This is a genomic window from Streptosporangium sp. NPDC023963 (assembly GCF_040639135.1).
Classification (GTDB): domain Bacteria; phylum Actinomycetota; class Actinomycetes; order Streptosporangiales; family Streptosporangiaceae; genus Streptosporangium.
The window spans coordinates 112,406-170,076 of the sequence record NZ_JBEZZK010000004.1; the positions used below are offsets into that span (position 1 = coordinate 112,406).

Annotated in this window: 45 protein-coding genes and 1 pseudogene (2 of these 46 running past the window's edge); 13 read left to right on the top strand and 33 right to left on the bottom strand. The window is 72.7% G+C overall.

Features of this window, described 5'->3' with window-relative positions; translation table 11 throughout:
* Together AB0F88_RS15040 and AB0F88_RS15045 are read left to right on the top strand one after the other, a co-directional pair.
* Positions 1-170, top strand: the end of a protein-coding gene (locus tag AB0F88_RS15040) for an AAA family ATPase (RefSeq protein WP_362682840.1). It extends 451 nt beyond the left edge of the window; the window shows 170 of its 621 coding nt (coding positions 452-621); the start codon falls outside the window, past its left edge; it ends in the stop codon at positions 168-170.
* Between the two features lie 67 nt (positions 171-237).
* The gene (locus AB0F88_RS15045; protein WP_362682843.1) at positions 238-564 is read left to right on the top strand and encodes a cupin; all 327 of its coding nucleotides are present in this window, start codon (positions 238-240) and stop codon (positions 562-564) included.
* Positions 565-759: 195 nt separating this feature from the next.
* Here AB0F88_RS15045 and AB0F88_RS15050 read toward each other — a convergent pair whose 3' ends face one another.
* A complete protein-coding gene (locus AB0F88_RS15050; RefSeq protein ID WP_362682846.1) occupies positions 760-1,836 on the bottom strand; it encodes a helix-turn-helix transcriptional regulator in 1,077 nt (358 codons plus the stop codon).
* Between the two features lie 121 nt (positions 1,837-1,957).
* On the opposite strand from AB0F88_RS15050, the gene AB0F88_RS15055 reads away from it, so the two are divergent.
* The 3 genes from AB0F88_RS15055 to AB0F88_RS15065 are packed head-to-tail and all read left to right on the top strand — an operon-like array spanning position 1,958 to position 5,429.
* The gene (locus AB0F88_RS15055) at positions 1,958-2,500 is read left to right on the top strand and encodes a hypothetical protein (protein WP_362682849.1); all 543 of its coding nucleotides are present in this window, start codon (positions 1,958-1,960) and stop codon (positions 2,498-2,500) included.
* A 53-nt stretch (positions 2,501-2,553) separates the two neighbouring features.
* Positions 2,554-3,399 carry a hypothetical protein gene (locus AB0F88_RS15060; protein ID WP_362682852.1) on the top strand — a complete coding sequence of 282 codons (846 nt, stop codon included), beginning with the start codon at positions 2,554-2,556 and terminating at the stop codon, positions 3,397-3,399.
* 14 nt (positions 3,400-3,413) lie between these two features.
* Entirely contained in the window at positions 3,414-5,429 is a 2,016-nt protein-coding gene (locus AB0F88_RS15065; protein ID WP_362682855.1) for a tetratricopeptide repeat protein, read from the top strand.
* A 63-nt stretch (positions 5,430-5,492) separates the two neighbouring features.
* Here the strand turns inward: AB0F88_RS15065 and AB0F88_RS15070 are convergent, their stop codons facing one another.
* Both AB0F88_RS15070 and AB0F88_RS15075 read right to left on the bottom strand, forming a co-directional pair.
* Positions 5,493-6,686 (bottom strand): hypothetical protein, encoded by a 1,194-nt coding sequence (locus tag AB0F88_RS15070; protein WP_362682858.1) that lies wholly within the window; start codon positions 6,684-6,686, stop codon positions 5,493-5,495.
* Positions 6,683-7,183 carry a SigE family RNA polymerase sigma factor gene (locus tag AB0F88_RS15075; protein WP_362682861.1) on the bottom strand — a complete coding sequence of 167 codons (501 nt, stop codon included), beginning with the start codon at positions 7,181-7,183 and terminating at the stop codon, positions 6,683-6,685. Before AB0F88_RS15075 ends, AB0F88_RS15070 begins: the two co-directional genes overlap by 4 nt.
* 125 nt (positions 7,184-7,308) lie before the next feature.
* Here AB0F88_RS15075 and AB0F88_RS15080 point away from each other — a divergent pair.
* Positions 7,309-7,479: pseudogene (locus tag AB0F88_RS15080) on the top strand (hypothetical protein); the annotation flags it as partial.
* A 185-nt stretch (positions 7,480-7,664) separates the two neighbouring features.
* On the opposite strand, the gene AB0F88_RS15085 reads toward AB0F88_RS15080, so the two are convergent.
* The 3 genes from AB0F88_RS15085 to AB0F88_RS15095 form a co-directional block, all read right to left on the bottom strand.
* The gene (locus tag AB0F88_RS15085) at positions 7,665-8,201 is read right to left on the bottom strand and encodes a hemerythrin domain-containing protein (protein ID WP_362682864.1); all 537 of its coding nucleotides are present in this window, start codon (positions 8,199-8,201) and stop codon (positions 7,665-7,667) included.
* Positions 8,202-8,427: 226 nt separating this feature from the next.
* The gene (locus AB0F88_RS15090; RefSeq protein ID WP_362682867.1) at positions 8,428-10,233 is read right to left on the bottom strand and encodes a glycoside hydrolase family 71/99-like protein; all 1,806 of its coding nucleotides are present in this window, start codon (positions 10,231-10,233) and stop codon (positions 8,428-8,430) included.
* A gap of 125 nt (positions 10,234-10,358) precedes the next feature.
* A complete protein-coding gene (locus AB0F88_RS15095; protein WP_362682870.1) occupies positions 10,359-11,921 on the bottom strand; it encodes an ROK family transcriptional regulator in 1,563 nt (520 codons plus the stop codon).
* Between the two features lie 151 nt (positions 11,922-12,072).
* On the opposite strand from AB0F88_RS15095, the gene AB0F88_RS15100 reads away from it, so the two are divergent.
* On the top strand, positions 12,073-13,218 hold the full coding sequence (locus AB0F88_RS15100; RefSeq protein ID WP_362682873.1) for an AI-2E family transporter: 1,146 nt from the start codon (positions 12,073-12,075) through the stop codon (positions 13,216-13,218).
* A 148-nt stretch (positions 13,219-13,366) separates the two neighbouring features.
* Here AB0F88_RS15100 and AB0F88_RS15105 read toward each other — a convergent pair whose 3' ends face one another.
* Positions 13,367-15,004, bottom strand: coding sequence for a glutamate--tRNA ligase family protein (locus tag AB0F88_RS15105; RefSeq protein WP_362682876.1), 1,638 nt, complete (start codon positions 15,002-15,004; stop codon positions 13,367-13,369).
* Positions 15,005-15,225: 221 nt separating this feature from the next.
* Positions 15,226-15,648, bottom strand: coding sequence for a DUF6223 family protein (locus tag AB0F88_RS15110; RefSeq protein WP_362682879.1), 423 nt, complete (start codon positions 15,646-15,648; stop codon positions 15,226-15,228).
* A 230-nt stretch (positions 15,649-15,878) separates the two neighbouring features.
* Here AB0F88_RS15110 and AB0F88_RS15115 point away from each other — a divergent pair, with 230 nt between their 5' ends.
* Positions 15,879-17,006 (top strand): sensor histidine kinase, encoded by a 1,128-nt coding sequence (locus AB0F88_RS15115; RefSeq protein ID WP_362682882.1) that lies wholly within the window; start codon positions 15,879-15,881, stop codon positions 17,004-17,006.
* The gene (locus tag AB0F88_RS15120) at positions 17,003-17,677 is read left to right on the top strand and encodes a response regulator transcription factor (RefSeq protein ID WP_362682885.1); all 675 of its coding nucleotides are present in this window, start codon (positions 17,003-17,005) and stop codon (positions 17,675-17,677) included. The genes AB0F88_RS15115 and AB0F88_RS15120 overlap by 4 nt, the downstream gene beginning before the upstream one ends.
* A 190-nt stretch (positions 17,678-17,867) precedes the next feature.
* Here AB0F88_RS15120 and AB0F88_RS15125 read toward each other — a convergent pair whose 3' ends face one another.
* Both AB0F88_RS15125 and AB0F88_RS15130 read right to left on the bottom strand, forming a co-directional pair.
* Positions 17,868-18,278: a hypothetical protein gene (locus tag AB0F88_RS15125; protein ID WP_362682888.1), complete on the bottom strand. Its 411-nt coding sequence runs from the start codon at positions 18,276-18,278 to the stop codon at positions 17,868-17,870.
* A gap of 180 nt (positions 18,279-18,458) precedes the next feature.
* Positions 18,459-18,950, bottom strand: a complete 492-nt coding sequence (locus tag AB0F88_RS15130; protein ID WP_362682891.1) for an Lrp/AsnC family transcriptional regulator — start codon at positions 18,948-18,950, stop codon at positions 18,459-18,461.
* Between the two features lie 113 nt (positions 18,951-19,063).
* Between AB0F88_RS15130 and AB0F88_RS15135 the strand changes: the two genes are divergently transcribed.
* The gene (locus tag AB0F88_RS15135; protein ID WP_362682894.1) at positions 19,064-19,534 is read left to right on the top strand and encodes a DUF2000 domain-containing protein; all 471 of its coding nucleotides are present in this window, start codon (positions 19,064-19,066) and stop codon (positions 19,532-19,534) included.
* Positions 19,535-19,550: 16 nt separating this feature from the next.
* Here AB0F88_RS15135 and AB0F88_RS15140 read toward each other — a convergent pair whose 3' ends face one another.
* From AB0F88_RS15140 to AB0F88_RS15165, 6 genes are all read right to left on the bottom strand, one after another.
* Entirely contained in the window at positions 19,551-20,495 is a 945-nt protein-coding gene (locus tag AB0F88_RS15140) for an ABC transporter ATP-binding protein (protein WP_362682897.1), read from the bottom strand.
* Positions 20,480-21,292: an ABC transporter ATP-binding protein gene (locus tag AB0F88_RS15145; protein ID WP_362682900.1), complete on the bottom strand. Its 813-nt coding sequence runs from the start codon at positions 21,290-21,292 to the stop codon at positions 20,480-20,482. The genes AB0F88_RS15140 and AB0F88_RS15145 overlap by 16 nt, the downstream gene beginning before the upstream one ends.
* Entirely contained in the window at positions 21,289-22,155 is an 867-nt protein-coding gene (locus tag AB0F88_RS15150) for an ABC transporter permease (RefSeq protein ID WP_362682903.1), read from the bottom strand. The genes AB0F88_RS15145 and AB0F88_RS15150 overlap by 4 nt, the downstream gene beginning before the upstream one ends.
* On the bottom strand, positions 22,152-23,117 hold the full coding sequence (locus tag AB0F88_RS15155) for an ABC transporter permease (RefSeq protein WP_362682906.1): 966 nt from the start codon (positions 23,115-23,117) through the stop codon (positions 22,152-22,154). Before AB0F88_RS15155 ends, AB0F88_RS15150 begins: the two co-directional genes overlap by 4 nt.
* A gap of 205 nt (positions 23,118-23,322) precedes the next feature.
* On the bottom strand, positions 23,323-24,873 hold the full coding sequence (locus AB0F88_RS15160) for an ABC transporter substrate-binding protein (protein ID WP_362682909.1): 1,551 nt from the start codon (positions 24,871-24,873) through the stop codon (positions 23,323-23,325).
* Positions 24,874-25,280: 407 nt separating this feature from the next.
* A complete protein-coding gene (locus tag AB0F88_RS15165; RefSeq protein ID WP_362682912.1) occupies positions 25,281-25,733 on the bottom strand; it encodes an Lrp/AsnC family transcriptional regulator in 453 nt (150 codons plus the stop codon).
* Between the two features lie 109 nt (positions 25,734-25,842).
* Between AB0F88_RS15165 and AB0F88_RS15170 the strand changes: the two genes are divergently transcribed.
* Positions 25,843-29,358, top strand: a complete 3,516-nt coding sequence (locus tag AB0F88_RS15170) for an indolepyruvate ferredoxin oxidoreductase family protein (RefSeq protein WP_362682915.1) — start codon at positions 25,843-25,845, stop codon at positions 29,356-29,358.
* 113 nt (positions 29,359-29,471) lie between these two features.
* Here AB0F88_RS15170 and AB0F88_RS15175 read toward each other — a convergent pair whose 3' ends face one another.
* From AB0F88_RS15175 to AB0F88_RS15185, 3 genes are all read right to left on the bottom strand, one after another.
* Entirely contained in the window at positions 29,472-30,383 is a 912-nt protein-coding gene (locus AB0F88_RS15175; protein WP_362682918.1) for an aminoglycoside phosphotransferase family protein, read from the bottom strand.
* Between the two features lie 117 nt (positions 30,384-30,500).
* A complete protein-coding gene (locus AB0F88_RS15180) occupies positions 30,501-31,496 on the bottom strand; it encodes a carbohydrate kinase family protein (RefSeq protein WP_362682921.1) in 996 nt (331 codons plus the stop codon).
* Between the two features lie 84 nt (positions 31,497-31,580).
* Entirely contained in the window at positions 31,581-32,645 is a 1,065-nt protein-coding gene (locus AB0F88_RS15185; RefSeq protein ID WP_362682924.1) for a LacI family DNA-binding transcriptional regulator, read from the bottom strand.
* A 295-nt stretch (positions 32,646-32,940) separates the two neighbouring features.
* Here AB0F88_RS15185 and AB0F88_RS15190 point away from each other — a divergent pair, with 295 nt between their 5' ends.
* On the top strand, positions 32,941-34,230 hold the full coding sequence (locus tag AB0F88_RS15190) for an ATP-binding cassette domain-containing protein (protein WP_362682927.1): 1,290 nt from the start codon (positions 32,941-32,943) through the stop codon (positions 34,228-34,230).
* A gap of 133 nt (positions 34,231-34,363) precedes the next feature.
* Here AB0F88_RS15190 and AB0F88_RS15195 read toward each other — a convergent pair whose 3' ends face one another.
* From AB0F88_RS15195 to AB0F88_RS15260, 14 genes are all read right to left on the bottom strand, one after another.
* Positions 34,364-35,101 (bottom strand): hypothetical protein, encoded by a 738-nt coding sequence (locus tag AB0F88_RS15195; RefSeq protein ID WP_362682930.1) that lies wholly within the window; start codon positions 35,099-35,101, stop codon positions 34,364-34,366.
* A gap of 233 nt (positions 35,102-35,334) precedes the next feature.
* Entirely contained in the window at positions 35,335-35,973 is a 639-nt protein-coding gene (locus AB0F88_RS15200) for an amino acid-binding protein (protein WP_362682932.1), read from the bottom strand.
* 94 nt (positions 35,974-36,067) lie between these two features.
* A complete protein-coding gene (locus tag AB0F88_RS15205; protein WP_362682935.1) occupies positions 36,068-37,333 on the bottom strand; it encodes a right-handed parallel beta-helix repeat-containing protein in 1,266 nt (421 codons plus the stop codon).
* A gap of 183 nt (positions 37,334-37,516) precedes the next feature.
* Positions 37,517-38,548, bottom strand: a complete 1,032-nt coding sequence (locus tag AB0F88_RS15210) for a methyltransferase (protein WP_362682938.1) — start codon at positions 38,546-38,548, stop codon at positions 37,517-37,519.
* 167 nt (positions 38,549-38,715) lie between these two features.
* Positions 38,716-40,032, bottom strand: coding sequence for an MFS transporter (locus AB0F88_RS15215; RefSeq protein ID WP_362682941.1), 1,317 nt, complete (start codon positions 40,030-40,032; stop codon positions 38,716-38,718).
* Positions 40,029-44,711 carry an amino acid adenylation domain-containing protein gene (locus AB0F88_RS15220; protein WP_362682944.1) on the bottom strand — a complete coding sequence of 1,561 codons (4,683 nt, stop codon included), beginning with the start codon at positions 44,709-44,711 and terminating at the stop codon, positions 40,029-40,031. The genes AB0F88_RS15215 and AB0F88_RS15220 overlap by 4 nt, the downstream gene beginning before the upstream one ends.
* Positions 44,708-45,391 carry a DUF6875 domain-containing protein gene (locus AB0F88_RS15225; RefSeq protein WP_362682947.1) on the bottom strand — a complete coding sequence of 228 codons (684 nt, stop codon included), beginning with the start codon at positions 45,389-45,391 and terminating at the stop codon, positions 44,708-44,710. Before AB0F88_RS15225 ends, AB0F88_RS15220 begins: the two co-directional genes overlap by 4 nt.
* On the bottom strand, positions 45,388-46,854 hold the full coding sequence (locus AB0F88_RS15230; RefSeq protein WP_362682950.1) for an NAD(P)/FAD-dependent oxidoreductase: 1,467 nt from the start codon (positions 46,852-46,854) through the stop codon (positions 45,388-45,390). Before AB0F88_RS15230 ends, AB0F88_RS15225 begins: the two co-directional genes overlap by 4 nt.
* A complete protein-coding gene (locus AB0F88_RS15235) occupies positions 46,851-46,982 on the bottom strand; it encodes a hypothetical protein (protein ID WP_362682953.1) in 132 nt (43 codons plus the stop codon). Before AB0F88_RS15235 ends, AB0F88_RS15230 begins: the two co-directional genes overlap by 4 nt.
* Before the next feature lie 330 nt (positions 46,983-47,312).
* The gene (locus AB0F88_RS15240; RefSeq protein WP_362682956.1) at positions 47,313-48,383 is read right to left on the bottom strand and encodes a LacI family DNA-binding transcriptional regulator; all 1,071 of its coding nucleotides are present in this window, start codon (positions 48,381-48,383) and stop codon (positions 47,313-47,315) included.
* Positions 48,373-50,001, bottom strand: coding sequence for a glycoside hydrolase family 13 protein (locus tag AB0F88_RS15245; protein WP_362682959.1), 1,629 nt, complete (start codon positions 49,999-50,001; stop codon positions 48,373-48,375). Before AB0F88_RS15245 ends, AB0F88_RS15240 begins: the two co-directional genes overlap by 11 nt.
* A 50-nt stretch (positions 50,002-50,051) precedes the next feature.
* Positions 50,052-50,924 carry a carbohydrate ABC transporter permease gene (locus AB0F88_RS15250; RefSeq protein ID WP_362682962.1) on the bottom strand — a complete coding sequence of 291 codons (873 nt, stop codon included), beginning with the start codon at positions 50,922-50,924 and terminating at the stop codon, positions 50,052-50,054.
* On the bottom strand, positions 50,921-51,910 hold the full coding sequence (locus tag AB0F88_RS15255; RefSeq protein ID WP_362682965.1) for a sugar ABC transporter permease: 990 nt from the start codon (positions 51,908-51,910) through the stop codon (positions 50,921-50,923). The genes AB0F88_RS15250 and AB0F88_RS15255 overlap by 4 nt, the downstream gene beginning before the upstream one ends.
* A gap of 24 nt (positions 51,911-51,934) precedes the next feature.
* Entirely contained in the window at positions 51,935-53,227 is a 1,293-nt protein-coding gene (locus AB0F88_RS15260) for an extracellular solute-binding protein (RefSeq protein ID WP_362682968.1), read from the bottom strand.
* Between the two features lie 366 nt (positions 53,228-53,593).
* Between AB0F88_RS15260 and pulA the strand changes: the two genes are divergently transcribed.
* Positions 53,594-57,671: the 5' portion of a pullulanase-type alpha-1,6-glucosidase gene (gene pulA, locus AB0F88_RS15265; RefSeq protein ID WP_362682971.1), read on the top strand. Its footprint extends 1,787 nt past the window's final position; only the first 4,078 of its 5,865 coding nucleotides appear in the window; its start codon is at positions 53,594-53,596; its stop codon lies beyond the right edge, outside the window.

A 57,671-nucleotide genomic window follows, 5' to 3' on the forward strand; every position in this document is an offset into this window, starting at 1 on the left:
CGAGCGCGACCTTCGCCCGGCACTGCCGCCGCTGGCGAGTGATCATCGACCGGGCCCGGGGCGGCGCGTTCCCCCCGGCCGCGAGCGTCACGATCCTCGACCGTCCCGCCGCGAACCTGCTCAGGGCCATACGCTTCGACGAGCGGCCCGCCGCACGGCGGGACGGATGACTTTACCTTCGCCTGGCTCTGTGCCCCGCCCGCCCAGGGCAGGTTCAGAGCGACCGGAAGGAACCCAATGATCGACGTACTGGCTCTCGCCGAGGAACACCTCACCCTCGCCCGGGCGAGCTCGCACGGCCGCAGCGCCCACACCTACCTCAACGAGGGCACGCTGCGCCAGGCGATCATCGCGCTGACCGCGGGGACGGCCCTCGGTGACCACGACGCCCCACCGGCCGCGAGCCTGCACGTCCTGTCGGGGCGGGTCAGGCTCATCGACGAGGATCGGACCGTCGCGCTCGGCGCGGGCCAGACCGCTCCGATCCCGCAGCGGCGGCACTCGCTGGAGGCCGACGAGGAGTCGGTGGTCATCCTCACCAGCGTCGTCAACATCGGCGGCTGAGGACCCGCGGCCCGCCCCCGTCAGATCTGAGGGCCCGCGGCCCGCCTCCCGTCAGATCTGAGGGCCCGCGGCCCGCCCCGTCAGGTGGGGCGGTCCGGAACGGCCAGGGCGCGGTCGAGGGGGTCACGGCCGGTCCGCCGAGTCCCGCGCGGGCGGGGTCCGGCGCCCGCGCGACGGCGTGACGAGCCGGACCGTCTATCCCGCGAGGCGTCGCCCGTCCGTCGACAGCGGTCCCTCGCCGAAATGCGGCAGGTAGTGGCGGAAGAAGATGTCCGCGACGAGCGCGCGCCGGCTGCCCAGGCCGGTCTTGGCGAAGACGCTCTTGAGATGGTCCTGGACCGTGTGGGGGCTGATGTTCAGCCGGCCCGCGATCTGTGTCGTGGAGTGGCCGCGCATGACGTGCTGGGTGATCTGCCGCTCGCGCTCGCTCAGACCGTAGGCGCCGAGGATGACCGCGGTCAGCTCTCCCGGCTCGGGAGGGCTGAGGGAGACGGCGACGAGTCCTTCCTCCTCCTGTCCCATCGACCACGCCTGGAGAGCCACCCATCGGCCTGACCGGGTGAGCGCGCGGGAACGTGCCATTCCCGAGGCGAGCGCGGCGGCGGCCACCGCGCGCAGCGGCCGGGCGTGCTCCGGGGATCCGTCCTGGAGGAGCTCCAGCCAGGTGCGCGCCGTCGGCGACATCGACCTGGCGGTTCCCTCCCGGTCGACGACGACCAGGCCGGGCGCGTCCGGGACCGCGCCGGTGTCCACTCCGGACAGGAGCAGCGAGCGCCGCAGCGCGGCCGTCGCCGGGCGGCCCAACCTGGCGGCGGCCGCCTCGTCGGCGTCGGTGAACGGCGCGGCACCGTGCTCCCTGCACATCACCAGCAGACCCCAGACGTGCGGGCCGTCACGAAGGGCGACCCGTAGTTCGTCGCCAAGTCCCTGCGGGCGCAAAATGTCCTGATAGTACTTACTAGAGTGGATATTTCCGACTGTCGCGCGGCTGAGAAGACTCGTGGTGGACGCGCCATTCGCCAGCTCGCGAAGATTACCCGGATCATCCGCCTCGACATGTTCGATCTCGAACAGGCGAGGGAGATATTCCGGGGAAAAGCCCGCCTCGTTCTGCCCGCCGGTGTCCAGCAGGGTGGACGGATCTATCAGGACCGTGCACCACACGTCAGCGGGCACCCGCCTCAGGACCGCGGTGGCGGTGACGTCGAGCACGTCGAGGGCGCTGCGCTGCCGGGCAAGCCGCTGCTCGAAACCAACCGAATCAGGGAGCATGCCGCAAATCATAAAGCCGCTCCACCGCCCATCCCAGAAAGTTGGGATATACGGCGGCCCTCTTTCCCCGATACATCTGGTCACACATGCACTCGCATCAAACGACACAAATGGGGGAATCATGAAAAGAACGGGCTTCGCACACCTGGGAGCGACCGCGCTGCTGATTCTCACAACGGCGCAGTGGCCGGCGGCCCAAGCGTCGGCGGAGACCGCCGGCGCCCCGGTGACCACGGTCACCACGGTGAACTGCCGCTCCCTGGCCGGCTCGGGCTCCTACTCCGATCCGCTGCGGCTGGGCACCGTCCGCGGCACCGTCGTGGCGGTGGACTGCCCGCCGCTGACGTCGGGCGCCGGATACAACCACCGTTACTTCATCTTCTCCACCGTTCGCACCGCCGGCCGGAACTCGGCGGCGGGCGCCCGCTTCCGGCTGTCGGGCAACCTCTCCGCCGTCCACCCGCGCCTGGCGTCGGGACCCGTGACGGTCCTCCGCTCGCTGCAGCACGGCTTCTGGACCGGCAGCGCCTCCAACCTCACCGGCCGCTACCTGCCTCTCGGCGGGCTGAACCCCGGCACCTACCGGCTGGGCGTGGAGAAACTGCGCAGTCCGCTGTCGTCCCTGTCGACTCCGTGGTTCGATGCCGTTATCGTCATCAACTGACCACGGACCGGCACGGTGACCGCGCCTGCCAGCCCCTGAGCCGGAGGTCTCGCATGCCCCCCGAAGCGGAAGGGAACGCGCCCGATCCCGGCCATGCCGAGCGCTCCGGCGGCGTCCCCGCGGGTGACCGGAACGGCCGCCCCCAGCACGGCGCCGTGCGGTCGTTGCGGGCGAGGATCACGACCCTCCGCAGGGCCGGCGCGGCCGAACCGAGGAAGCCGCCCCGCAAGCGGCGCTTCCGCTTCCCGAGGCGGGGCGGCGGGGAGCGGGGCGGGGCCCGGCCGTACGAGCGGATCGTCGCGATCGCGATCGGCCTGTCCACGATCACCGGGGCGGCCGCCTCGTACGCGGCGGTGCGGCTGAACTCGCAGGCCATCGACACCGACCGGCAGGCCGTGGTGGAGACCATCCAGGTACGGACGGCGGGCGTGGTGGCGCACATGAGCAGCCGGTCGAGGGGCGGCCAGGTCGTGCACTACCGGGCCCTCCACGCCCAGGCCGACGCGATCGAGGCCGTCGACCCCGACGAGGCCAGGGCCCTTCGCGACATCGCCGACGGCTTCCTCGTCGACCAGTACATCGACCGCCGCCACCTGCCGGGCGCGGGCGCCTCCGCCAGGTGGGACTACGAGATGAGCGAGGCCGCCGTGATCCGCAACCACGAGATCTTCACGGTGCCGGGCGACCAGCCCGCCCGGACCGCCCGGCGCGCCGACGCCCTGCACGACCGGGTCGGCCATCTCACCCTCACCGTCGGCGGCACCCTCGCGATCGTGCTCCTGCTGACCGTCGCCCGCCTCGTCGCGCCACCGCGGCGCGACCGGCTCCTGCGAGCCTCCCTCTGCGGGTACGGGCTGCTCACCGCCCTCGCCCTGTGGCTCTCCCTGGCGCCGGTATGACAGAGGGACCCGCCATGACGGACGAGGAGTTCGACACCCCGTTCAAGCGCCGGCTCGCGCTCACGATGACCACGGTGGGCCTGCTCGCCGGAATGCTCACCTACCTCGGGGGGCAGGCGGGCGCCCAGGAGGACAGGAACGCCCGCGAGGCCCAGCGCGCCTCCGTCACCGCGCTGGCCGCCCAGGCGGGGGCTACGGCCGACTCCATGGAGAGCACCGCCAACCTCGGCGCCGCCACCACCGTCAAGCGCCGTCACGACCTCGAGTCCCTGCGGGCCACGCTGCTCGGCGAGCGGGAGCACGAGGCCGTCGCCGACCGGCTCCGGCAGGCGTACGGCAAGCTGGACGACTCCTCCCCGCTGCTGGGCGCCGACGCGGCCGCCGCCCAGCGCTACCTCGGCGACCTCAACAGGGAGGCGACCGTGGCGGGCCTGGAGCAGGAGGCGACCCAGGAGACCGCGAGCGCATGGGGCGACAGGAGCAACACCTACTCGGCGGGGACCGCCCTCCTCGCGGTCGCGCTGACCCTGTTCGGCCTGTCCCTGACCGTCGGCGAGGCCAACCGGAACCACCTGGTGTGGCCCGCCGCCGCGATGGTGGCCGTCACCGTCGCGGGCACCCTCGTCCTCCTCGCCGTACCGCCCGTCACGACGCCCCGGGCGGCCATCACGGCCGTGGCCGAGGGCGACCGTCTCGCCGGGCTGCGCGAGTACGAGAGCGCGATCGCCCACTACACCCGCGCGATCGCGCTGCGCGACGACTACGCGGTCGCCTACGAGCATCGCGCGAGCGCCCGCGTGATGGCGGCCAGCCCCGAGCGCGCCACGTCGGCGTACGTGTTCAGCACGGCCTCACGCAGCGCGTACGAGGCCGCGGTGACGGACATGGCCAAGGCGGTCGAGTACGGCGGCGACGAGAAGTACACCGCCCTGGTCAACCTGGGGGGCTTCGAGATCCACCTGGCCGACTACGAGGCGGCCGAGGAGCACAGCCGGGCCGCCGTCGCGCTCAACCCCGGCCCGCCGATACCCCGGATGAACCTGCTGCTGGCCCTGCTCGGCCAGAAGAAGACCGCCGAGGCCAGGCGGGCGGCCACCGAGCTGCTCCGGGTGATCAGGAGCCGCCCCGACCCCACCGAACGCAACGAGCTCTACGCCGCCACCCGTACCACCCTCGACCTGGTGGCCGCCCAGCGCGACCACGCCCGGCCCCTCGCCCAGGAGATCAAGGGTGAGCTGGTGCGCGCCCAGGGCGAGGAGCTCGCCCCGAACGCGCGGCCCGCGCCGTCGGCCCGGATCCCGGCGGTCAGGGTGGCCGCGCAGGGTGCCGTCATCCAGGCGAGGCTCTCCTACGAGGGCATGTTCAAGGGCGCCAGGATGGCCTCGATCGTCTACTACCGGGCACGGCCGGGCGACGAGTGGCTGCAGCGCTCCGACCTGGTCAGCATCCAGCCCTGGCCGCTCGAACAGCCCTCGGGCACCGCCCCCTGGACGGTCGTCGACGCCGCCTGCCCCGCGAGCGGCGAGTATCGTGTCGAGTTCTACGCCGAGGGCCGCCTGCTGGCCGGCGCGGGCGCCACCCTGTCGACCGGCACCGGCACCGGCCTGACCGGGTACGCCGACTGGGCCGGCGGCATCGCCCTCTGCCGCCCCGACGGCTGGACCCTCTCCCACGACCGGGCCGGCACCGCCGACCTGACCTCCCCGAGCAAGCTCCACCACCTGGCGGTCAGGGTCCTGCGCATCGCCCCGCCCGCCTCGGCCGCGTCCCGCGCCCGGATCCTGAGCACGGTCCGCGAACAACTGGAGCGCACCCTCCCCGCCCGCCCGCTGAGCACCCGGCCCCCGGCCGACGCGATCTTCGGCGGTTTTCCCGGTACCGCCTGGTCGATGACGCTCCCCGACGCCGAGGTCGCCTACCTCTGGGCGGCCCTCGACGACACCGGCAGGCTCCGCACCTTCGTCGCCCGCTTCCCCGAGAACGACCCGGAGATGCTGAACAACGTCATCGGCTACCTCCGCTTCGTCTGATCCCGCACCCGGGAGGCGCCTCTCCCGGGTGCGGGATCCCGCGGGGCCGGAACGACCTCGCGGTCACCAGGCCGCCCCCAGCGCCTGCCGCGGCGAACTCTTTGAGCGTGGGTCCCCGGGACCGCGGTGGACCAGGGCGGTGATCTTCCAGTCGTCCCATCTGCTCAGCGGGAAGACGTCGCCCATGAACAGCACGTGCCGCCCGGTGATGTCGTAGCGGATCAGCCGCCATCTGGCGGCGGTCCTGTCGCCGAGGCTCGCGGCGACCAGCCCGCTGATCTTGCCTCCGCCCGTGACGGGGTACTCGTCGATGCGGTAGTGGCTCACCCGGCCCATACGCGACTGGGTGCGGCCGACCAGCATGGTGCGCCCGTCCGGGCTGATCGTCGCGGCCGTGACCTCCTGCCCCCCGGCCACGACGCGAGCGGCCGCGAGCGTGGTGCCGGCGGCGGCCGTGTCCAGGACCCGGGCCTCGGACTTCGCCACGAAACCGAGCGTCCGGCGATCGGCCGCCCACGACAGGTGCTCGATCCGTTCCACGGCGTCCGTCGTCCAGACGCGTGTCGTCCCCGCGAGCAGATCGACGACCGCGAGCCGGGCCCCGGGGCAGAGGAGCGACGTCCTGTCCTCGCCGCACGCCCTGCCGTCGAGGCTGTAGGCCAGGCGGGCGCCGTCACCGCTGACGGCGAGGGAACTCGCGGCCGTACCGGTCACCGCGGGGATCACATCACGGGTCAGATCGGCCACCTTCCCCATTTCGTCGACCCGCACCCGGTGAAACCGGGTGGTGCTCACGTGCGTCCGGCGGGACGTGACACTCCGGGCGACGTAGAACGCCGTACCCTCGCCGGTCCCGGCGAGCAGGTACCCGCCGGGATCCCGGAAGCTCCCCTCCGGGGTTCGCGGCACCCCGACCCGGTCGATGACCGTCCCGGTGAGCGCGTCGCGGACCGTCACCCCGTCGTCGTCGGCGACCAGCAGGAAACGCGGTCCCGGGGAGACCTCCGTCGTGGGCTTCGCTGTGGGCTCCACCGTGGGCTCCACCGCGGCCGGGCCGCGCATCCACGCCGGGACGGCCACGCTCACGGCCACGACGAGGAGGGCCGCCACCAGCGGGACGGTCAGGGCGAGCCCGCGCCGGCGCGGGGCGGTCTCCACCCGCACGGCGTCCTCGTCGGGACGCAGGGCCTCGGCGCGTACCAGTCCGGCACCGGCGGCGAAGGCGTCACGGAGCCGGTCTTCGATCCGCGGGCTCATCGGGTCTCCTCCAGTTTCACGGCGAGCGCCCTGAGGGCTCGAAAGGTGGTCGACTTCACCGTTCCGCGGCTGACCCCCATGGCCTCGGAGATCTCCGCCTCCGACAGGTCGAGGTAGTAGCGCAGCACCACGGCCTCGCGCTGGCGGCGCGGCAGCGCGCGTACGGCCACCAACACCTCACGACGCGTCTCGCCCAGCAAGGTGGCGGCCTCCGCCGACCAGAACGGAATCTCCCGGTCACCGGTGAACCGGCCGACGATCGCCCGCCGCCGGTGGACCATGCGGCACCCGTTCACCACGGCCACCCGGAGGTAGGGCAGCATCCGGTCGTGGTCGGCCAACCGGCTCCACCGGCGCTGGAGCGCCGCGAAGGCGTCCTGAACGATGTCCTCGGCCGTCTCCTGGTCCCCCACCAGCAGGAACGCCAGACGAACGAGGCCAAGCCGGTGGGCCAGGAACAACTCGGCCACGGCGGCGTCTCCGGAAACCCCGCCCACCGGCCGCTCCGCCGCCGGCGGCGGTTCCACTACCGCTCGTCGAATCTGAGATCGCATACCTCTTCCATGCACGACTCACCGTCCAGGTTGCCTCACCGGTCCCGATCTCTTCGAGCGGTCGAACGGTGCCCCGGTGTTTCCTCTGGGAGGACGGTCGGCTGACCGACCTGGGGACCCTCCCCGGTGGTCGGCGCAGCATCGCCACGGGCATCGACGACGAGGGCCGGATCACCGGAACGTCCACTGTCGCCGGTGACGTCAGAGACCACGCATATCTCTGGCAGAACGGGCAGATGCGCGACATCGGCGCTTTCCTCCCCGACGCGATCAGCCGCGGCGTGGTGGCCGGCGCGTTCATCGACACCACCCAGCCCGTCGGCACCAACCGGCGGCGGTCCCTTCACCGTCGTGGTGTGGCGTCCCAGGGGCTGACCCTGTTCGGGGCGACCCGCGTACGGGTGCCGCGGCCTGGTGCGGAGCCTCACCGGGAAGGAGCCGCGGGCCCGTCCTCGTCGTCGATCAGCAGGAAGTCCGGCCGGTTCTCGCGCCACTCGGGCACGTCCATCGAGTTGAGCACGGAGATCAGCTTCTTCTCCTCGTAGATGAAGTGCGTCTGCATGATCGCCGACAGCGCCGTCACCTCCTCGCGCACCTTGGAGGCCGTGGCCGGGTCCGGTTTCTCCGGGAGTGACTCGAGCAGTTTCCGCAGGTTCCCCAGCAGCCAGTCCAGCTGGTTGTGGTCCGCGCGCAGTTCGGAGAGCACCTTGCGCAGCTCGGGGAACTCCTCGGCGATCGCCGGGAACGCGCCCCTGTCCTCGCCGGTGTGGTGGCGCGTCAACGCCGTGCAGAAGGAAAGACAGTGGGCACGCAGGTCCCGCGGCGGAAGCCCCTTGCCGTCGAAGTAGGCGTCGACGCTGTCCTGGAGGTCCTCCAGCATCTCGCGAAGCCAGATGTGCACTTCGAGCAGCTGTGTGCCCATGGCGGTGAGACGGCCGCCCGCCTCGGAACGTGCGTTCATGCTCTTCCTCCGGATGGGGTACCCGGCCCAGTGTCCCCGAAGTCCCGGGGAGCGCGCACGGCGGGCTCCGGTGCGGCCGGGACGGCGCGGACGCCGGGGCACCGGTCCAGGACACCGTGGCCGACGCGGGCGAAGCCGCCACGGGCCTCCCCCGCCCGTGGCATGACCCGGCCGGGGTACGGCGCCGCGGCGGGCGCCGTACCCCGGCCGGGGACACGGACACGGATCAGGAGTTGGTGATGGTGATGTCGTCGATGTAGGCGGTGAAGGCGCCGGCCGCGCCGGCGCGGTCGTAGCCGACGAGGATCCTGTCGATGGTCTTGCCGTTCAGCGCGGAGCCGAAGTCGCTCTGGATCCGCGTCCACGAGCCGATCGTGCCCTTGGCCGCGCCCGGGTGCATGTCGGTGCCGGTGGTCGTGGCGGCGGCGCTGTCGCGGAGCGTGGTGCCGTCCGTCATCACGAAGTCCACCGCGACGTTGCGGCCGCCCGCGTCCTTCGGCAGGAAGGAGTACTGCAGCTTGGTCGCGGCGGTCACCGGGATGTTCACGTCGAACACCTGGAAGTAGGCGTGCGAGGCCGCGGTGGAGGCGGCGCTGCCCCGGATGCGCAGGGCGGACGCGCCGATCTGGTTGTCCTCGCCCGTCGCGACCGCGAGCGACTGGCCGGTGACGTTGGTGGTGCCGCCGCCGCCCGGGGTGTTCGTCCACGTCGGCTGGGCGTCGGTGCCCTGCTCCACGCTGGTGCGGAAGAAGACCGGACCGGCGCTGAGCGGGATGGGCACCGTGGTCACCAGCGGGTCGAGGCCGGTGATCATGCGGGTGGCCCTGCCCGCCAGGCGCAGGTAGAAGTCGGACGACACGTACTTGCCGTCGGCGCTGGTGGTCAGGAAGTACTGGTCGGTGGGCACCTGCGAGGAGTCCTCGGCGCCCGGCGCGAGTGCCGTGCCCTCGTCGTACTCGTCGAACATCGCGATGAACGCCTGCGGCACCCCCGCCCGGCGCACGCCGACGGCCTGCTCCCACATGAAGTCGCCGGACCGGCGCGGGATCATGTTGCGCGCGCCGCCGTTCCAGTTGGACCAGGCGAAGCCCGGGTAGATGACCGGCTGGTAGGCCTGGCCGGTCGCGTTCAGCGCGTCGCGGTCGCCGGCGAGCAGCCCGCTCGTGTCGCCGACGTACCCCACCATCCACGGCGAGATCATGTCGAACGCCCGGTACACCGGGCCGAACCCGGGCTTGCCGTCCGCGCCCGAACGCCACTCACGCGGCACGCCGCCGATGACGTACAGGCCGCGGTCCTTGAACCAGCGCACGATGCGCTCGGCCTGGGCGGCCGTGCCGGGGCGGTCCGAGAAGCCGAAGCCCCAGATCTCGACCACGGGCTTGCCGTTCTCCCTGGCGTACGCCGGAGAGTCGGTGAGGCGGAGCTGACCGGTGACCACGTCGGTCCAGTCCCGGGTGAGGACCTGCTCCACGTTGGCGTCGGTCAGGCCGCTGACGTCGTACTCGACGTAGAACCCGCGGCCGTGCTTCTCGGCGGCGTCCCTGGCCCTGGAGGTGATCGTGTTGCGGACCTGGGCGTTGGCCGAGCCCGGCTCGACGACGTCGGCGCCGAAGCGCTGGATCGCGGCGCCGTCGATGCCGTGCTGGCTCATCCACTGGAAGTGCTGGTCGATCACGGCCGTCGGGTAGGAGGAGAAGAGCGTCGCCGGCTGGCCGTTGCCGAGTGCCGCGTACCCGGTCTGGTATCCGGCCGAGGCGGGGTACCTGCTCATGTCCGGGTAGAGCTCGAAGGTCTGGTTGCCCGGTGAGGGCTGTGTCCCGCGGGACCAGTGCCGCCAGTGGTTGAGCGGCGAGCCGTCGCCCTGGGCGTTGAACCACCCCTGGTAACCGGCGTACACCTTGTTCTTCACGGTGGGCGGGGCGGCGGCCTGCGCGCCGAGGGCCGGGGTCGCGGCCGACCAGCTCAGGGCGGCCGCGAGGAGGGAGACGGCCAGCGCCGCCCTCAGGAGGGGTTTGTGGCGGTTATTCACGAATTAGCCTTCGGTGGGGGGTGACGGAGGTTACGGATATGTAAATCCATTGGATTGACTATGTCAATCCACGTGGAATCCCGGTCACCGTCTCTGTAAAGTCCCCGCGCCCCCGGCGGGGGCGGTCACACGGCGTCCGGGTGCGCCGCTCGCGCCCGTGAGCCCAGGCTGGGCGTGAACACCTCGTGGAACACGCTGGACGCGGCCCCCACCGCCGCCGCGGCCCGGTTGAGGTGCGACTGGGCGACCTCCACCTCGCGCAGGTGCCTGGCCATCGGGAACCCGTTGACGGCGGCGGCGATCTGCCCGTGGTAGATGTCGGCCACGGCGGGCAGGACGGCGGGCCCGCCGATGATGAGCAGCTCGACGTCCAGCAGGTCGATGAGCCCGGCGGCGCCCAGGCCGATCACGCGGGCCACCTCCTCGATCACCGCGACCGCCCGCCGGTCACCGCGCGCCGCGGCCTCGCAGACCCACTCGTAGGCGGCGTCGCCCGGCGGGACCACCATGCCCGCGGCGCCGGCACGGTCCACCACCGCGGACGTCGGGGCGCACTCGGGGACGAGGTCGGGACCGCCCTCCGGGGTGAGCCGGCCGGTCGCGATCGCGCACAGCTGGCCGACCTCGCCCGCGTTGCCCGTACGTCCCCGGTAGACGTCGCCGTTGAGGAAGGCGCCGCTGCCGACACCGGCGCCCAGGTAGAGGTAGACGAAGTCGTCGGCGCGGTCGGCCGCGCCCAGCCAGCGCTCGCCGATCGCCGCCGCCGTGGAGTCCTTCTCGACGATGACGGTGACGTCCAGCCGGGTGGCCAGCTCGGCCTTGAGCGCCACGTGCTTCCAGTCCCGGAACAGCGGCGGGTCGAGCAGCAGGCCGGCGCGGGGGTCGAGCGGGCCCGGCACGGCGACCCCCACACCCAGCAGGGCCTCGGAGGCGGGGTGGGCCGCCTCGGCGGACTCCAGTGCCAGGCGGGTCATCTGCGCCAGGCACCACTGCGGGTCGGCCTGCTCCGGCAGGGGCAGGTGCCGCTGGTCGAGCAGGTCGCCGCACAGGTCGACGGCCACCACAGTGATCATCTTCGGGTCGAGGTGGACGCCGATGGCCGAACCGGCGTCAGGGCGCAGCCGCAACGGCACGCGCGGCTTGCCGGCGCCCGCCGACTGGCGGGCGTCCTCGGTCAGCAGGCCCGAGGTGAGCAGGTTACGGGTGATCCGCGACACCGCCTGCGGCGTGAGACCGGTGCGCTCGGCGATCTCCACCCTGCTCGTGGACACGGCCTGCCGGATGCTCTCGATCACCAGCTTTTCGTTGTAGGAGCCGAGGGCGAGCTGGTTGAAGGCACGAGGCGCCGGACGCGTCCCGGCCTGCGGCAGGAGCCGGCCTCCCCCACCCTCGCGCCGGCCCGGCATCGGCCCCTGTATCGGCCCTGGTATCGGCCCCGGCATCGGCCCGGCCTGGAGCGGGCGCCCGGCGCGCGAACGGCGCTCGGGACCGTCTCCGGGGGGCTGCCGCGTGCCGGGACCGCTCACCCCGGGAGCGGGCGTCCCGCCCGGCACGCCACGGGTGGGGCGCCACTCCCCCGTGTCGCGGGCGTGGGGCGGAAACGACGGCGCGTTCCACGGTGAGGTGGACGGGCTCTCCGAATCCGCCGCGGTCCGCACCGGCTCGTGCTCTCCGTCCACTTCACGCATGCACTCATCCAACACCCTCCCCGCGTCGGCGAAAAGCGCCGGCTCCCGCGCGGGCCGCCCCGCCCGCAGCGGGTCCGGCCGGGTTCCCGTGATGGTGCGGTGTGAGCCGGCTATGCCTGCGGTGTGAGCCGGCTATGTCTAAGGTGATCTCGTGCCTGCCCCGCTGAACGTCGCGAAGACCCGCACCGCGCTGCGCACCTCGGCGCGGATCTCCCTGCAGATGCTGCTCGTCGTGCTGATGGCCGCGGTCATCCTCTGGATCCTGGGCCAGATGTGGTCGATCGTCTGGCCCCTGGTGATCGCCCTGCTGCTCACCACCTTGACCTGGCCCATCACCCGCTTCCTGCGACAACACGGCTGGCACCCCACCCTGGCCGCCTCCGCCGTGACCGTTCTGTTCCTGCTGGTCGCCGCCGGCACCCTGGTCCTCATCGCGGTCCCGGTCGCCTCCCAGGCCGGCGAGCTGGCCACCGGCGTCGGCAACGGCATCCAACGCCTGCGCGACTGGGCCGCCGGACCACCCCTCAACATCGGCGCCGACCAGCTCAGCACCGCCCTCGACACCGCCACCACCCGCATCCAGTCAAGCGTCGGCAGCATCGTCACCGCCACCGTCACCGGCGTCGGCACCATCCTCAACGGCCTGGTCACCACCGTCCTGGCCCTGTTCCTGATGTTCTTCTTCCTCAAGGACGGCCCGCGGTTCCTGCCCTGGCTCACCCGCCAGCTCCCCGGCCGCCTGGCCACCGACCTGCCCACCGTGGCCGCCCACAGCTGGGACACCCTGGGCTCCTTCGTCCGCTCCCAAGCCTTCGTCGGCCTGCTCGACGCCCTCTTCATCGGCCTGGGCCTGTGGATCGTCGGCGTCCCCCTCGTCCTGCCCCTGGCCGTCCTGACCTTCGTCTCGGCCTTCGTCCCCATCATCGGCGCCCTGTTCGCCGGCTTCGTCGCCGTCCTGATCACCCTGGTCTCCAACGGCCCCACCGACGCCCTCATCGTGCTCGCCATCATCGTCGCCGTCCAGCAACTCGAGGGAAACGTCTTCCAGCCCATGGTGCAAAGCCGTGGCCTGGGCCTGCACGCCGCGGTGATCCTCCTCGCGGTCACCCTGGGCGGCAACCTCGCCGGCATCGTGGGCAGCCTCCTCGCCGTACCCGTCGCCGCCCTGATCGCCGTCGTCTGGAACTACCTGCGCGACCAGCTCAGCGACCCGCCCCCGCACCCGCGAACCGACCCGCCCGACACCCCCGCCCCCAGCCCCGCCCCCAGCCCCGCCCCCGCGGAGAAACCCGCCTGAGACACGAACCACCCGGCGGCGAAGGCCCCGGGGCCTCCCCTGCGGGGAAGACGGGACCCGGATCGCGGGACGCGCCACGGGTCCGAACGCCCTCCGGAACGCCCGCGACGATGGAACGCCCTGGACGGGAACGCCCGCGACGGCGGGATCACCGTCGCAGGCGTCGTACGACCTCCTCGGCCCCCAGGGCGTGGGCGACGGCGGCGAGGTCGGGGCTGCGGGTGGCTCCGGTCAGCGCGACGCGGACGACCTGGGAGGCTTCGCGGATCGATCCGGGGTGAACGCCGGGGTCGGCCTTGTGCGCCTTGGGGGTGGGGGCGAAACCGTGCCGGGCGGCGAGGTCGCGCACCTGGTCGAACCAGCGGCCGGGGTCGGCGTGCGGCCGGTAGCGCTCGGCGAGGTCGTCGAGCATGGCGTGGACCAGCCGCGGGTCCAGGCCGCCGAAGCGGGGGTCGCCGTCGTCGGCGCGCTCGAACAGCGAGGGGAAGAAGAAGCCGTAGGCGGTCCGGAAGTCCGACCATCTGCGCAGGTCCTTGCGCGGGTTCGGTACCCCGTCGCGCTCGACGGCCAGCGCGCGCAGTGCCAGGTCCCGGTCGCCGTCGAGCACGGCGGCCAGGTCCGGGTCGTGGTCGGCGGCCCAGGCCGCCAGGCGGCGCAGGATCTCCTCGCCGGGCAGGGTGGCGACGAAGTCGGCGCTGATGTCGTCCAGCTTGGCCATGTCCACCAGAGGGCCGGCCGCGCCGCATTCCTCCAGCAGGATGGGCGCGGCCAGCGCTTCGGCCAGGGGCAGCTCGGCCAGGCGCCCGTTGGCCAGGCCGCGCAGGTAGTACAGGACCGCCTCGACCGGGTAGCCCGCCTGGAGGTAGTGGTCCACCGACGCTTCGGGATCCTTGCGCTTGGACAGCTTGCGGCGGCTGCCGCCCTCCATCTTCATCAGCGGCGCGATGTGGGCGTAGCCGACGCGGGGAAAGCCGAGCGCGTCGAACAGCTGCAGGTGCAGCGGAACCGAGGAGATCCACTCGTCACCGCGGATGACGACGGTGACACCCATGAGGTGGTCGTCGACGGCGTGGGCGAAGTGGTAGGTGGGCAGGCGCGGGTGCTGGTCGCTGCTTTTGAGGATGACGGCGTCGTTGAGGTTCGCGTCGGCTTCCAGCTCGCCCCGGATCAGGTCGTGGTAGCCGATCCGATCGCCGGGGGAGGCGGGAGAGCGAAACCGCACCACGTACGGCCGGCCGGCGGCCAGGTACTCGCCGACCCGCTCGGCCGGGGCGTCCCGCCAGATCGCCCACCGGCCGTAGTAGCCGGTGGGGACCTTCGCGGCCCGCTGCGCGGCGACGTTGGCCGCGAGCTCGTCGCGGGTGGCGAAGCACGGGTACGCCTTGTTCCGGCGCAGGAGTTCCCGCACGTGGCTGAGATAGACGGGCGAACGCGCCGACTGGGTGTAAGGGCCGTAGGCGCCGCCGGGGTCGGTCTCGTCGGGGGAGACGCCGAAGACGGAGAAGACGCGGTCGAACTGGGCGGCGGCGCCTTCGACCTCGCGCAGCCGGTCGGTGTCCTCCACCCGCACGAAATAGGTGCCGCCGCTGTGACGGGCGACGTCGGCGTCGATCATGGCCACGTACACGCTGCCGATGTGGGCGTGGCCGGTGGGGCTGGGGCTGACCCGGGTGACCTGGGCTCCCTCGGGCAGCTGCCGGGGCGGGTAGCGCCGCTGCCAGTGGCCGACCTCGGGCAGGCCGGCGGGGAACAGGGCGTCGACGGCGGCGCGGTCGAGCGGAGACATCGGTGGTCCACTCCAGCGGGCAGATGGCAGGTGAGGACGGGCGGGGCTCGCCGGTGGCGGGCCCTGTCCCGCAGTATGCCCGACGGACCGGAGCCCGAGCCCGCCGATTTCTCTCCCGTCTCGCCGAGTTCCTCCCCCGTCTCGTTCCTCCCCCGTCTCGCCGAGGCCGGAAGTGCGGGTCACCCGGCGCGGGTCACCCGGCGCGGGTCACCCAGCGCGGGTCACCCGGCGCGGCGGGAGCGGGCCAGCACCAGCCCGCCGAGGGCCGTGCCGATCAGCCCCACCACCAGGGCCATGACCCCTCCGACTATCCCGTAACCGGTGCCGGGGCCGCCCTCGGCGGCGGCCACGACCAGCCCGCCGACGACCGCGCCGGCCAGCCCCGCCGCCAGGGCCACGAAGGCCCCCCTTCTCCCGGAGCCGGAGCCGATCCGGCCGGTGGAGCGGGCCAGCGCCAGCCCGCCGGCGACCACGCCGGCCAGCCCCACCACCGCGGCCACCAGGGACCAGAGCCGTCCGGCGGTCATGGTGTAGGCACCGACGGGGTCCAGCTGGACCGAGGCGTGCGCGGCCACCGGTACGGCGAGCAGGGAACCTCCGATCAGGGCGGCTCCGGCCACGGCAATCACACGTCGGACTGACATGAGGTGCTCCTTTTCTCCTACGACTGGCTGATAAGACTCGACATCGCCTGATCATGTCCGCCGGACCCGCCGCCGGTCGTCCGGCGGACGCGGACACTTCGCGCTGCCGCCGGTGCCGCAACCGGCTGCCGCGGACGCCGCAGGAACCGCGGGGATACCGCGGGCGCGGTAGCCGGCCGATCGTCCGCGCGCCGGAGTCGCCCGCGCGGACATCCGGCTAGGGTGCCCGCATGAGTACAGGACGGGCCGGTGTCCGGGCCGGGGTCCAGGACTGGGCGATCGCCGTCGGCGTGGCGGCGACGCTGCTGGTCACCGGGCTGTCCGGGCGGCACTCCGCCACGGACCTCGCCCTGCTCGGTCACGCGCTGCTGGCGGCCGGCGGCCTGGTGCTGGCCGCGCGCCGCCGGGCCCCGCTTCCCGTCCTGGCCGTCACCGGGCTGTGCGCGGTGGGTTACCAGGCCGCCGGTTTCGACGTGCCCGCCGTCGCGTACCTGTTCGCGGTGTACGCCGCCGTACGGGCGGGACACCGCACCGTCACGGTGGTGGCGAGCGTGGCCATGCTGGCCGCGCTCCCCCTCGCGGCCCTGGTCTCGGGCCCGCACGACCTGGGCGAGGCGCTCGCGCAGGCCCGGGGCGCCCTCGAGCTGGCCTGGCTGGTCGCGGCCGGCGCCGCGGGTGAGGCGCTGCGGCAGGCCGAGCGGCGGGCGGACGAGGCCGAGCGCACCCGGGAGGAGGCCGCGCGGCACCGCGCCGACGAGGAGCGGCTGCGCATCGCGCGGGAGCTGCACGATTCGCTCACCCACCAGATCTCGATCATCAAGGTGCAGTCCGAGGTCGCCGTCCACGTGGCCCGCAGGCGCGGCGAGCAGGTGCCGGAGGCCCTGCTCGCGATCCAGGAGGCCGGGCGTGAGGCGACCCGGGAGCTGCGCGCGACCCTGCAGGCGCTGCGCGACGACGACACGACCCCGCCGCGTGGGCTCGACCACCTCCCGGAGCTGCTGGAACGCGCCCGCACCATCGGCCTGGACGCGACGCTGACGATCGAGGGGCAACGGCACGACGTGCCGGCCGCGGTGAGCCGGACCGTCTACCGGATCGTCCAGGAGTCGCTCACCAACATCTCCCGGCATGCCGCCACCGCCACCGCGTCGGTCCGAATCGACTACCGTCCCGACACCCTCGTGATCCGCGTCGACGACGACGGCAGGGCCACACCGGACACCGCCCCGGTGCCCGGTGTCGGGCTGCTCGGGATGCGCGAGCGCGTCACCGCCCTCGGCGGCCACCTGCGGGCGGCACCGCGCGGCGAGGGCGGCTTCACCGTCCAGGCCGAACTTCCCGTGGAGCGAACGTCATGATCCGCGTCCTGCTGGTCGACGACCAGCCTCTCATCCGCAGCGGATTCCGCGCGCTCCTCGACCTCGAGGACGACATCGAGGTGGTGGCCGAGGCCGGCGACGGGTCGGAGGCCCTGGCTCTGGCCAGGGAGCACCTGCCCGACATCGCCCTCATCGACATCCAGATGCCGGTCGTCGACGGCATCGAGGCGACCCGGCGCATCGCCGCCGACCCGGCCCTGGCCGGGGTGCACGTCGTCATCCTGACCAACTACGGCCTCGACGAGCACGTCTTCAACGCGCTGCGCGCCGGCGCGGCCGGATTCCTCGTCAAGGACATCATGCCCGAGGACTTCCTGCACGCCGTACGCGTCGCCGCGCGCGGCGACGCCCTGCTCGCCCCGTCGATCACCCGCAGGCTCATCAACAGGTACGTCGCCCAGCCGCTCGACGGCGGCACCGGCACGGGGCTGGGAGAACTGACCAACCGCGAACGCGAGGCCGTCGCCCTGGTCGCGCGGGGCCTGTCCAACGACCAGATCGCGGACCGCATGGTGATCAGCCCGCTGACCGCGAAGACCCACGTCAACCGGGCCATGGCCAAGCTCCACGCCCGCGACCGCGCCCAGCTCGTGGTCCTCGCCTACGAATCCGGCCTGGTGGTCCCGCGCGACTCTCCCGACGTCCTCTGACGCCGGGATCGAGCGTCCCGGTGTTTCGGCGCCGGGACCGTCGCGGAGTCCGCACCGCGCGGACCGGCACCCATCATGCCGACGCGCCCGAGGCGTCGAAGGCACTCCCGCGCGAGGAGCCGGCCCGGAGGCCCGGCGATCGCGCCGCGCCCCCGGCGGGCGGCCGCGGGCGAACGCCGTGCCCGGGCCGTCAGGCGGCGTCCGGGCGCCTGCGCTCCCACCAGAGCGCGGCCCCGGTGACCACCGCGCCGGCCCCCTCCCAGAGACCGACGCCGATGAACCGGGCGGGGGCGGCGCCGGTCACCACCAGCAGGGTGAAGACCGTGAACGTCAGCAGGCGGAACGGCACCGTCCACAGGAAGAAGGGCCGGTAGTCGGCGGCGGCGGCCAGGAGGTAGTAGACGCCCATGTTCACCGCGGCCATGGAGGAGGCGGCGAGGTACACCTTCGTGTAGTCGCCGGGGTCGCGCGTCTGCGGCACCTCGAAGCCGAGGAGGGCGAGCATGGTGTCCGGCGACACCAGGCCGACGACGCCGAGTGCCACGGCGAGAAGGCCGAAGACGGCCATCGTCCAGCCGGAGAGGGAACGAGGGAGTCGCATGACGGATCCTCCGGATACCAGGTCGTCGATCGTGGGGGGTGGCCTCCCAGCGATCTTAGGATCACCGCATGCGCCGGCCGAAGCCGGTGATCGGATGAGGGGAATCCGGCCTCGCGGCCGGCACGAGGTACCCCGGCGGACCGGAGGTGCCCGAAGGCCGAGGGACTCGCGGGCCCTCTCTCAGCGGCGGCGGGTCCGGGGCGGGCTCGGCCGCTCGGGGGGCAGGACCTCGACGGAGGTCTTGCGGATGTGGTCGTAGACCAGCGAGGTGCGTACGTCGGCGATGTTGCGGTGCCGGGAGACGTGGTCGAGGACGAAGTCGCGCAGGTGGCCGGTGTCGCGTACGGCCACCTGGATGATGAAGTCGTCGCCGCCGGACACCACGAAGACCGCGAGGGTCTCGGGGAGCGCGGCGACATGGTCGCGGAAGCCCTCGACCGCCTCCCTGATCTTCGGGTGCAGCCGGACGTTGATGAGCGCCTGGACCGGGCGGCCGATGGCGGCGAGGTTGACCTCGGCGTGGAATCCCTCGATCACCTCCCTGCTCCGCAGGGAGCGCACTCGCTCCAGGCAGGTCGAGGGCGCGATGCCGAGCCGCTCGGCCAGCTCGCGGTTGGTCTGGCGGCCGTCGCGCTGGAGCTCGGCGAGGATGGCCGTGTCAAGTTCGTCCACGCGTACATCTTCCCAGAGATTTCCGAACTTTCTTCGGAAGGAGTCAGATCGAGTTGTGATTCCTGCGCTTCAGATGCGAACGTCCTCTCAGAAATTCGGAGAGGGGAACACGGATGACCATATCGGCCGACTGGATCGACACCCTGGACCGCCGGACCGACCTGCCCACCCGGCGGCTTCCGGTGAAATGGGCGATCGTGATCGACCATGATCTGCCCCGCGGCCTGCAGGCCAACGCCGCGGCCTGCCTGGCCGCGTCCGTGGGCAACGCGGTGCCCGCGATCCTGGGATCGGCGGGCACCGACGCCTCGGGTCACACCCACGCCGGGCTGCCCTGGACCGGGTGCACGGTGCTGGCCGCGCCCGCCGACGTCGTCCGCCGGATCAGGGACGAGGCGGCGGAGGAGGCGGGGCTGGTCGTCGCCGACATGGCGGCCATCGCGCAGCGGACCAACGTCTACGACGAGTATCTGGCCGGGCTGGCCCGCTCCGGCGGCGAGGACCTCTCGTACTACGCGGTGAGCCTGCTGGGCCCGCGCCAGACCGTGGAGCGCCTCACGGGCAGGCTCCCGCTGCTGCGCTGAGGCGGCGGGGGCGCGGTCAGGTGGCGGGAAGCCTCGGCACGCTGTCGATCAGGCGGCGGGTGTAGGGGTGGCTCGGGGAGCCGAGCACGGCGGCGGTGTCGCCCTGCTCCACGATCCGGCCGCGTTCGAGGACCGCCGTGTGGTCGCAGAGCATCGCGACCACGGCGAGGTCGTGGGAGACCATCACGACGGTCAGCCCGTGGCTCTCGCGCAGCTCGGCCAGCAGGTCGATGACGCGTACGCGCGTGGAGACGTCCAGCGCGCTGACGGGCTCGTCGGCGAGCAGGACCCGGGGCTCGCACACGATGGCGCGCGCGATGGCGACCCGCTGGCGCTGCCCGCCGGAGAACTCGTGCGGGTAGCGGCGCGCGGCGTCGGCCGGCAGCCCGACGGCTTCGAGCGCGGCGGCGACGCGCAGGTCCGCGGCCGAGGCGTTCCACCGCGCCGCCGGCACCAGGCCGAGCGAGCGGAGCGGCTCGGCGACGATCCTGCCCACCCGCTGCCGCGGGTCGAGCGAGGAGTACGGGTCCTGGAACACGGTCTGCACGCCGCGGCGGAACGCGCGCATCCGCCCGCGGTCGCGCGGCGAGAGCGGCGTCCCGTCGAAGAGGATCCGCCCGGCGGTGGGCACGGCCAGGCCGAGCAGCAGTCGCAGCAGCGTCGTCTTGCCCGCACCCGACTCCCCGACCAGGGCCGTGCTGCGCCCCGGCAGCACCTGGAAGGAGACGTCGGAGAGCACGGGGGCCGCCGCCCCGCGGTAGGCGAAGCCCACCTGGCGCGCCTCCAGGACGGGCCGGGCCACCCCGTCCCGGACGGCCCCGGCCGGTCCTGCGGTGTTCGGGCCGGGCCCGCCCGCCGCGTCGGGAGCGGGCGCGACGGGCACGGCGGGCACGGCGGAGTCGGCGGGCGCAGCGGGCACGGCGGGCTGGTCCGGGGTGGGCCGGGTCAACGGTTCGTCCAATCCAGTGCGCTGTCGAGGTGCCGGGCGCCCGCCACCAGTGACCGGGTGTACGGGTGGCGCGGCGCGTCCACGATCTCCCTGACGGTCCCCGACTCGACGGCCTCGCCGTCCTTGAGGACGAGGACGCGGTCGGTGATCCCGGAGACGACCGCGAGGTCGTGGCCGATGAACAGCAGGGCCATGCCCCGGGCGGTGACCAGGCCGCCGAGCAGGGCGAGCACCTCCGCCTGCACCGTCACGTCGAGGGCCGTGGTCGGCTCGTCGGCGATGAGCAGCGCGGGCTCGCAGGCCAGGGCCATCGCGATGGCGACGCGCTGGCGCTGGCCGCCGGAGATCTCGTGCGGGTACGCCCGCGCGACCCGGCCGGGTTCGGCGATCCTGACCTCCTGGAGGGCGGCGGCCACGGCGGCGCGCAGGGCGGCGCCGCGCAGCCCCCGCCTGCGCCTGATGGGCTCGGCGAGCTGGCGGCCGACCCTCATGAGCGGGTCGAGTGCCGTCAGCGGCTCCTGGAACACGACCGACACCGCCCGGCCGCGCAGCCCGTTCAGGCGCCGCTCGGGGGCTCCGACGATCTCGGACGGGCCCGTACCCGGCGCGTCCAGCACGACGCTGCCGGACGCGGTCATGCCGGACGGCAGCAGGCCCATGACCGCGAGGGCGGTCAGCGACTTGCCGGACCCGGACTCGCCGATCAGGCCGAGCCGCTCGCCCGGGCCGATCGTGAAGGACAGGCCTTTGACGAGGTCGTGGCCGTCGGCGGAGCGCACGCGCAGCCCCGAGACGTCGAGCAGGCTCATCGCGTCCTCCGCCGGGTCGGGTCGGCCACGTCCCTGAGGCCGTCGGCGATCAGGTTCACGCCGACGACGAGCACGACCAGCAGCACGCCGGGGGCGACGGCGCCGAGCGGCGCGGTGAGCACGGTCGCCTGGGCCTCCTGCAGCATGCGCCCCCAGGAGGCGTTCGGCGGGGGCGGGCCGAGCCCCAGGTAGGACAGGGACGCCTCGGCCAGCACGGCGAGCCCGAGCTGGAGCGCGAGGTTGACCAGCAGCGTCGGCCAGATGTTCGGCAGGACGTGCTCGGTCACCACGCGCGGCCAGGAGGTTCCGGAGGTGCGCGAGGCCGTGACGAAGTCCTGGGCCAGCACGCGCTTGACGAGCACCCGGGTCAGCCTCGCCACGATCGCGGACATGCCCAGCCCGATCGCCAGGATCGCCGAGCCGAGCGACGCCGAACGGACCGCGACGACGAGCATGGCCAGGAGCAGGGTGGGGAAGGCGATGAGGATGTCGAGCAGCACCGAGAGCGTGTCGTCGAGCCACCGGGTGGCGAACCCGGCCGCGAGACCGGCGAGCAGGCCGAGGACGCCGCCGAGCAGGACCGACCCGGCCCCGACCGTCAGCGCGATCCGCGCGCCGATCATCAGCTGGGTGAGCAGGTCCCGGCCCAGCTTGTCGGTGCCCAGCGGGTGGGCGGCCCCCGGCGGCATGAGCCGGTCTCCCGAGGTGTCGTCCGGGGCGTACGGGAGCCACAGGAGGGAGACGACCGCGACGGCGACGACCAGGCCGGCGAGCACGCATCCGATCACGAGCGTCGTGGACCGCCGCGACCGGGGACGGGCACCCGGTACGGGGGCCTTCGGCGGGGAGGCCGCGGCGTTCATCGCGGGCCTCCGGAGACGGTGCCGCGCAGCCGGGGGTCGATGAGCCGCTGGGCGAGGTCGGCGGCGAAACCGATCAGCAGGACCGCGAAGGTGCTGACGAACAGGATGCCCTGGATCACCGGGTAGTCGTGCTGGGCGATCCCCTTGACCAGCATGCCGCCGAGACCGGGGAGGGCGAACACGCTCTCGACGACGACGGCCCCGAGGAAGGTCGTGGCGAGCTCGATCCCGAGGACGGAGACGACGGGCACGGCCGCGTTGCGCAGGCCGTGCCGCCACATCGCCCCGGTGAAGGAGGAGCCGAGCGCACGGAAGGTCCGCAGGTGGTCGCTGCCGAGCACGTCCAGGGTGGCGGAGCGGACGTAGCGGACGAGCGAGGCCGACATGACGAGGGCGACCGTGACGACGGGCAGCGCCAGCGAGGTGAGGGCCGCGACCGGATCGGCCCAGTCGTCCCTCGGGAAGCCGCCGGCCGGGAACACCCTCAGCCGGAGCGAGAACACCGTGATCAGCAGCATTCCCACCCAGAAGGCCGGGACCGCGATGCCCAGCTGGGACAGCCCGCTGAGCAGGGACCCGTACCAGGTGCCCGCGCGGTGGGCGGCGACGAAGCCGACCGGTACGGCGACGGCGACGGCGAGCAGGAAGGACAGCAGGGTCAGCGGGACGGTGACGGCCAGGCGGGAGGCGATCTCGGGGCCGACCGGGAGGGTGCTGACGAACGACTCACCCAGGTCGAGGGCGGCGAGCCGGCCGAGCCAGGTGGCGAACTGCTCGGGCAGCGGGCGGTCGGAGCCGATCTGGTGGCGGGCGGCCTCGATCTGCTCGGGGGTGGCCCCGACCGACAGCAGCGCGTTGGCCGGATCGCCGGGCAGCAGGCGCAGCAGCAGGAACAGCACGACGCAGGCCAGCAGGAGCGAGACGACGAGGAACGCCGCCCGCCGCAGCAGGTAAGTGATCATGGGGAACCGGGCAGCGGACGAGTGTTCATGAGAGAGGACTCCGTACCGGCGGGCAGGCGCGCCGGAGCCCGGCCGGCCGCGCGGGGCGGCGGGCCGGGCCGGCGGGGTGCGACGCCTGGCCCGCGAGGTGGCGGGCCGGGCAGGCGGAGCGCGGTGCCGGACAGGCGGAGCGCGGTGCCGGGCAGGCGGAGCGCGGTGCCGGACATCAGCCCTTCTTGATGCCGTAGGCGTGGAACTGCGAGTTGAGACCGTTGACCGGGTAGCCCGACAGCGACGACGAGGCCACCACGATCTGCGGGTAGAGGTAGAGCCAGTCGCCGGCGGCGTCCTCGGCGATCTTCCGGTTGGCCTGCTTGAGCAGCTCGGCCTGCTTCTCGACGGTGTCGGACCGCTCGGCCTCGTCGACCAGCCTGGTCACCTCGGGGTTGTCGTAGCCCCAGTAGAAGTCGGGGTTGCCGTACCAGACGACGTCGCGGTCGTTGACGTGCTCCTGCAGCGTGGCGGCGAAGTCGCGGTTCTTGAACACCTTGGTGTACCACTCGTCGGCGGTGATGACGTTGATCGTCACGTTGACGCCGATCTTGGCCAGCTCGCCCTTGATGAACGTGGCCGCGGTGGGGTGCGGGTCGTAGTTCGGGGTGTCGAGCGTGAAGGCGAACCCGTTCGGGAAACCGGCCTCGGCGAGCTGTTTCCTGGCCAGTTCCACGTCGTAGGGGTCGAGCGAGGTGAGGTCCTCGTACCACGGGTCGGTGGGCGGGACCATCGAGCCGATCGGCGTCCCGTAGCCGCCCCAGACGGAGTCGAGCAGCTTGCGGTCGTCGATGGCGGCGCCGACGGCCTTGCGGACGAGCTTGTCGTCGAACGGCTTGACCCTGTCGTTGAAGGCCAGCAGGAGCTTGGTCGTCGACCGGCCGTCGTTGACCTTGTAGTTCGGGTTGTTCTTGAACTGCTCCAGCGCGTCCGGGCTCTGCTCGCTGGTCACGATGTCGACGGCGTCGGTCAGCAGCGCGTTGTTGAGCGCGGTCGCCGAGGTGAAGTAGTGGAACACCACGCCCTTGTTCGCCGGGGCGGTGCCCCAGTAGCCGTCGAACGGCGTCAGGCTCAGCGTGGAGCCGCGCTTCCATTCGCCGAGCCGGTACGGGCCGGTGCCGTCCTCGGACTTCGCCAGGTCCTTCGCCGCGTCGTTGACGATCCAGACGTAGCTGAGGTTGTAGACGAACGAGATCGACCTGTCCTTCAGCTTCACCACGACCGTGCCGTCGTCGGGGGTCTCGATGCTCTTGACGACGGCGAAGGCGCTCTTGCGGGCCGACTGCGACTTCTTCGCGGTGACCTGCTCGATGCTGTGCTTCACGTCGGCGGAGGTGAGGGGATCGCCCGAGTGGAACGTGACGCCGTCGCGCAGGGTGAAGGTGTAGGTGAGGCCGTCGGCGCTGACCTTCTGGCTCTCGGCGAGCAGGTTCTCGACCTTGCCCTCGTCGGTGAGCCGGAACAGGCCCTCGTAGACGTTGCCGTTGAACGCCTCGGTCACGCCCTGACCGCCGCCGCCGGTGTTGTCGAGGTTCTGCGGCTCGTAGAGCGAGCCGACCTCGATCGTCGCGGCCGGGTCGAAGGCGGCCGCCGATCCCCCGGGCGCGGCGCTCCCCCCGGGGGCGGAGCCCGAACCGGAGTCCGGGCCGGTGCCCGAGCCGCAGCCGGCGAGGGCCAGCGCGGCCGCGATCACGGCTCCGATGAGGGGCGTCGTCTTCCTTTTCACTGTCTCTCCCGATGACCGTCCGCGCCATCGGGCCGCACGAGAGGCGTGGGGGCCGTTGCGGGCATGGTTTCGGACGGTTCACTTCGTCGCGGTCGGCGAGGGCACGCCGGAAGGGGTCGCTGTGGTACGCCACCGGCGACGGGCTGGGAACACGTCGTCAGCGGCTTCTCGGCTAACCCTACAGAAATAGTAGGCTTTATTCAATTTCCGACAAAACAGGCTTTACGGACACCCTTATCGGCGGGGCGGCCCGGGGGCCGGGCGAACGGCGGCCGGGACGAGGAAGCCCTCCGGACGGGACCGGCTCACACACGGCTCCCGCCGGACCCGAGAGGCACGGCGCACCTCCGGGAGAGGCGCCTCCGGAAGGGGGGCGGCTCCAGGAGGAACGGCTCCGGGAGGAACGGTTACAGGGGCAGGACGCCGCCGGGCTTGAGGGCCTTCATGGCGATCTGCGAGGTGAGCTTGTCGAGGCCGGGCAGGCGGCCGAGCCTCTCCAGGCAGAGCTGGCTGTAGGCGTCCATGTCGGGCACCGCCACCCGCAGCACGTAGTCGGGGCGGCCGAACATGCGCAGGCACTCCACCACGTCGTCGATCTCCATGACGGCGGCCTCGAAGGCGGTGACCGTCTCGGCGTCCTGGCCCTCCAGCTCGACGTAGGCGACGACCTGGAAGCCCCGCCCCACGGCCGTCGGGTCGATCACGGCGCGGTAGCCGGTGATCACTCCGGCCTCCTCCAGGTTGCGGACCCGGCGCAGGCACGGCGAGGGGGTCAGCCGCACCCGCTCGGCCAGCTCCAGGTTGCTCAGCCGCCCCTCCACCTGCAGGAGACCGAGAATTGCGCGATCTGTCACATCCATGACATCGGATGCTAACGAGGGGGGCCAACCTTGGAAAGTTTGACATCGAGTTTTGTTCTACCTGGCATAACCTTGCGGCAACGCAGGAGCGCCGACGACGGGACCAAACATGACGATCTTCGCAGACGCCCGGGAGATCTCCCCCGACGACCGCTACCTGCTCGACGAGGGCCGGGTCTTCATGACCGGAACCCAGGCCCTGGTCAGGGTGATCATCGACCAGATGCGCGCCGACGGGGCGGCGGGTCTCCGTACCGGCACGATGGTGTCCGGCTACCCCGGCTCCCCCCTCGGCGGCTTCGACCAGGAGCTGGCCCGCTCCCGCCGGCACACCGAGCCGCTCGGCGTGGTGCACCGCCCCGGGCAGAACGAGGAACTCGGCGCCACCGCGGTCTGGGGCAGCCAGCTCGTGCCCGCCCTCCCCCGCCCGCGCACCTCCGGCGTGCTGGGCGTCTGGTACGGCAAGGCGCCCGGCGTCGACCGCGCGGCCGACGCGTTCCGGCACGGCAACTTCGTCGGCGCCCACCCCGAGGGCGGCCTGATCGCCCTCTGCGGCGACGACCCGACCTGCAAGTCCTCCACCCTCCCCTCGGCGACCGAGGGCACGCTCGCCACGCTGGGCATGCCGATCGTCCACCCCGGCAGCGTCCAGGAGCTGCTCGACCTGGGACGCCACGCGATCGCGGCGTCCCGGGCCAGCGGCCTGTGGGTCGCGGTGAAGGCCGTCTCCAACGTCGTGGACGGCACCGGCACCGTGGACGTCGGGCATGACCGGGTCGTCCCGGTCATGCCCGTCGTCGAGTACCAGGGCAGGCCGTACCGGCACGTGCCCGACGCCACCCTGCTCACCCCGTGGTCGCTGGAGATGGAGCGCACGCTCGTCGGCCCGCGTCTCGACCTGGCCCGCGCCTACGCCCGCGAGAACGGGCTCAACCGCGTCACCGCCGACCCCCGCGACGCCTGGCTGGGCGTCGTCGCCTCCGGAACCGCCTACTACGACGTCCGCGAGGGCTTCCGCAAACTCGGCGTCACGCCGGAGCAGGCCGGTGTCCGCCTCCTGAAGATCGGCATGCTCTGGCCGCTGGACCCGGAGATCGTCCGGACCTTCGCCCGGGGACTGTCGGAGATCCTCGTCGTGGAGGAGAAGGCCCCGCTGCTGGAGACCTCGGTCAAGGACATCCTGTACGGGACCGCCGACGCCCCCCGCGTGCTGGGCAAGCTCGACGAGAACGGCGCGCGGCTCATTCCCCGGCACGGCGCCGTCGACGCCGACCTGGCCGCCAAGGCCATCGCCTTCCGGCTGCGCCGCCGGGGCCTGACCGACCTGGACGGTTCGAACGGCCTGACCGGCCTCGGCGAGCAGGTGACGAAGGGGCTCTCCGTCATCTCGCGCCCGGCGCCGCTGACGCTGCTCACCCCCAAGCGCACCCCCTTCTTCTGCTCGGGCTGCCCGCACAACCGTTCCACCGCCGTCCCCGACGGCGCGCCCGTCGGCGCCGGGATCGGCTGCCACACCATGGTGGTGCTCAACCGCGAGGGCAAGGGCACGCTCACCGGCCTGACCCAGATGGGCGGCGAGGGCGCGCAGTGGATCGGCCAGGCGCCGTTCACCGACACCCCGCACATCTTCCAGAACCTCGGCGACGGCACCTTCCACCACAGCGGCTCGCTCGCGGTCAGGGCCGCGGTCGGCGCGGGCGTCAACATCACCTACAAGTTGCTCTACAACAGCGCGGTCGCGATGACCGGCGGGCAGACGATCACCCCGGCGCTGTCGGTGCCCGACCTGACCCGCTGGCTGGAGACCGAGGGGGTGCGCAGGATCGTCGTCACCACCGACGAGCCGGAGCGCTACCGGGGGGTCAGGCTGGCGGGCATCGCCGAGGTGCGCGACAGGACGGCGCTGGAGGACGCCCAGCGCGAGCTGGCCGCGATCCCCGGCGTGACCGTGCTCATCCACGACCAGCAGTGCGCGGCCGAGAAGCGGCGGCTGCGCAAGAAGGGCGACCTGCCCGACCCCGCCAGGCGGGTGGCGATCAACCAGCGGGTCTGCGAGGGCTGCGGCGACTGCGGGCAGAAGTCCGAGTGCCTGTCCGTGCTGCCGGTGGAGACCGAGTTCGGCCGCAAGACCGAGATCCACCAGTCGTCCTGCAACAAGGACTACTCGTGCGTGGAGGGCGACTGCCCCTCCTTCCTGACCGTCCTGCCCGCGAAGGGGAAGGCGGCCGCGAAGAGGCGCGCCGCGGTGCCCGCGCCGCCGGAGATGCCCCTGCCCGAGGCGCGCACCGGGGAGACCTCGATCAGGCTGGTCGGCATCGGCGGCACCGGCGTGGTGTCGGTCGCGCAGATCCTCGGCACCGCCGCGATGCTCGACGGCAGGCGGTCGCGGGGGCTCGACCAGACCGGCCTGGCCCAGAAGGGCGGCACGGTCGTCTCCGACATCCTCATCTTCGACGGTGACGGCGACCGCTCGGCGCGGGGCGGCGCGGCCAGCGTGGACGCCTACCTGGCGCTGGACCTGATCGGCGCCACCGATCCCGCCCACCTGGCCGCCGCCGACCGCGACCGTACCGTGGCGGTGGTCTCCACCAGCCTGGTGCCGACCGGTTCGATGGTGCTCGACCCGGCCACCCACCTGACCGACGTGGCCTCGCCGATCGGCGCGCTGGAGTCGCGGACCCGGCGCGAGCTGAACGTCTACCTCGACGCCGAGGAGATGGCCCAGGCGCTGTTCGGCGACCACATGCCGGCCAACACGATCATCGTCGGGGCCGCCTGGCAGCGCGGGCTCATCCCGCTCGGCCTGGAGTCGATCGAGCGGGCCATCCGCGCGGGCGGCGGCCGGGCCGCCGAGCGGACCGTCGCCGCCTTCCACTGGGGCCGCGCGGTGGTGGCCGCCCCCGAGGCCGTGGCGGCGGCGACCCGCCCCGCCGCCCCGGTCGCGCCGCCGCCCGGCCCGGAGACGGCAGGCCTGGTCGACGCGGTCGCCGAGCCCGGCACCGAGCTGCACCGGATCCTCACGGTCCGGGTGCCCGACCTCGTCGCGTACCAGAACGCGCGCTACGCCGCCCGGTACGCCGACGCGGTCCGCGCGGTCCTCGCCAGGGAGCGGGAGGTCTCCCCCGGGAGCACCGCCGTCACCGAGGCCTACGCGCGGCAGCTGCACCGGCTGATGGCCTACAAGGACGAGTACGAGGTGGCCCGCCTGCACCTCGACCCGGCCGAGCGGGCGCGGATCGCCGCCGAGTTCGGCCCCGGCGCGCGGGTCTCCTACAACCTGCACCCGCCGTTCCTGCGCGCCCTGGGCATGAGGCGCAAGCTCCGCCTCGGCGCCTGGTTCGACCCGGCCTTCCGCCTGCTGTACGGCATGCGCGCGCTGCGCGGCACCCGCCTGGACCCGTTCGGCCTGGGCGGGGTGCGCGGGACCGAGCGGGAGCTCGCCGCCGAGTACACCCGCGACGTGCACAGCGCGCTGGACCGCCTGCGCCCGGAGACCGGGGAGCGGGTCCGCGAGCTGGCCGAGCTGCCCGAGGTGATCCGCGGCTACGAGCACGTGAAGCTGCGCAACGTGGACGCCTACCGCGCCTCCGCCAGGGCCGTCCTCGACGAGCTGACCGGCGAGTAGGATCCGCGCCGCCGCCGCCGGCTGCGTCGGTGCCGGCACCGACGCAGCCGGCGGCGGTGGCGTCGGTGGCGGTGGCGTCGGTGGCGTCAGTGCCGGTGTCGGTGGCGGTGGCGTCAGCCGGTGCGATCGTGGTCGGCCAGGACCTCGTCGATGACGCGGCGGTGCTCCGCGGCTCGCCTCTCGTCCCCGTCGAGGTCCCTGACCAGGGTGATCAGGGCCTTCCACAGCGCCCAGCCACGAGCCCGCGCCCACGTGGCGGGCTCCTGGCCGACGGCGCTGCGGAAGGCCTCCCGGCTCTCGCCGGAGAACATCGTCCACGCGATCACCAGGTCGCAGGCGGGATCACCGACGCCCGACGTCCCGAAGTCGATGACGGCGGCCAGCTTCCCGTCCCTGACCAGCAGGTTGCCGCTCGCGATGTCGCCGTGGAACCACACCGGCGGCCCGGACCAGGTCGCCGCGAGGGCGGCGTCCCACACGGCCGACGCCCGGACGGTGTCGACGTGGCCGTCCAGCGCGGCGAGGGAGCGGCGCGTCTCGTCGTCGTAGTGGGCCGGTGACGCACCCCGGTGGAAGCTGTGCGCGCCCGCCGGCGGCCCGCCGGTCGCGTCGGCGCGCTGCAGGGCGAGAAGGAAACCGGCGACCGAGACCGCGAACCCGGGCAGGTCGCCGATGCGGTCGAGGCTCGCGGTCTCGCCGTCCAGCCATCCGCGGATCGACCAGCTGAACGGGTATCCCTCGCCCGGACCCCCCTTGGCCAGCGGCACGGGAATGTCGACCGGCAACGACGGGGCGAGGATCGGCAGCCATCGATCCTCCTTGTCGACCGCCGGGACGTAACCGGCGGCGGTGGGAAGGCGCGCCGTCATCTCGTCACCGAGACGGTAGGTGCGGTTGTCCCACCCGTCGACCTCGACCGGGGTCACGGGAAGGGCGCTCCACTGCGGGAACTGGGCCGCGACCAGTCGCTTCACCAGCGCCGCGTCGATGCCGGCGCGCCCGTCACCGTGCAGGCTCTCTACCACCCGGAGAGTGTGTCGGCCCTTCCCTCCGCCGCGCAAACGGTTTTCGGCGCCCCCCGGACCCGGAGGACGCCGTCACGCGGCGGCCGGGCGGGTGGGGTCGGCGCGCCCGCGCGAGGGCTACGGGAGGCGGACGGGTTCCCCGGGTTCCCCCGCACGGCCGGGTCCTCCCGCACGGCCGGGTCCTCCCGCGCGGCCGGGTCCTTCCGCGCGGCCGGGTTCTCCCGCCTCTCCGGCGCGAAGGAGGAGGTCCGGCTCGCCGACGGGGTTCTCGTGGGTGCCCGCCGACGTGCAGGCGTGGGCTCCGGCGACGGCGCCGAGGGGGATGGAGTCGTCGAGGGAACGCCCGGAGAGCAGCCCGTACAGGACCCCCGAGACGAACGCGTCGCCCGCGCCGTTGCTGTCGACCACCGGCCCCGGCAGGGGAGCGGCGGGGAAGCCGCGGAAGCCGTCCGCGTCCAGGACGCGGCAGCCCTCGGCGCCCTCCGTGCAGACCACGGCCCTCGCCCGGCCACGTCCCAGGATGTCGCGCATGACCTCGTCGCGACGCGGGCCGAGCGCGGTGGCCGACAGGAAGACCAGGTCGGAGGAGTAGGCGAAGTCCCGATGGTGGTCGTTCTCGCCGTCCCAGTCGTGCAGGTCGGTGGAGACGGAACCGGTACGCAGGTCGGGGTAGACGTGCCGGGAGAAGTCGGTGATCGACACGTGGACGTGCCGGGCCCCGCGGACCGCGTCCAGGTAGAGCTCCCTGGGCAGCCGCTCGCCCGGCGCCGCGCGCGGGTCGAACAGCGAGGTGCGCCGCCCGTCCGGGCCGACGAGCAGGATGCTGCGCCGGGTCCCCTGCGGCGCGAGCGCCCAGCCGGTGTCCACCCCCCTCTCCGCGAAGTGGGCCCGGATGAACCGGCCCTGCGGGTCGTCGCCGATCAGGTCGACCAGCTTGACCCTCAGCCCGAGCGCGTGGCAGCCGAGGGCGACGCCGCTGCCGGTGTTGCCGATCCGGTCGACCACCGGCGGGACCGCGTAGGTGTCGGCGTACGGCAGGGGCAGCGCGGGCACGTAGGCGGTGGTGTCGACTCCGGTGCCGCCGATGACGACGACGTCGTGACCGATGTTCATCGGGCCATGCTTCCACCTGCTCCCACCTGCTCCCACCTGCTCCTACCGGCTCCCACCGGCTCCCACCCGGCCGGACGCGTGTCCCTAGCGGCTGACCAGGGGGCCGGAGCCGGTCGAGCGGCGGACGACGAGCTCGGGCTGGAACATCAGCTCGACGTGTTTGGCGCGGACCCCGTTGATCTCCTCCAGGAGGGTCGCCACCGCCGCCGAGGCCATCGCGCCGATGGGCTTGCGCACAGTGGTCAGCGGCGGGTCGGTGAACGCGATCAGCGGTGAGTCGTCGAATCCCACCACCGACACCTCCCCCGGCACCGACAGCCCGCGGTCGCGGCAGGCCCGGATCGCGCCCAGCGCCATCAGGTCGGACGCGCACACGATGCCCGTGCAGCCGCGCGCCAGCAGCTGCGCCGCCGCGACCTGGCCGCCCTCCACCGAGAACAGCGAGTGCGAGATCAGCCCGTCGACGTCCGTGACGCCGAGCAGCTGGGACATGGCCTGCCGGTAGCCCTCGATCTTCCTGATCACCGGCACGAACCGGCGCGGCCCCACCGCCAGGCCGATGCGCTCGTGCCCGAGGTCGGCCAGGTGCTGCACGGCCAGCCGGGCCGCGGCCCGGTCGTCCGGGGAGACGAAGGGCGCCTCGACGCGCTCGCTGTAGCCGTCGAGCAGGACGATCGGCAGCCCGCGCTCGATCAGGCGCGTGTAACGGTCCATCTTGGCCGTGGTGTCGGCGTGCAGCCCGGAGACGAAGACGATGCCGCTCACCCCGCGGTCCATCAGGAGTTCGGTGAACTCGTCCTCCGGGGCGCCCCCGGGCAGCTGGGTGCAGAGCACCGGCGTGTAGCCGTGCTGGGTGAGCGCCTTCTCGATGGCCTGGGCGAAGGCCGGGAAGATCGGGTTGTCCAGCTCCGGGGTGACCAGGCCGACCAGCCCGTTGCTGCGCTGGCGCAACCGCTGCGGACGCTCGTAGCCCATCAGGTCCAGCGCCGTCAGCACCGCCTGCCGGGTCGACTGCGACACGCTGGGCTTGCCGTTGAGCACCCGGCTGACCGTGGCCTCGCTCACCCCGGCCTGCGCGGCGATGTCGGCCAGCCGGATCGTCGTCCCGTCGGAGCGGAAGCGTGAGGGCTGCGCGAGCTCACCGTCCATCAAGCAGTCACCCCACCGTGCGGCCGAACCGGACGCGAACCGATCGGCATCCGGCGTCCCCTATGAAATTCGTTTCTGCAACTTTTCGCAAATTGTAACATTTCAACCTTCGTGCTGGCACTCGGGTAAAGGTTTGTTGTCACGACTGACCGTCACGCCCGGGAACGGAGAAGTAACCATTAGATGAGCGATTTCTAACGACATCTATGGACACACGGGCAAGTGTCGCGATGTACTACCTCATCAATCACACAGCTGGGATCCGGGCGGGGGCGTCCGGGAGGAACGAGCGCGCATGAGTACCGTCGTCCTCGACAACGTGAGCAAGGTATACCCGGGTGGATACCTCGCGGTCGACCGCATGAGTCTGCGCGCGGAAAACGGGGAGTTTCTCGTTCTGTTAGGCCCTTCCGGCTGCGGCAAATCCACCCTGCTCCGGATGATCGCGGGTCTGGAGGAGGTCACCGAGGGGGACCTGTGGCTGGGCGGCACGCTCGCCAACGAGCTCGCTCCCCGCGACCGCGACGTGGCCATGGTGTTCCAGAACGGGGCGCTCTATCCGCACCGGACGGTACGCGGCAACATCGCCTTCCCCCTGGAGATCGCGAAGGCCGACCCCGCGATGGTCAGGGAGCGCGTGACGGAGCTGTCCAAGGCGCTGCACATCGACGAGACCCTGGAACGGCGCCCTGGAACGCTCTCCGGCGGCCAGCGCCAGCGCGTGGCGATGGGCCGCGCGATCGTCCGCCAGCCCTCGCTCTTCCTGATGGACGAGCCGCTCTCCAATCTGGACGCGGGCATGCGCACCGAGCTGCGGATGGAGATCTCGTCGCTGGTCCGCTCCCTCGGGGTGACCACGATCTACGTGACGCACGACCAGGTCGAGGCCCTCACGCTGGCCGACCGGATCGCCATCATGAACCGCGGCGTCCTGCAGGACGTCGGCACTCCCGGCCAGGTCTACAACGACCCCGCGACCGCCTTCACCGCGGCCTTCCTCAGCTCCCAGCAGATCAACCTGCTCGCGGCCACCGTGCGCACCCCGCAGAACCAGTTCATCCTGCTGGACTTCGGCCCGCACCAGATCATGATCCCCTGGACCGATCCCAGGGCGTACGTCATCTCCCAGCACGTGGGCCACCAGATCATCGTCGGCCTGCGCCCGGACTGCCTGGCCCCGGTCCCCGACAGCTTCGAGGGGCCGACCTTCCTCGGCCGCGTCCGCGCCCTGGAGTACCACGGCCACGAGTGGCTCGCCTACGTCGAGAGCGGGCTGGCCTCCGTGGCCGTGCCCGAGCCTCCCGACCCCCGGCACAAGGCCAACGGCCTGGGCGTCCCCCTCGTCGGCGGGCGGATCCGCTCGGTCCTGCGACGGATGATGCCCGGCGGCGTGTTCGACGAGGACGCCGAGCCTCAGCAGCAGCAGGAGCACGTCAGCGGCCACCACCGCCGGGCCGACCTCATCGTCCGCCTGGGCTCCCGCCCGGTATGGCGGTCCGGAGAGCCCGCCAGGGTCGGTGTCGACGTCACCCGCCTGATGCTCTTCACCATGGACGGCGCCCGCATCGACCCGCCGCAGCGCTGACACGGCGTTGACACGGCGTTGACACGGCGTTGACACGGCGCCGCCCCGGAGCCACCGCCCCGGAGCCACCGCGACGGCGCCGGTGCGGCGGCCGGCCGTACGGGCCGGGCTCCCGCCTCGGGAGGCGGGGCGGTCAGACCGGCCTGATCGTCTCGCCGATCCGGTCGAACAGCTCCTGCTTGCCCCCGGTGTCGGTGCTGAGCGTGACGATGCAGGTCCTGTCCTCGACCGGCACGTAGTACTGGGTGCCCCGGACGTTGACGCCGTCGGTCTCGAACGAGTAGACGAGCCGCGCCACCTCCCTGGAGCCGATCCGCACCTTCCCCGTCTCGATGACCTTGGCGTTGAGCTGCTCCAGCTGGGATCTGGTCTCCCTGAGCAGCTGTTCCGTCGAGATCTGCCGGCCGGCCTGGCAGAAGGCGTTGAGGTTGGTGGGGAAGCCGTTCCTGGAGGTCTTCACCGAGTCGGTGTCCGACGCCCAGATGCCGTTGTTGTCGACCAGGGTCTGCAGGCTCTTCTTCGCCTGTTCCAGCGTGGGCCCCGACAGGCCGCTGCTCTTCAGCCCCTTGTCGAGATCGTCCTTGGTCAGGTCGAGTGCCACCCATTCCTCCGGGACGGCGACGGTGACACCGTTGGCGGGTCCCCCGATCCGCTTGAACCCCTCCGGCACGGGTGCGGCGCTCCCCGGGGAACCGGTACCGGGGGTGGCGCCGGGAGTGGCGCTCTGCCGGGGACCGGGACTTCGCTCGATGCCGGGGTCTCGCACCGGGACCGCGGCGGTGTCCGTGACGGCCGGGCTCCCCCCGCAGGCCGTACCGGCTCCCAGGCACAGCCCCAGCAGGATCATCGTCACGTGGTGGCGCTCAGGCATCAGGCTGCCCTCCTCGCGGACCCGCGAGGGCCCGGTACCGATACGACCAGCGGCGTCTATCGGGGGGAGATCTGATGCGGGTGGGCGCGACGGCCACCGTCCCGCCGGGCGGACCCGGCCGCCCGCGGTGGGCGGGACCGGGCACGACGGACAAAAGGCGCGGTCACGAAAGGTGGCGCCGAGCCACTCCCCGCCTTCCTACCCAATAACCGACATATCGGAAACGCGGGGACTTAGGAGGATCGGCTCATGGTGGAGACGATCTCCAGGACGCGGGTGGCACGGTCCAGCTCCGCGCGGTGGAAGGGCGGGCCGTCACCCCTGGCCAGGACCAGGTGCCGGCTCGTGTCCGGCACCGGGAGGCTCATCAGCCGATGCCGCCCGGAATCGAGGACGGCGGGGCGCAGCGTGGCGAGGTCGGCCGCCTTGACGCCGACGAGGCCGCCCGTCTCGTCGAGGGCCACCGGAGCCTGCCAGCTACGGTGGAGGAGATCTCCGCTCTCCGGCGACAGGATCACCGCCCACTCGGCGCTCACCAGGTCGGGCATGGCGTCCACGAGGGTGGCGAAGGCCCTGCCGGGATCGGCGGCGACGTGTTTCAGCAGGTCGTAGTCGGGCGCGGTGCCGGGTATCTCGCGAGTGGGCCAGACACCCTCGACGCGCATCCCGGGGACGCCGGAGAGGCGGTCCCTGACCGTCTCCGCGTCCACGGTGCCGGGCCAGGAGACGGTGAAGTCGTCCACCGCCCGGCCGAGCTCGCGTTCCAGGACCGTCACCTGGAGGATGTCCGCACCCAGCGTGCCGAGCACCCGGGCCGCCTGGCCCAGTGCGCCCGGCCTGTCCGGGAAGGAAACACGTAGCCGCAACATCATGCCGATCACCTCGCTCTGCGCACCAGACTGTCCTAGCCAGGTTTCACGAAGGTTCCGGGGAGATGTCCAGAATAAGACCCAAAGTGCGTAAAAATCAGGACTGGTAGGCCCCGGCGGCGGGGGTCGCGGACAGCGCGGCACCGGAGAGGTCCCGGGCCAGGCCCGCCCCGCCGTACCAGGTGGGGCCGAGCTTGACGCCGCGGCCGAGCGCCGGGGAGCCGGGGCGCAGGCGCAGGTCCGTCCGGCTCCTGAAGCGGGGATCGGCCATGATCGACCGGGGGCCGAGCTTGAACTTGCGGGAGCGGCCCTTGTAGACGCCGGCGTCCTCGTCGGCCCCCTTGCCGTCCTCGAAGCCCACCTCGCCGCCGACCACGATGATGTTGTTGCGCAGCTTCAGGATCGCCGGGGAGCAGCCGTCGTGGCAGGCCCAGCCGAGGGTCTTGCGGGCGGGCAGGTAGACCGAGTTGTGCACCGCGACGGTGCCCTTCACCGGCCCGACCACGTGGCGGGCGCCTCGGGTGACGAGGAAGGAGCCCCTGCGCGAGGAGGTGACCACGTTGTGGGCGAAGATGTTGCCTCCGGCGGTCTTGCCCTTCTGCGCGCCGAGCTCGACGAAGGTCTCGTTGTTCCTGGCGACGTTGTGGGTGATCCGGTTGCGGTCACCGTTGAACACCTCCACGGCGGCGCCGTCGGTGCCGTAGTCCTTGCTGCTCGCGTAGCTGCCGGTGATCACGTTTCCGGTGACGAGGTTGTCGTCGCCGTTGAGCAGCACGCCGAACGCGCCGGAGTCGTCGTCGCCGCCCTCGTCGTTGACGCTCATGCGGTTGTTGTCGCTCAGGACGCTGTTCTTGACGACGTTGCGCGCGCCGACGAAGTGGACCCCGGTGACGTTGCGGTCGGCGATGACGCGGTCGAGCTCGTTGCGGCTGCCGCCGACCTCGAAGCCGGCCCACTGGCAGTTGCTCGCCCGCACCCCCACGACCCGCACGTAGGAGCCCGAGATCACCACGCAGGCCGCGTCCCTGCCGCTGATCCTCGGGGCCGCGCCCTCGCCGTACGGCTCGACCGAGATGGGGCTGGCGGCGGTGCCCCGGCCGGACAGCGTCAGCGCGCCCGGCCAGCTGCCGCCGCGCTTGAGGCGCACGGTGTCGCCGGGGCCCAGGGTGGCGGCGTTGACGTTGTCCAGGCTGCGCCAGGCCGCCGCGGCCGAGGTCCCGGCGGCGGAGTCGTCTCCGGACCTGGAGTCGACGTAGTAGACGGTGCCCGCCGCGGCCGCGGCGGCTCCGGGCACGGCGACGAGCATGTTTCCCGCCACGAGAGCCCCCACCACGGGAGCGGCCCACAGCCTCGTCGAGTTCATCCTGGCACGCTCCATCGCCGTCACCGCCTGTACGTCAGCGCAGATCTTCGCACACCCGGGGTTCCCCCAGCGATCCGAGCGAAGGACGCACAGCCGGTCGTTACCTTCGCTTCACTCCGGCGGGCCGGGAGGCGGCGGCTCCGCTCCGGCGGGCCGGGCGGGCCCGGTCGCCGTCCGCGCGGCTCACGCCCTGGTGGCGATGGTCAGGAGGTGGGCCGGGGAGCGCGTCAGGACATACTCCTGCGGCCCGTGACAACCCGCCTCGGCGAGCCACCGGGTGATCGTCTCCGGGGAGTACAGCCGCCCGCCCTGGGTGTGGTGCAGGTTGAGCTCGAAGAGCGGGGTGAAGGCCCGCGCCGCCGCGTCGCCCGGATGGCCGGGATCCCGGTCGAGGACCAGCACGACCCCGCCGGGACGCAGCGTGCGCGCCGCGGCCCGCAGCAGGGCCGAGGCCTGTTCCTCGCCGAAGCCGTGCAGCAGGTTGAACAGCAGCACGGCGTCCTGGTCCCGGTACGGGAGATCGGCCAGGATGTCCCCGGCGAGGAGGGTGACGCGGTCGGCCATCCCCGCCGAGGCCACCGCCGGGCGGCCCGCCTCGATCCCCGAGGGCAGGTCGACGACGGTGGCGCGCAGATCCGGCCGGTCGCGGCAGTAGGCGATGCTGTAGCGGGCGTGCCCGCCGCCCAGGTCGAGCAGCCGGGAGGCGCCGCCCGGCAGGGGGGCGACGGCGGCGATCTCCTCCGCCAGCCACCCCGCCTGGTCCTGGAGCAACCGCTGGAAGCGGGCCAGCACCTCGGGGCGCCCGGCCAGCCAGGCGTAGAAGTCGGCGCCGCGCCTGCCCGAGCGCACCGACTCCTCCAGCCCGCCCCAGAGCCCGGCCAGGACCTCCTGCCAGAACAGCAGCGTGTTGCCGTACCCGCCGAGCAGCGGGCGGGACACGGCGGTCAGCGCGTACCCGCCGGACTCGGAGGTCACATACCCGGTCGCGGCGAGCGCGCCGAGCAGGACGCGCAGGCCGTCCCGGTCGGCGCCGAGCCCGGCGGCCAGCTCGGGCAGGTCCCTGGGCCCGTCCGCCAGGGCCTCGAACAGGCCGAGCCGGAGCCCGGCCGCGGCGGCGTGCGCCGACATGGCGCCGATCACGTCGAGATGCGGACCGGGCGCCTCTCCGCTCTCCAGGTAGCGGCGGGCGTCCTCGGGTGTCAGGTGCAGCGGCATCGGACCTCGTTCGTAAGGGTCGCGGTTCGTATGGGGCGCGGTGCGTGAGGGTCGCGGTTGTGAAGGTTTCTCACGGGAGTACGGTTCCGAAGGTTTTTCACGGGGCGCGGTCCCGGGGCGGGGTCAGGGGGCAGCGCCGGGGCGGGGCCGGGAGGCAGGGGCGGGGGTCAGGAGACCGGGGCGGGTGCGGTGTCCGTTCTGGGCGCGTCGGGGATCTCGCGCTCCAGGCGGCGGAGCCGGGGAAGGACGAAGGTCGTGACCGCGAGGGCGACGAGCAGCAGCCCGTCGACCAGGAAGATCAGGGCGGTGCCCCTGCCGGGACCGGTCCCGATCAGTTCCCCGACGCTCCCGGCGAGCGCGCCGCCCGGCATCAGCAGGGGCCCGGTCAGATGTTCGGCGGCGGGCGCGGCGCTCAGGTAGGCGATGGGCATCGCGCACTGGGACAGGGTGCGCGCCGTGGCGAGCACCCGGCCGAGCGCCCCCGCCTCCGTCTTGAGCTGCAGGACCGTCATCACGCAGCCGTTGACCACCGGCAGGACGAACAGGAAGGCGGGGGCGACCACCGCGATGAGCACCACCGAGGGCGACAGGCCGTGCGCGGCCAGGGCGAGCCCGCCCGCCGCCATGAAGAGGCTCATCCCGGTGATCCTGCGGCGCGGTCCTCCCCACAGGCCCATGACGAGGCTTCCCGCGAACAGCCCCGCCCCACCGGCGAACACCAGCACCCCGAGCGTGGCGGGCCCGGTGAACGACAGGATGAGCGGGCGGATCAGCACCCCCGCGACGGCGAACACGAGGTTGAACGCGGCGAAGACCGCCACCAGGGGGAACAGCCCGTGGGAGCGCAGGTGCCGCAGCCCGAAGAGCAGGTCGGTGCCCAGCGACGGCGGGCTCGCGACGGTCTCGGGCCGGGTGACCGACCTGGGCAGCCTGGTCGCCAGGACCACGACCGTCGCGACGGCGAACGACAGGAGGTCCAGCAGGAGCACCCCGCGCAGTCCCACCACCTCCAGCAGCGTCCCCGCCGCCACCGGGGCCGCGATCTGCAGCCCCCAGGTGGCCTGCATCAGCCCGTTGGCCCGGCCCAGGTGGCGTTCGGGGACCAGCAGCGGCGTCATCGCCTGGTAGACGGTGAGGTGGAAGGTCGCGCAGATCGCGCCGACCGCGGTGGCGACGTAGACGTGCCACACGGCCAGGCTCTGCGCCTGGACGATCAGCAGCAGCGCGGCCGTCGACAGCGCCGCCCCGCAGTCGCTCAGCACGAGCACCCTCTTCCTGTCGAAGCGGTCGACGATCACCCCGGAGAAGGGGGTGATGAGGATGCCGGGCAGCGTGGCGCAGAGCAGGGTGAGGGCGAACTGGGTCTCGGATCCGGACTCCTGGTAGACCCAGACGCTGAGCACGAAGCCGGTGAGGCTGGAACCGATCACCGACACCAGCTCGGCGGACCAGATACCGGCGAACCTGAGCGCGTCGGCTCTCAACGGAGCCCTCCTTCGGCGGACGTTCCGGCGGACGTCCCGGTCTCGGCGGACGTCCCGATGGGTTTCCCGGTGGCTTTCCGGGCGGGTTGCTCGGCGAAGGCGCCGGTGGAGGCTCCGCAGGACGTCCGGGGAGACGTTCCGGAAAGGGGCCCTGGGCACGTTTCGAGGAACGCGAGATAGCGGCCGATCAGGGCGGCGTCGGGCGGCGGGCAGGTGAACGAGGTGTCGAACCCCGGTCCGCGCGGTCCCGGTGGCTCCTCGCCCAGACCGGCGGCGAACGGCCCCATGGCGACCGGCTCACCCGTGGCGGAGCGACGAAGGATCTCCGCCCGCCAGCGCTCCCAGGGGACGAGCTCGACGTCGTACCCGTGATCGAGCAGGGCCGCCGCCATCTGCCGGTAGGTGATCCCCTCGGCGTCGAAGTAGTGGAAGTCGCGCCCCGCCGACGCCGGGTCCAGCAGCCTCGCGGCGATGGCGGCGGCGAGGTGGTCGACGGGGACGACGTCCTCGGTGACCGGGATGTCGGGCACCATGCGGAGCTGGACGAACGTGGCGAGCAGCCGGTTGAGGTAGTCCGCGGGGTCACCCCCGCCGGTGAGGCTGTGGCCGCCGACCCGCGCGGGCCGGTAAACCGTCACGGGCAGGCCGTGCTCGCGGGCCCGCCGCGCCACCGCGTCGGCGACCCACCTGCTCTGGTAGTACGGGGAGTCCAGCCCCGCGGGGTCGTCCGGGGCCTCGTCCTCGGTGATCGGGCGGTCCCCGCCCGCCCGGCCCAGGTACACGCCGAGGGTGGAGACGGTGTGCAGCGGCGTCGGCCGCAGGTGCGCGGCCAGCCGGACCATCTCCACGGTCCCGCCGACGTTCACGGGGCCGAGCATCCGGTACGGCTGGACGAAGCTGACGATCCGCCCGGTGTGGCAGATCAGGTCGCTCCCCTCCGCCACGGCGTCGTAGCGGCCGGGCTCCAGCCCCAGCCTGGGCGCCGCCAGGTCCCCGGCCAGACCGGTGACCCTCTCCCGGTAACCGGGCCTCCAGAGGCCGTGCCGGGTCAGGACGTCACGGACCCGGCCGGCGGCGGCGTGCTCGTCCCCCGCCCTGACCAGGCACACCACCTCGGGAACGCCCCGGTCGAGCAACTCGGCCAGCAGGTGTGCCCCGAGGAGGCCCGTCGCCCCCGTCAGCAGCACCCGCCCCGGCCACCCCGCCGCAGCCCCGCCCTGCGCGGAGCCGGCCGGGCGGGGGACGCCGCGCGCGTTCCCCGGTGCGCCGGACACGGAACCGGGCGCCCCGCCCCCGTCCCCCGGTACGCCGCGCATCGAGGCGAGGGCGTCGCGCACCTCGCCGGGCAGCACGGCCAGCGCCCTCAGGTCGTCGTCGCCGAGGGCCGGTTCCGGCGTGGCCGCGGAGGCCGCGAACTCCGCCAGGTCGGCCGTCTCGAAGAGACCGCCGAGGGAGAGCTCGGCCCCGGTCTCCCCGCGGGCCTCGCCGAGCACCCTGGCGGCCAGCAGCGAGGACCCGCCGAGCGCGAAGAAGTTGTCGTGGCGTCCCACCCGGGGAAGGCCGAGCGCCCGGGCCCACACCCCGGCCAGCGCCGTCTCCAGCGGGCCGCGCGGCGGGACGTATCCCGGCGCGTCCCGCGAGGCGTCCGGGAGCCGCCCGGCGTCGACCTTCCCGTGTGGCGTGCGCGGGATCTCGTCGAGCGGTACGAGCACGGCGGGCACCATGTGCCGGGGCAGCCGCTCGCGCAGGAAGCCCCGGAGCTCCTCGGGGTCGGTGGTGCGCGGCGCCACGTAGCCGACGAGCCGGTCCCCCTCGGGGGAGGCCACGACCGCCGCGTCCCGCACCCCCGGATGTGCCGCGACGGCGGACTCGATCTCGGCGGGCTCGATCCGGTAACCGTTGACCTTCAGCTGCCGGTCGACCCGCCCGAGGAACTCCAGCGTCCCGTCGGGCAGGTATCTGGCCAGGTCCCCGGTCCGGTACATGCGGGCCCCCTCGCGCCCGGCGTGGGGGTCGTGGACGAACCGCGCCCCGGTCTCCTCCGGCCGGGCGACGTAGCCCCGGGCCAGGCAGTCACCTCCCAGGTGGAGCTCGCCCGGCGTGCCGGTGGGCGCCAGGCCGCCCCTGCGGTCGAGGACGTACGCGCGGACGTGCGGCAGGGGGCGCCCGATCGGCAGGTGTTCCCGCCCGGCCGCCTCGGCGCCGTCGCGGGTGCGGTGCACCGTGGCGCACACGGTCGCCTCGGTCGGGCCGTAGTGGTTGAACAGCTCGACCCGGCCGCCGGTGGCGGCGGCCCAGGCGCGGACCGCCCAGAGCGGCACCCGCTCCCCGCCGACCATCATCGTGGTGACCGGCCAGTCCGCGGGCACCGCTCCGGGCGCCAGTCCGGCCGCCCACCCGCGCCACAGGGAGGCCGCGGTGTCGACCGCGGTCACGCCGTGCCGCGCGCAGAAGCGCACCAGTTCCGGCCCGTCGAGCAGGGCGGGGTCGGGGTGCAGCACGAGGGCGGCCCCCGAGCACAGGGCGGGGAACACGTCTCCCACCGAGGCGTCGAACGTCAGCGGCGGCAGCATCAGCACCCGCCCGCCGGGCCCGAACCCGTGGATGTCGCGGAACGACCCGGTCAGCCGGGCGAGGGTCCCGTGGGTCACCATCACCCCCTTGGGCCGCCCGGTGGACCCCGACGTGTAGATCACGTACGCGAGGTCCTCCGGTCCCGCGGGCGACACCTCGCCGGGGTTCCCGGGGTTCCCGGGGTCCCCGGGGTCCCCGGCCTCTTCCGCGGCCCCGGCGGTGAGAACCGCGCCGGGGTAGCCCGCGAGCGCGTCCCGGTGCTCGTCGGAGGTGACGGCGGCGACCGCCCCGGCCTCCAGGAGTATCCCGGCGATCCGGTCCGGCGGGTCGGCCGGGTTGAGCGGCAGGTAGGCGGCCCCCGCCCGCAGCGCGGCGAGCAGGGCGACGACGGCGTCCTCGCCGTTCGGCAGGACGACGGCGACGACGGACTCGCGCCGGGCCCCCGCCTCCCTCAGCCGCGCCGCCAGCCGCGCCGAGCGGCGCTCCAGCTCGCCGTAGCCGATCGTCCCCGCCTCCGAGACCAGCGCGGGAGCGGCGGGGGCCTCGGCCGCCCGCCGGACGATGAGCTCGTGGACCGCCGTGAAGTCCCCGGCGGGCCGGGAACCGGGAGCCTCCGTGAGGTCCCCGGCGGGCCGGGAACCACGGACCGCCGTGAAGTCCCCGGCGGGCCGGGGGTCTCGGGGCTCGGGACCGCCGTCGGGCGTGCCCCCGTCCAGGGGCCGCTCACCCCCTGGAGAGCCGCCGTACGAGGCGTCCGGCGTACCGGCGTGGATCCCGTCGTGGAGCGGGATCTGCCAGACCCGCAGGTCCGGCGTGGCGGTGAAGGCGGACAGGAAGACGACGACGTGGCGCAGGAACCGGTCGGCGGTGACCTCGTCGTAGAGGTCGGCGGAGTAGTCGGCGTGCAGCTCGATCCCCCTCTCGCTCACGCTCACGACGAGGGTGAGGTCGAAGCGGGCGCCGGGCGAGGACTCGTCGAGTTCCCAGGTCTCCGTGGTGAGGTTCGCCGCCCGCTCGGTGGACCGGCCTCCCTCCCCCATGACGAGCAGCGTCTGGAAGACGGGGTTCCTGCGCAGGTCCCGGGGGGCTCCGGCCAGGTCGGCGATCTCCTCGAACGGCGTCGCCTGGTGCCCGAGCCCCCTGATGACCGAGCCGCGCACGGCGCGCAGGAGTTCGGCCAGGGTGGGGTCGGCCCGCAGGTCCGTCCGCACCGGGATGAGGTTGATGTAGCAGCCGACCGAGCCCTCCAGCTCGATCAGGTGCCGGTTGACCAGGGCGGTCCCGACGACCACGTCCTCCTCGTCGGAGTTCCTGGCCAGGGCGGCGGTCATCGCCGACATCGCGATGACGAACAGGGTGCAGCGCCGCGCCTTGACGAGGGCGTACAGGTCGGTCACCAGGGTGCCGGGCAGGCGCAGGGAGCGGCGGGCCCCGCCCCGTACGGGTTCGCGAGGCCGGGGCCGGTCCTGCGGGAGGGTGGTGACGGCGGGCGCGCCGGACAGGTGCTCGCGCCAGTGGGCCAGGCCCGCCTCGCGCCCCTCCGCCCCCTGTTCGGCGAGCCAGGCGGCGTAGTCGGGGAACTGGGCGGAGACCGGCCCCGGCGGCTCCGCGCCGTCGGCCAGGGCCCGGTAGCAGGCCCAGAGGTCCTCCTCCAGGATCCCGAGCGAGGGCGCGTCGCACATGATGTGGTGCAGGCACCAGCCCAGGACGTGTCCCCCGGACGCGAGCCTGATCAGCACGGCCCGGTGCAGCAGGGCCCCGTCGAGGGTGAACCTGCGCGAGAGCACGTCCCTGACGATGTCGCGCGCCCGTTCCTCGTCGGGCGCGTCCACCACCCGCAGTTCCGGCCCGCTCTCCCGCACCACCTGGGCAGGTCCCTCGGCTCCTTCGACGATGACCAGGCGCAGCGCCTCGTGCCGGCCCACGACGGCGGTGAAGGCCGCGCGCAGCGCGTCCGTGTCGAGCGGCCCGACGAGGCGCTGGAAGGTCCAGCAGACGTAGGACGCCCCGCCGCCGGCCCCGGCCCGGTCGAGGAACCACAGGCGTGCCTGGGCGGGGGTGAGCGGGATGGGCGCGGCGGGGTCGCGGCGCGCGGGCGGTATCACTCGGTCCCCTCCATGACGGCCTCCATGACGATCTCTCGCAGATGGGCGGGCACCCTGCCGTCGAACCGGGTCAGGTACGCGCGCCGGTGGGCCGGGTCCCCCCACAGGAAGGGGAGGTCCGTGGCGACCATGTGGCGGATCGCGAGCAGCGGCACGGGACCGGCCAAGGGGCGCAGCGACGGGTTCCACAGCCCCGGCTTGTCGGGCGGCCCGTCGTGGAACTCCCCGATCATCAGGCCCTCCTCGACGAAGGCGTCCTTCAGCGCGTTCTGCGCGCCGTCGACGAGCGCCAGGCGGTCGCCGAGCCCGGGCAGGAGCAGCAGGATCGTGGTGAACACGGCCTCGGGCCCGTCCAGCGGCGCGAGCCGGACGAACCAGGCCCGGTAGGGCTCCACCGCGGCGACGATGTCTTCAATGGTCTCGACGGTCTCGGCGGCACGGGGTCCCGCCTCGGGCACCGCGAGGTAGAACCTGTTCCGGCTCAGCGAGCCCTGGGCGTACGGGCAGACCGGGCCGTTGCGGCCCAGGTCGGGGTGCGGGCGGCACAGGTAGGTCCCGGCCCAGTCCACGACGGCCCGCAGCGCGTCCCGGTGGGCGAGGACCTCGGGCGGCGGGGACGGGGCGTCGAGGTCGGCGGTCTCGATCAGGCGGAGCGACGGGTCGTCGGGGTGCGTGATCACGGGGCCGTCCCGCGCGGGGAGGAGCCGGGGCGTACGGCCGCGAGGGCGGCTCCCGTCGCCAGCCCCGCGGCCAGTGCCGCGCCCGACCAGCGCAGCACGCGGTCCTGCCGGCGGGCCCGGCGCAACGCCTCGCCGTAGGGCATGTCGGTGTGCGAGACCATGGTGTAGAGCGGCCGCCACAGGGTGGGGAAGGCGCGGTTCAGCGCGAGGTCGGCCTGCCTGCGGGCCAGCCGCAGCGGCGATCGGGTGCCGTCGCGCAGGTCGGCGAAGTTCCGCTCCGACAGGTCGGCCAGGATGTCGGTGTGCGGTTTGCGCAGCCGTTGGTACTCCTCGAACGCGGCCGCGCGGTCGCCGGGATGCCGGGCGAGGCAGCCGTCGAGCACCAGGCAGTCCTCCAGGGCCGAGTTCATGCCCTGGCCGTAGAACGGGTAGACCGCGTGGGCGGCGTCACCCGCCAGGACCACCCGGTCCGCGTGGTGCCAGCGCGAGGTGCGGATGGTCACCAGGTTCCCGACCGGGTTGGCGGCGTACTGCGCGGCCAGGTCGGGCACGAGGTCCACCACGCCGGGGAACGTCCGCCGGAAGAAACGGGTGACGTCCCGCTCCCCGGCGAGTTCGGCGAAGCCGGGGGCGCCGGAGTGCGGCAGGAAGAGCGTCGCGGTGAGCGAGCCGTCCACGTTGGGGTGGGCGACGATCAGGGCGTTCTCACCGGGCCAGACGTGCAGCGCCTCCAGCGGGACGCGGGAGCCGCCGCCGGGGGCCGCGGGGATCGTGAGCTCCTTGTACCCCCATTCGAGGAACTCCTGGCGGTAGTCGGCGGCGAGCCCCCGCTGCATGGCGGCGCGTACGGCGGAGAACGCTCCGTCCGCGCCGGCCACGAAGTCCGCGCGGGCCTCGCGCGTCTCCCCGGTGATCGCGTCGGCCAGGGTCAACGTCCCGCTCTCGCGGTCGACTCCCGCGCAGCGGACGCCGAAGAGGTGCCTCACCCCCTCGTGCGCGGCGGCGCTCTCGACGAGGAGGGTGGTCAGCTCGTCCCTGCGGACCGAGTAGAGGATCTCCCCCGGGTCGGTGCCGTATGCCTGGAAGGCCGCGGGCCTGCCCGGACGGTGGATCATGCGTCCCCGCATGGGCACGAGCCTGTCCCCGAGAGCGTTCCACAGGCCGACGTGCCGCAGGGCGCGGATGCCGCGGGCCGACAGGCCCAGGTTGATCGAGCGTCCCTCGCCGTCGCCCTTGCCGTCGCGCGGGTCGGGGCGCATGTCGTAGACGTCGACCGGGTGGCCGCGGCGGGCGAGGAGGACGGCGAGCAGCGATCCCGCCGGGCCCGCCCCGACGACCGCGGCCCTGTCCCCGGAGGCGGGGTGGACGGCGGCGGGGTGGGCCTCGTGGCGGCGGGGGCCGCCGGGTAAGCCTGACAGGTCAGGTGTGTCAGGCGTACCGGGTAAGTGGGATGCGTCCGTCACGGCGTCTCCTCCGGTCCCACGGCGCGGCACGAGGGCGTGCCCGCGCGGTCGTGGATCGGGACGGTGAGCCGGGAAGGATCGGCAATCATGGCGAGCTGAGCGATCTGGGCGAGGTCGTGCACACTCAAACCGGCCTCCTGGGGCGGGCGCGCGAGATCGACGGATCGAACGAGAATGAGGTCCCGGACCGCGGGCGGCCCGGATCGGAAACGTGCCGAGCGGAAGAACCGGCGGCTCTGACGGCCTTCGCGATGTTCGAGGGGACCGGCGGCTCTGGCGGCCTTCGCACTGCCCGGGAGGACCGGCGGCTACGGTCTTCTCGGTGTTCCGGAGGACCGGCGGCTGCGGCGGTCTTCTCGGTGTGAGGATCTCGGAGTATAGAGATCGGCGGGCACGCCGGGGAAGCCCGTGACGGCGGCGGAAATGGATCGCCGCGAAATGCCGGCGGGCGGGGACGTTCAGCGAACGATCTTGGGGCCGGAGCCCGTCGAGCCCCGCACGATGAGTTCCGGCTGGAAGATGAGCTCGGAGTGCCCGCCGGGCGCCCCGGCGACGGCCTCCAGGAGGGTGTGCACGGCGGCGGTGACCATCGGCTGCACGGGCTGGCGCACGGTGGTCAGCGGCGGGTCGGTGAACGCGATCAGCGGCGAGTCGTCGAACCCCACCACCGACACCTCCCCCGGCACCGACAGTCCCCGGTCGCGGCAGGCCCGGATCGCGCCCAGCGCCATCAGGTCGGACGCGCACACGATGCCCGTGCAGCCGCGCGCCAGCAGCTGCGCCGCCGCGACCTGGCCGCCCTCCACCGAGAACAGCGAGTGCGAGATCAGCCCGTCGACGTCCGTGACGCCGAGCAGCTGGGACATGGCCTGCCGGTAACCCTCGATCTTCCTGATCACCGGCACGAACCGGCCGGGGCCGACGGCCAGGCCGATGCGCTCGTGCCCGAGGTCGGCCAGGTGCTGCACGGCCAGCCGGGCCGCGGCCCGGTCGTCCGGGGAGATGAACGGGGCGGGCACGTCGGCGGCGTGCCCGTTGAGCAGGACGATCGGCACACCCTGCCCGATCAGCTGGGTGTAGCGGTCCGAGCGCGCGGTGATGTCCGCGTGCAGCCCGGAGACGAAGATGATGCCGCTCACCCCGCGCTCCACGAGGATCTCGGTGAACTCGTCCTCGACCGCCCCGCCGGGCAACTGGGTGCAGAGCACCGGGGTGTAGCCGTGCTGGGTGAGCGTCTTCTCGAAGGCCTGGGCGAAGGCCGGGAAGATCGGGTTGTCCAGCTCCGGGGTGACCAGGCCGACCAGCCCGTTGCTGCGCTGGCGCAACCGCTGCGGACGCTCGTAGCCCATCAGGTCCAGCGCCGTCAGCACCGCCTGCCGGGTCGACTGCGACACGCTGGGCTTGCCGTTGAGCACCCGGCTGACCGTGGCCTCGCTCACCCCGGCCTGCGCGGCGATGTCGGCCAGCCGGGCGGTGCCGGTGCCGCCGGCACCGGCACCGGCACCGAGCTGCCCGGTGCTATGCGGCATCGGGTTCCCACCAGACGGCGGAGTCGGGGGCGAGCCGCACCGTACCGCCCGCGACGGCCGTCTCCGCGCTGGCCAGCAGGATCCGCCCGGGGGCGGGCAGCTCCACGGGCTCGCCGGTGAGGTTGACCGTGCAGGCGAACCCGTCGCCCCTGGCGAAGGCCAGGGTGCCCTGCGGGGAGTCGAGCCAGGTCAGCGGGGCGCCGTCGGGGGCGTCGTCGAAGGAGCGGCGCTCGCGCCTGATCCGCAGCGCCTCCCGGTAGAGGTTCAGCGTGGAGACCGGGTCGCCGAGCTGGGACGCGACGCTGAGCGGCCCCCAGGAGGGCGGCATGGGCAGCCAGGTCTCCTCGGCGCCGGGCAGGCTGAAGCCGAAGTGCGGCTCGCCGTCGGCCCACGGGAGCGGCACCCGGCAGCCGTCGCGGCCGTCGTCGGGGTTGCGCAGGCGCTGCGGGTCGCGCTGGAACTCCTCCGGCAGGTCGAGGACCTCGGGCAGCCCGAGCTCCTCCCCCTGGTAGATGTAGGCCGAGCCGGGCAGGGAGAGCGTCAGCAGGGCGGCGGCGCGGGCGCGGCGCAGGCCGACCTCGCCGCCGCCGTACCGGGTGAGATGGCGCTTGACGTCGTGGTTGGACAGCACCCAGGTGGAGGGCGCGCCGACCGTCCCGGCCGTCGTCAGCGACTCCTGGATGACCGCGCGGAACGCGGCGGCCTCCCAGGGGGCGACGAGGAAGTGGAAGTTGAACGCCTGGTGCATCTCGTCGGGGCGGACGTAGTTGGCCAGCCGCCGCGAGGAGGGCGCCCACGCCTCCGCGACGCCGATCCGCTCCCCGGGGTAGGAGTCGAGCAGCCTGCGCCAGGCGCGGTGGATCTCGTGCACGCCGTCCTGGTCGAAGAACGGCACCACCTCGGTGCCGATCATCCCGACCTGGTCGGGGTGGCCGACGTCGGGCAGGCCGTCCGCCTTGACCATGCCGTGGGCGACGTCGACGCGGAAGCCGTCCACCCCCATGTCGAGCCAGAACCGCAGGATCGACTCGAACTCCGCGTGGACCTCGGGGTTCTCCCAGTTCAGGTCGGGCTGCTGGGGGGCGAACAGGTGCAGGTACCACTCGCCGTCGGGCAGCCGGGTCCACGCGGGCCCGCCGAAGACCGACTCCCAGTCGTTGGGCGGCAGCTCCCCCGTCGCGCCCCTGCCCTCGCGGAAGACGTAGCGCTCCCGCGCGGGGTCTCCTGAGGGCGCGGCCAGGGCCTCCAGGAACCAGGCGTGCCGGTCGGAGGTGTGGTTGGGCACCACGTCCACGATGACCCGCAGGCCGTGCCGGTGCGCCTCGTCGATCAGCGCCCCGGCGTCGGCCAGCGACCCGAAGATCGGGTCCACGTCCCGGTAGTCGGCCACGTCGTAGCCGAAGTCGGCCATCGGCGAGGTGTAGAACGGGGTGAGCCAGATCGCGTCGACCCCGAGGTCCGCCAGGTACGGGAGCCTGCCGCGCACGCCGAGCAGGTCCCCCACGCCGTCGCCGTTGCCGTCGGCGAAGCTGCGCACGTAGACCTGGTAGATCACCGCGTCGCGCCACCATCGGGTGGCGGTCCCGGCACCCGGTTCCGCCCGGACAAGCTCGGTCATATTAAATCCCCCGATCAGATGACATATCAGGACGTTTTAGCACGGTGGTGTTACGACTTCGTGGCACCGGCGGTGAGCCCGGTGACCAGATGCCGCTGGACGAGCAGGAAGACGACCGCCGCCGGAACCGCGATCAGCACCGCCGCCGCGGTGAGCAGGCCCCAGTCCGACCAGTGCTGGCCGACGAACTGCTGGAGCCCGATCCCGAGCGTGCGCTTCTCCTCCTGCGACATGAACACGGTGGCGTAGGCCACCTCGCCCCAGGCGGTCATGAACGAGTAGAACGCGGTGACCGCGAGGCTCGGCCTGGCCAGCGGCAGGATGACCCGCCAGAACGCGCCGAACGGCGTCAGGCCGTCGACGAGCCCCGCCTGGTCGATCTCGCGCGGGATGGAGTCGAAGTAGCTCTTCATCATCCACGCGCAGAACGGCACCGCCACCGTCATGTAGGCGATGACCAGCCCGGGGATCTGGTTGAGCAGCCCGAGGCCCGCCATCAGGTTGTAGAGAGGGACGATCAGGATCGCCACCGGGAACATCTGGGTGACGAGCAGCATCCACATCACCCCGCGGTAGCCGGGGAAGCGGAAGCGGCTGATGGCGTACCCGGTCGTGGAGGCCAGGAAGACTCCGATGACCGTGGTCAGCCCGGCGACGATCACCGAGTTGAGCAGCCAGGTCGGGAACCGCGTCTCGGTCAGCACCCGCACGTAGTTGTCCAGCGAGGGCTGGTTGAAGATCTCCAGCTCGCTGGAGAGCCAGCCGTCGCGCGGCTTGAGCGAGGTCAGGACCAGCCAGACGATCGGGAACAGCGAGGTGACGACCGCGGCGAGCAGGGTCGCGTGCAGCAGGATCGACTTGCCCACGCTGCGTTCCCCGCGCCCCCGGACGCGTCCGGTGGCGGCTGTGGTGGCTGTGCTCACCAGACCTCCCCTTGCTTGCGCAGCGAGCGCCGGTAGACCACGGCCAGCACGACGAGGAGCAGGAGAATGATCACTCCCCACGCCGCGGAGTTGGAGTAGTTGCGGACGCCGGTGAAGGCCTCGCGGAAGGCGTAGGTGACCAGGATCTCGGTGGAGCTGCCCGGCCCTCCCCCGCTGATCAGATAGATCACCGGGAACATGTTGAACGTCCAGATCGTGCCCAGCAGGACAACCGTGCTCGACACGGTACGCAAGCCGGGAATCGTAATGAAGCGGAAGCGCTGCCACGGCGTGGCGCCGTCGACCTCGGCCGCCTCGTACAGCTCGCCGGGGATCGACTGGAGCCCGCCCAGCACGGCGACCATCATGAACGGCACGCCCATCCAGACGTTGACCGCGATGACCGCGATCTTCGCCGTGGTCGGGTCGTCGAGCCAGCCGACCGCGCCCAGGCCGGCGGCCCGCAGCATCGCGTTGATCACGCCGAAGTCGCTGTTGTAGAGGTAGCGCCAGATGAACGCCGAGACGAAGCCCGGGATCGCCCACGGCAGGATGAGCAGCAGCCGGTAGGCCGAGCGGAACCTGACCTTGCGGTTGAGCAGCATGGCCAGGCCGAGACCCAGGCCGTAGTGGAACGCCACGCAGGCGACGGTCCACACGACCGTCCAGGTCAGCTTCTCCCAGAACAGCCCGCTGGTCAGGATCGCGACGTAGTTGTCGAACCAGGTGAACTCATACGTTGAGGGGATGACGTTGACGCCGATCGTGCGGCCGATGTTGGCCTCGGTGGCGTCGGTCAGCGACAGGTAGACGCCCCTGGCCAGCGGCCAGCCGACCAGCAGGCCGGTGACCAGGATCACCGGGGCGACCATGGCCCAGGCGTACCAGTGCCTGCCCAGCGCCCGCCGGAACGGGCCTCCAGGGGGGCGGCCCCGGCCGCGGGCGCCGTCGGCGCCCGCGGCCCGGTCCCTGGCCGTGCTGTTCACACGCCCAGTCGAGAGCGCCACGGGTCAGCTCCAGTCCTTGAAGATGCCTCGGTACTGGCCGTCGACCTTCTTGAGCATGTCCTCGGGGGTCGCGGTGCCGCCGACGAGCGACTGGTAGCCCTCCAGCAGCGGCTGGAAGAGCTGGCCGCCCTCGGGGATCCACGGCCGCGCGGTCGCGGTCTCCATGATCGGCTTGAAGACGGAGACGTCCTTGTTGGCCTGCACGTCGGGGTTGTCGTACGCCGAGACGCGGGTCGGCAGGAGGCTGATCTCCTTGGCGACCTTGGCCTGGGACTCGGGGGTGCTCATGAAGCGGACGAACTCGTAGGAGGCGTCCAGGTTCTTGGAACCGGCGTAGATGGCCAGGTTCCAGCCGCCGGTGGGGGCGCCGGCCTTGACCGAGCCCGCCGGGACGGGGGCGATGCCCAGGTTCTCCTTGTCCTTGAACTCCTTGCCCTGGTAGATCTCCGACAGCGCCCACGGGCCGTTGTAGATCATCGCGGCCTTGCCGTCCTTGAGGGCGGTCATCGCGTTGGCGTAGCTGTCCTGGATGGCGGGCTTGGGCGCGGCGCCGGAGGTGATCAGGTCGGCGACGGTGGCCATGGCCTTCACGTTCGCCGGGGAGTTGACGGTGATCTTCTTGTTCTGCACGTCGAGGAGGTCGCCGCCCTCGCCGTACATGAAGGGCAGCAGGAAGTAGGAGTCGACGTTGAGCGCGAGGCCGGTGGCGCCGGTCTTCTCCTTGACGTCGAGCGCGGTCTGCTTGAGCTCCTCGACCGTGGCAGGGGCCTTCTCGTGCCCGGCCTCCGCCAGCAGCCGCTTGTTGTAGATGAGCGCGAGGGTGTCGGTGACCTGCGGGACGGCGTACGTCTTGCCGTTGTACTTGGTGCTGCTCAGCGGCCCCGGCAGGAAGTCCGCCTCGTTCTCCACGGCGCGCGTGCCCTCCAGCGGCTGGAGGTAGCCGAGCGAGGCGAACTGGGAGGTCCAGGCGACCTCGGAGCGGATCACGTCCGGCGCCCCCGCGCCCGCCTGCGCCGCGGTCTGGAACTGGTTCTGCGCCTGGTCGGAGGGGACGTTGACGTACTTGACCTTGATGCCCGGGTACTTCGCCTGGAAGTCCTTGATGAGCGCCTGGAAGGTCGGGCCCTCGCTGTCGGGCCTGACGGTGTCCCACCAGGTGATCTCGCCGGTGATCTTCGACGGGTCCGACGCCGCGGGCTGGGTGGGGGCCGCCGTACCGGCGTCACCGCCACCACAGGCGGAGACCGCCAGGGCGAGGGCCGCGACAATCGTCGCGGCCGAGAGGGCTCGCCGCATGTTCTTCTCCTCGTGTTCAGGGGGCGGCCGGGACCGAAGAGCCGTCCGGCCGGGTCTGGAGTACGCCGGACGTTACGCCGACGTGAACCTCATTGGAAGAAGTTTCTGCAAGAGTCTGCAAAGTCGTTACAAAGCCCCTCAAAGCCGGAGAGCCGCACCGCCATCTCCCTCGACCGGCGAGCAGCCATATCGCCCTCTTAGTGATGAAAAATCATCGTTTGTACGTTTTGGGCAGCCGATTGGGCCCCCTTCCGGACGACCGCGAATTGCCGGGATTCAGAAAATTGCCGCAAGGGATTGCACAGACCATTCCCAATGAGTAACTTCCGGGCAATACCCTCGAAACAACTCCCGTGGAGGCCCTCCGTGGTCTGGCCGCTCCCCCCACGGCGCGCGAGAACGACCTTCCTGACGGGGGCCGCGCTCGCGGCGACCCTGATCGCCACCCCCCTCGCCGCCACCCCGCTCCCCGCCGCCGCGTCCACCTCCCCCGCGCCCCTCTCAGCACCGGTCCCGGCCTCCACGAGCTCCGTGCCGGCCTCCACGGCGCCCTCCGCGTCCGGTCCCGTGGTGTCGGCGCTCAGCCGCACCGCCGAGCCCTCCGACCGGGACCTCGCCCGCGACGCGCTCCGCGCCGACCTGAGCCGCGAGCGCTTCTACTTCGCGATGACCGACCGGTTCGCCAACGGCGACACCGGCAACGACCGGGGCGGCCTGTCGGGCGACCGGCTCGCCACCGGCTTCGACCCCACGCACAAGGGCTTCTACCAGGGCGGCGACCTCAAGGGCCTGCTCGGCAAACTCGACTACGTCGAGAACCTGGGCAGCACCGCGATCTGGATCACCCCGGCCTTCGTGAACCGCCCCGTGCAGGGCACCGGCGCGAACGTCTCGGCCGGGTACCACGGCTACTGGATCACCGACTTCACCAGGATCGACCCGCACCTGGGCACCAACGCCCAGATGAAGGAGCTGGTGCGCGAGGCCCACCGGCGCGGGATGAAGGTCTTCTTCGACATCATCACCAACCACACGGCCGACGTGGTCGACTACACGGAGAAGACGTACTCGTATCGCTCCAAGGGCGCCTACCCGTACGTCGACACCAAGGGCGTGCCGTTCGACGACCGCGACTTCGCGGGCAAGGACACCTTCCCGAAGGTGGACACCGGCTCGTTCCCGTACACGCCGGTCGCGCCGAGGAACGCCAAGACCCCGTCCTGGCTGAACGACCCGACGATGTACCACAACCGGGGCGACTCCACCTTCAGCGGCGGCGAGAACGACGAGTACGGCGACTTCTTCGGCCTCGACGACCTGTGGACCGAGCGTCCCGAGGTCGTCAAGGGGATGACCGACATCTACCGGACGTGGGTGCGCGACACCGGCCTCGACGGCTTCCGCATCGACACCGCCAAGCACGTGAACATGGAGTTCTGGGAGAAGTTCTCCCCGGCGCTGCGCGGCTACGCGGCCCAGCGGGGCAACAAGCGGTTCTTCATGTTCGGCGAGGTCTACTCCGGCGAGCCCGCCTTCACCAGCCGCTACTCCACCCGGGGCGCCATGAACGCCACCCTGGACTTCCCGTTCCAGGAGGCCGCCCGCTCCTTCGCCGGCGGCACGGCGGACGCCTCCAGGCTCGCCCGGCTGTACGCGGGCGACGACCACCACACCGACGCCGACGGCAACGCCTCGTCGCTGCCGACCTTCCTCGGCAACCACGACATGGGCCGCATCGGCCGCTTCGTCGCCCAGGACAACCCCGGCGCCCCCGACTCCGAGCTGCTGCGCAGGGACCTCCTCGCCCACGAGCTGATGTACCTCACCCGGGGCCAGCCGGTCGTCTATTACGGCGACGAGCAGGGCTTCACCGGCAAGGGCGGCGACCAGGACGCCCGCGCGTCCATGTTCGCATCCAAGACGGAGAGCTACCTGAGCGACGACCTGATCGGCACCGACTCCACCCACGCCAGGGACAACTTCGTCCCCTCCCACCCGCTCTACCGGGGCATCTCCGCCCTCGCCGCGCTGCGCGACGCCCACCCGGCCCTCGCCGACGGCGCCCAGATCGAGCGGCTGGTCTCCGGCGGCGTCTACGCCTTCTCCAGGATCGACGCCACCCGGCAGGTCGAGTATCTGGTCGCGGTCAACAACGCCGAACAGCCCGCGACCGCGAGCGTGCCCACCTTCTCGGCGGGCGCCGCCTTCACGAAGGTGTACGGCGAGGGCGCCGCCACGCTCACCACCGGCGCGGACACCAAGCTGGCGCTCACCGTCCCCGCCCTGTCGGCGGTGGTCTACAAGGCGCCGGCCAGGCTCAAGGCACCGGCCGCCGCACCGGCCGTCTCGATCGCCCTGCCGGGGACCGAGATCAGGGGCACCGCCGAGGACGGCCGGATCCCGGTCGTCGCGACCGTGCCGGGCACCGGCTTCGACCAGGTCACCTTCGCCGCCAAGGTCGGTGACGGCGCCTGGAGGGCGATCGGCACCGACGACGCCCCCTCAGGCTCCGTTTCAAGGACGTTCAGGGTCTTCCACGACCTGCGCGGCATCGCGGCGGGCACGAAGGTCTCGTACAAGGCCGTGGTGAAGGACTCCGCGGGCCGGTTCGCCTCGGCGTCCGCGCAGGCGACCGTCGGCGCCGAGCCCGCCCCCGAGGAGCCGGGCGCGGTCAAGCGCGACTGGCTGGTCGTGCACTACCAGCGCCAGGACGCCGCCGACTACGACGGCTGGGGCCTGCACGTCTGGGGCGACGTGGAGAACCCGACCGAGTGGGCCACCCCGCTCCCGCTGACCGGCGAGGACTCCTACGGCCGCTTCGCCTGGATCAGGCTCAAGCCGGGCGCCACCAGCGTCGGGATCATCGCCCACAAGGGCGAGGAGAAGGACGGCGGCGACCGGATCGTGAACCCCGCCAGGAACGGCGAGGTCTGGCTCGCGAAGGGGAAACCCGAGACGCACCTGTCCCGCGCGGCGGCCCAGGGATACGGAACCGTCCACTACAGCCGCCCGGACAAGGACTACGACGGCTGGGGGCTGCACCTGTGGGGCGACGGGCTCGCCGACGGGGTGCCCACCGACTGGGCCGCGCCGCGCCCGCCGGACGGCGTCGACTCCTACGGCGCGTTCTGGAAGGTGCCGCTGAAGGACGCCTCCCTTCCGGCGAACTTCATCGTGCACAAGGGCGACACCAAGGACCCCGGGCCCGACCAGTCGTTCACCCCGGCACTGCAGCCCGACGCCTACGTCGCCTCGGGCGTGGCGAAGGCCCATCCGACCCGGGCGGCGGCCGAGAACGTCGCGATCCTGCATTACCACCGGCCGGACGGGAATTACGACGGCTGGGGACTTCATCTGTGGGGCGACGTGGCGAATCCCACCGAGTGGGGCGCGCCGCTCCAGCCCGCGGGCGAGGACGGGTTCGGCGTTCACTTCCGCGTCCCCCTGACCGAGGGGGCCAAGACCGTGAACTACATCATCCACAAGGGCGACACCAAGGACCTGCCCGACAACCAGTCGCTGGACCTGACCGCGACCGGCCACGAGGCGTGGCGGGTCGCGGCCACCGAGGGCTACCTGCTGCCCCAGCCCTCGGCGCGGGGGTCCGACGCCGACCTGTCGAAGTCGTCGGCGCACTGGATCGACCGCGCCACCGTCGCCTGGAAGATCGACCCCGTCGCCGCGAACCGCTACTCCCTCGCCTTCTCCGCCAAGGGCGGCATCACCTACTCCGGAGACGACCTGACCGGCGACCTCAGGCTGATCCGCCTCGCGCCCGGCGCGCTGGCCGAGGCGCAGAAGGCGAAGTGGCCGCACCTGGCCGGACACGCCGCGTTCACCGTCGACCCGCGCGACGCCGACCTGGTGCGGGAGGCCACCCGCGGCCAGGTCGTGGCCGTCGAGCGCGACGCCTCGGGCGCGCTGCTCGCCGCCACCGGCGTGCAGTTCCCCGGCCTGCTCGACGACCTGTACCCCAAGGCGGCGACCGCCGAGCTCGGGCCCTCCTGGAGCGGCGGCACGCCCAGGCTGTCGGTCTGGGCGCCGACCGCGGGCAAGGTCGAGCTCGCCCTCTACCGGAACTCCTCCGGCGGCGGCCGTACCGTCCACCCCATGCGCCGCGACGACGACACCGGCGTCTGGTCGGTGCGGGGACAGCGCGACTGGAAGGACCGCTACTACACCTTCCTGGTGACGGTCTACGCGCCGGGCGAGGGCAAGGTCGTCGTCAACGAGGTGACCGACCCGTACAGCCTGTCGCTGTCGGCGGACTCGGGCCGCAGCCAGCTCGCCGACCTGTCCGACCGGGCGCTGCGGCCCGACGGCTGGTCCTCCCTGGCCAAGCCCAGGGCCGTCCCCCAGCAGAAGGCGTCGATCTACGAGCTGCACGTGCGCGACTTCTCCGCCTCCGACACGACCGTCCCGGCGGCGAAGCGCGGCACGTACG

Excerpts from the sequence above, each read along its gene's own strand:
- AB0F88_RS15245 (WP_362682959.1), bottom strand. The coding sequence starts at position 50,001 with ATGACCGAGCTTGTCCGGGCGGAACCGGGTGCCGGGACCGCCACCCGA.
- AB0F88_RS15125 (WP_362682888.1), bottom strand. The coding sequence starts at position 18,278 with ATGCGACTCCCTCGTTCCCTCTCCGGCTGGACGATGGCCGTCTTCGGC.
- AB0F88_RS15210 (WP_362682938.1), bottom strand. The coding sequence starts at position 38,548 with ATGCCGCTGCACCTGACACCCGAGGACGCCCGCCGCTACCTGGAGAGC.
- AB0F88_RS15045 (WP_362682843.1), top strand. The coding sequence starts at position 238 with ATGATCGACGTACTGGCTCTCGCCGAGGAACACCTCACCCTCGCCCGG.
- AB0F88_RS15115 (WP_362682882.1), top strand. The coding sequence starts at position 15,879 with ATGAGTACAGGACGGGCCGGTGTCCGGGCCGGGGTCCAGGACTGGGCG.
- AB0F88_RS15135 (WP_362682894.1), top strand. The coding sequence starts at position 19,064 with ATGACCATATCGGCCGACTGGATCGACACCCTGGACCGCCGGACCGAC.
- AB0F88_RS15070 (WP_362682858.1), bottom strand. The coding sequence starts at position 6,686 with ATGAGCCCGCGGATCGAAGACCGGCTCCGTGACGCCTTCGCCGCCGGT.
- AB0F88_RS15065 (WP_362682855.1), top strand. The coding sequence starts at position 3,414 with ATGACGGACGAGGAGTTCGACACCCCGTTCAAGCGCCGGCTCGCGCTC.
- AB0F88_RS15145 (WP_362682900.1), bottom strand. The coding sequence starts at position 21,292 with ATGAGCCTGCTCGACGTCTCGGGGCTGCGCGTGCGCTCCGCCGACGGC.
- AB0F88_RS15155 (WP_362682906.1), bottom strand. The coding sequence starts at position 23,117 with ATGATCACTTACCTGCTGCGGCGGGCGGCGTTCCTCGTCGTCTCGCTC.
- AB0F88_RS15260 (WP_362682968.1), bottom strand. The coding sequence starts at position 53,227 with ATGCGGCGAGCCCTCTCGGCCGCGACGATTGTCGCGGCCCTCGCCCTG.
- AB0F88_RS15085 (WP_362682864.1), bottom strand. The coding sequence starts at position 8,201 with ATGAACGCACGTTCCGAGGCGGGCGGCCGTCTCACCGCCATGGGCACA.
- AB0F88_RS15105 (WP_362682876.1), bottom strand. The coding sequence starts at position 15,004 with ATGTCTCCGCTCGACCGCGCCGCCGTCGACGCCCTGTTCCCCGCCGGC.
- AB0F88_RS15055 (WP_362682849.1), top strand. The coding sequence starts at position 1,958 with ATGAAAAGAACGGGCTTCGCACACCTGGGAGCGACCGCGCTGCTGATT.
- AB0F88_RS15195 (WP_362682930.1), bottom strand. The coding sequence starts at position 35,101 with ATGCCTGAGCGCCACCACGTGACGATGATCCTGCTGGGGCTGTGCCTG.
- AB0F88_RS15165 (WP_362682912.1), bottom strand. The coding sequence starts at position 25,733 with ATGGATGTGACAGATCGCGCAATTCTCGGTCTCCTGCAGGTGGAGGGG.
- AB0F88_RS15240 (WP_362682956.1), bottom strand. The coding sequence starts at position 48,383 with ATGCCGCATAGCACCGGGCAGCTCGGTGCCGGTGCCGGTGCCGGCGGC.
- AB0F88_RS15190 (WP_362682927.1), top strand. The coding sequence starts at position 32,941 with ATGAGTACCGTCGTCCTCGACAACGTGAGCAAGGTATACCCGGGTGGA.
- AB0F88_RS15185 (WP_362682924.1), bottom strand. The coding sequence starts at position 32,645 with ATGGACGGTGAGCTCGCGCAGCCCTCACGCTTCCGCTCCGACGGGACG.
- AB0F88_RS15110 (WP_362682879.1), bottom strand. The coding sequence starts at position 15,648 with ATGTCAGTCCGACGTGTGATTGCCGTGGCCGGAGCCGCCCTGATCGGA.
- AB0F88_RS15170 (WP_362682915.1), top strand. The coding sequence starts at position 25,843 with ATGACGATCTTCGCAGACGCCCGGGAGATCTCCCCCGACGACCGCTAC.
- AB0F88_RS15180 (WP_362682921.1), bottom strand. The coding sequence starts at position 31,496 with ATGAACATCGGTCACGACGTCGTCGTCATCGGCGGCACCGGAGTCGAC.
- AB0F88_RS15205 (WP_362682935.1), bottom strand. The coding sequence starts at position 37,333 with ATGAACTCGACGAGGCTGTGGGCCGCTCCCGTGGTGGGGGCTCTCGTG.
- AB0F88_RS15200 (WP_362682932.1), bottom strand. The coding sequence starts at position 35,973 with ATGATGTTGCGGCTACGTGTTTCCTTCCCGGACAGGCCGGGCGCACTG.
- AB0F88_RS15050 (WP_362682846.1), bottom strand. The coding sequence starts at position 1,836 with ATGCTCCCTGATTCGGTTGGTTTCGAGCAGCGGCTTGCCCGGCAGCGC.
- AB0F88_RS15095 (WP_362682870.1), bottom strand. The coding sequence starts at position 11,921 with ATGCGTGAAGTGGACGGAGAGCACGAGCCGGTGCGGACCGCGGCGGAT.
- AB0F88_RS15060 (WP_362682852.1), top strand. The coding sequence starts at position 2,554 with ATGCCCCCCGAAGCGGAAGGGAACGCGCCCGATCCCGGCCATGCCGAG.
- AB0F88_RS15150 (WP_362682903.1), bottom strand. The coding sequence starts at position 22,155 with ATGAACGCCGCGGCCTCCCCGCCGAAGGCCCCCGTACCGGGTGCCCGT.
- AB0F88_RS15120 (WP_362682885.1), top strand. The coding sequence starts at position 17,003 with ATGATCCGCGTCCTGCTGGTCGACGACCAGCCTCTCATCCGCAGCGGA.